Genomic DNA, 56532 nt, shown 5'->3' with positions numbered 1-56532 from the left:
CTTGAAGAGCGTGGCTGAACGCTATGCCGGGCAGGGCGACCCCATGGTGGATTATCTGGCCGGCAAGATCCGTGGCGGCGGCCGAGGCGCCTGGGGTGCGGTCCCCATGCCGGCTCAGACCCAGGTCACGCCCGAGGACGCACGGCAGCTCTCCGAATGGATCTTGTCGCTGGCGCCGGCCAAGCAGTAGCCTTATTCTTTATGCCCCGCTGATGAAGCCGGGCGCGCGGGCCGCTGGCGGCGGCCTTTCATCAAGAAGGAATCGTCATGGCAGAACAACCATCCCCGGGCAATGAAGTCGCCGTACTTGGCGGCGGTTGCTTCTGGTGCGTCGAAGCAGTGTTTACAGAGCTGCGCGGAGTCAAAAGCGTATTGCCGGGCTACAGCGGCGGCCATGTGGACAATCCCAGCTACGAGCAGGTCTGCGGCAAGGATACGGGCCACATCGAGGTCGCGCGGGTCGAATTTGATCCGGCCGAGTTGTCCTATGCGGATCTGCTGCGCGTGTTTTTCGCGACTCATGATCCCACCACGCCGGGCCGCCAAGGCAACGACGTCGGTCCGCAGTACGAATCGGCGATCTTCTGGCAGAACGACGCCCAGCTCGAGCAGGCGGAATCGGTCATCGCCGAGGTCGAGTCGCAACGCGTCTACGATGCGCCGATCGTCACCAGGCTGCTTGCGCCCGCCAAATTCTGGCAGGCCGAGGACTATCACAGCAACTATTTCGCCCTGCATCCCGAACAAGGCTATTGCCAGTTCGTGATCGCTCCCAAGGTAGCCAAGTTCCGCAAGCAGTTCCAGGACCGCCTGCAGCGCTAGCCTTGCGCTGACCGCCGCGTTGGGGGCGGGCGGGTGATAAAAAAAGCCTCACCGGAAGGTGAGGCTTCAAGGCCAGCGCCGATGCTAGAGCGCCGTGCGCTGGCGGGGGAAGAGGCTTACTCGACCGTCTTCACGACGCCGCGGCGCATCTGGTCCAGTTCGATCGATTCGAAGAGGGCCTTGAAGTTGCCTTCGCCGAAACCATCGTTGCCCTTGCGCTGGATGATTTCAAAGAAGATCGGGCCGATCTGGTTCTCGGTGAAAATCTGCAGCAGCAGACCGCCACCCGGAGCGCCATCCAGCAGGATGCGATTCTTCTGCAGGCGAGCCACGTCCTCGCCATGATTCGGCAGGCGGCGGTCCAGCAGCTCGTAATATGTTTCCGGCGTGTCCAGAAACACCACGCCCGTCTTTCGCAGCGCTTCGATGGTGGCGTAGATGTCATCGGTCGCCATGGCGATGTGCTGAATGCCTTCGCCGCGGTACAGGTCCAGGTATTCCTGGATCTGGCCTTTCTCTTCGGTGCCTTCCTCATTGATCGGAATACGGATGTTGCCGCACGGCGAAGTCATCGCCTTGGACTTCACGCCGGTCACCTTGCCTTCGATATCGAAGTAGCGGACTTCGCGGAAGTTGAAGAGGCGCTCATAGAATTCCGACCACTCCGCCATGCGGCCCTTGTGCACGTTGTGCGTCAGGTGGTCCACCAGCGTCAGGCCCGCGCCGCGCCAGGCCACGTCGGTCTGGGCATTGGCCGGATCCAGCGGCATGAAATCCACGTCGTAGATGCTGATGTCGCCAATGCCGCCGTGGCCTTCCTTGCCCGCCCAGCGGTCCACCAGGTAAATCAGCGAATCGCCGATGCCCTTGATCGCCGGGATATTCAGTTCCATCGGTCCGCTATGCGAATCAAACCCCCATGCGCCCAGTTCCAGCGCGCGCTTGTATGCCGCGTTCGCATCCTGCACGCGGAATCCGATCGCACAGATCGACGGGCCATGCAGGCGGGCGAAGCGTTGGGCGAAGGAGTCGGGTTCGGCGTTGATCAGGAAGTTGACGCCGCCTTGGCGGTACAGGGTCACGTCTTTGTGGCGATGCTTGGCAATCGCCTTGAATCCCAACAGTTCGAACACCTTGCGCAGCGCGGCGGGGTCCGGCGCGGCATATTCAATGAACTCGAACCCGGCGGTGCCCATCGGGTTGTCCCAGGGTTGGAAAGCGCTGCTCATAAGTCTGCTCCCTTGCGTCTTCTTGAGGATGACTTGTTCTTCAAGTCTAGACGGAGATTGTAGGGAGGAAGGGCGGGCAGACAATTGCAAATATGCCCAGCACGTCCGAGGATTGAGCAATAATATTGCGCTGTATTCGATTTAACGGGCTAAAAATGTCTGACACAGGGCTTGATAGGACAGATCTCAGGATTTTGGCCGAATTGCAACGCGATGGCCGCTTGAGCAACCAGGAATTGGCCGACCGTGTATCGCTGTCGCCCAGTCCCTGCCTGCGGCGCGTCCGCCGGCTTGAAGAGCAGGGCTTCATCAAAAAGTACGTGGCGCTCATCGACGCCGACAAGGTCGGCCTGGGCTTGCTGGCCTACGTGAACATCAGGCTGAACAAGACCAGCGGTTCCAGTCACGCGCCCATGAGCGATTTCGCCCGCGACGTGCAGCTATGGCCGGAAGTGGTCGAGTGCTATGCCATGTCAGGGGACATGGACTATCTGCTCCGCATCCAGGTGGCGGATCTGGCGCACTTCTCGCGCTTCTCCATGGACACTTTGATGCGCCACCCCGCGGTCGTGGACATGCGTTCGTTCTTCGCGCTCCAGCAGATCAAGGAAACGACCGAACTGCGGCTCTAGGCCGGTCGCAAGACAGAGGAACCGGCAGGCCGGATGCCGCCGCCAAGGGAAGAGGCCTAGGATTGGCGAACTCGCCCGGTTTCTCCGCGCCGCGCATTTCCCTAGCGGGTCTCCATACTAGGCCGCGGTTCCGGGGCGGCTTTGAATGCAGTCTATATAGTAGATAGAGAGCGCCTGAAGACTCCGTCACCGATGGAGGGGGCACCTCCTCTCTATATATAGTGGTGCGAGTCAGACGCCACGGAAAAAAGGGGTGCGTCCCCGACATATTTCATCTTTCTGCAAAATGGGTGTCATGCTGGCGACACACGCCGAAATTCTGTGCTATAGTCTCGCTCCTTCGCAGTTCAAGCAGTTTTGAGCCGCGAAGCCAAGCAAGTGCAACAGGTCTGGCTGGGTTCCCCGGTAAGGCCTGCCGCGAAAGCGATCAGAAATGAAAGCCTGGCGGTTATTGCAAAGGCTGGTGCAAATCAGGCAGAAGCCAGTTGCACTACCTGCAAAAATTGTGCTATAGTCTTGGGCTTGGCTGGTGATGATGAATCAGGGTTTACCCCGATAAGTAATCCCGAAGCGAAATTGCTAGCCACCTGTGCGGTAACCAACCCCTGAAATTCAGGGCTGCTTATGAAAGCAAGCGGGTTGCAAGATAGGATGCAAATCAGGCAGAAGCCGGTTGCATAATCTGCAAAAGTTGTGTTATAGTAGAGGGCTTGGCGGTTGCCGAAAAGTTAGGGTTAACCCTGAAGTTTCGATAGCTGCTAAGGCTGAGAGATCAGCAGGCAGTAAGTGAATAAGCAGTGAATAGCAGTAAGTTAGTAGTACCGAATTTGCAGTRCCGCTCTTTAACAATTAAACAACCGATAAGTGTGGGCGCTTGATGCGAGTGCAGTGATGGGGTTTTTAACCCGATCACAAGCACAATGAAATCAAGTGAGAAGTGAAGTACCTTAAACGTCAAGTTTAAGCACATACCTCACTTCCTTTGAGTAGCGACGTATGACCTGGTTCGGACTGGTGTTAAAGCCACAAGGACCAAGAATACGAAACAAATACAGAGATTAAACTGAAGAGTTTGATCCTGGCTCAGATTGAACGCTAGCGGGATGCCTTACACATGCAAGTCGAACGGCAGCACGGACTTCGGTCTGGTGGCGAGTGGCGAACGGGTGAGTAATGTATCGGAACGTGCCTAGTAGCGGGGGATAACTACGCGAAAGCGTGGCTAATACCGCATACGCCCTACGGGGGAAAGCAGGGGATCGCAAGACCTTGCACTATTAGAGCGGCCGATATCGGATTAGCTAGTTGGTGGGGTAAYGGCTCACCAAGGCGACGATCCGTAGCTGGTTTGAGAGGACGACCAGCCACACTGGGACTGAGACACGGCCCAGACTCCTACGGGAGGCAGCAGTGGGGAATTTTGGACAATGGGGGAAACCCTGATCCAGCCATCCCGCGTGTGCGATGAAGGCCTTCGGGTTGTAAAGCACTTTTGGCAGGAAAGAAACGTCATGGGTTAATACCCCGTGAAACTGACGGTACCTGCAGAATAAGCACCGGCTAACTACGTGCCAGCAGCCGCGGTAATACGTAGGGTGCAAGCGTTAATCGGAATTACTGGGCGTAAAGCGTGCGCAGGCGGTTCGGAAAGAAAGATGTGAAATCCCAGAGCTTAACTTTGGAACTGCATTTTTAACTACCGGGCTAGAGTGTGTCAGAGGGAGGTGGAATTCCGCGTGTAGCAGTGAAATGCGTAGATATGCGGAGGAACACCGATGGCGAAGGCAGCCTCCTGGGATAACACTGACGCTCATGCACGAAAGCGTGGGGAGCAAACAGGATTAGATACCCTGGTAGTCCACGCCCTAAACGATGTCAACTAGCTGTTGGGGCCTTCGGGCCTTAGTAGCGCAGCTAACGCGTGAAGTTGACCGCCTGGGGAGTACGGTCGCAAGATTAAAACTCAAAGGAATTGACGGGGACCCGCACAAGCGGTGGATGATGTGGATTAATTCGATGCAACGCGAAAAACCTTACCTACCCTTGACATGTCTGGAATGCCGAAGAGATTTGGTAGTGCTCGCAAGAGAACCGGAACACAGGTGCTGCATGGCTGTCGTCAGCTCGTGTCGTGAGATGTTGGGTTAAGTCCCGCAACGAGCGCAACCCTTGTCATTAGTTGCTACGAAAGGGCACTCTAATGAGACTGCCGGTGACAAACCGGAGGAAGGTGGGGATGACGTCAAGTCCTCATGGCCCTTATGGGTAGGGCTTCACACGTCATACAATGGTCGGGACAGAGGGTCGCCAACCCGCGAGGGGGAGCCAATCCCAGAAACCCGATCGTAGTCCGGATCGCAGTCTGCAACTCGACTGCGTGAAGTCGGAATCGCTAGTAATCGCGGATCAGCATGTCGCGGTGAATACGTTCCCGGGTCTTGTACACACCGCCCGTCACACCATGGGAGTGGGTTTTACCAGAAGTAGTTAGCCTAACCGCAAGGGGGGCGATTACCACGGTAGGATTCATGACTGGGGTGAAGTCGTAACAAGGTAGCCGTATCGGAAGGTGCGGCTGGATCACCTCCTTTCAGAGCTAAAGTGCTCGTGTTAAGCGTCCACTCTTATCGGTTGTTTCTTGGGTCGAGGGAATCTTCCCTGGGTCTGCAGCTACCTGAATACTGATCCGAGAAGGTTTTGGGTCTGTAGCTCAGTTGGTTAGAGCACCGTCTTGATAAGGCGGGGGTCGTTGGTTCGAATCCAACCAGACCCACCAAGTATTTCGCAAGTGTTGATCACTGTGTGGAATATGGGGGTGTAGCTCAGCTGGGAGAGCGCCTGCTTTGCAAGCAGGATGTCATCGGTTCGATCCCGTTCACCTCCACCATTGATTCTCAAACAGTCGCCTGGTGGCGATGTAGAGGCTAACTCATAGCATCGTGATTCTGATTTGAATCACGGTCTTATGAGTTGGGTTTTACTCAACAGCTATATTCGTTCTTTAACAATCTGGAAGAAGCACAACGAAATGTACCTATCAAGTAATCAGCTTGGCTGATGAAGATGGGTACGGGTTGTGATTGCATTATTTTGTTCCAAGTTCTCAAGACTGGGGTGMATAACCTCAGACTGCTTTGAAACTTATGAACGGYACTCAGGTCCTATAGCCTACAGCGTTATAGGATCAAGCGACTAAGTGCATATGGTGGATGCCTTGGCGATCACAGGCGATGAAGGACGTAGTAGCCTGCGAAAAGCTRCGGGGAGCTGGCAAACAAGCTTTGATCCGYAGATRTCCGAATGGGGAAACCCACYGCAGCAATGCRGTATCCCTAGCTGAATACATAGGCTAGTGGAAGCGAACCGGGTGAACTGAAACATCTCAGTAGCTCGAGGAAAAGAAATCAACCGAGATTCCGAAAGTAGTGGCGAGCGAAATCGGAAGAGCCTTTACGTTTTAGCATGCAAGATARTCGAAGGGGATGGAAAGCCCCGCCGTAGCAGGTGATAGCCCTGTAGAYGAAATTTTGTGTGTGGAACTAAGCGTAAGACAAGTAGGGCGGGACACGTGAAATCCTGTTTGAAGATGGGGGGACCATCCTCCAAGGCTAAATACTCGTGATCGACCGATAGTGAACCAGTACCGTGAGGGAAAGGCGAAAAGAACCCCGGAAGGGGAGTGAAATAGATCCTGAAACCGTATGCATACAAACAGTAGGAGCCTCCTTGTGGGGTGACTGCGTACCTTTTGTATAATGGGTCAGCGACTTACATTCAGTGGCAAGGTTAACCGAATAGGGAAGCCGTAGCGAAAGCGAGTCCGAATAGGGCGAATTAGTCGCTGGGTGTAGACCCGAAACCAGATGATCTATCCATGGCCAGGTTGAAGGCACGGTAACACGTGCTGGAGGACCGAACCCACTAATGTTGAAAAATTAGGGGATGAGCTGTGGATAGGGGTGAAAGGCTAAACAAATCTGGAAATAGCTGGTTCTCTCCGAAAACTATTTAGGTAGTGCCTCAAGTATTACTGCAGGGGGTAGAGCACTGTTATAGCTAGGGGGTCATGGCGACTTACCAAACTATGGCAAACTCCGAATACCTGCAAGTACAGCTTGGGAGACAGAGCACCGGGTGCTAACGTCCGGACTCAAGAGGGAAACAACCCAGACCGCCAGCTAAGGTCCCGAATTATCGCTAAGTGGGAAACGAAGTGGGAAGGCATAGACAGTCAGGAGGTTGGCTTAGAAGCAGCCATCCTTTAAAGAAAGCGTAATAGCTCACTGATCGAGTCGTCCTGCGCGGAAGATGTAACGGGGCTAAGCGATAAACCGAAGCTGCGGGTGTGCACTTTTAGTGCACGCGGTAGGAGAGCGTTCTGTAAGCCTGCGAAGGTGGCTTGTAAAGGCTGCTGGAGGTATCAGAAGTGCGAATGCTGACATGAGTAGCGATAAAGGGGGTGAAAAGCCCCCTCGCCGTAAGTCCAAGGTTTCCTGCGCAACGTTCATCGGCGCAGGGTGAGTCGGCCCCTAAGGCGAGGCAGAGATGCGTAGCTGATGGGAAACTGGTTAATATTCCAGTACCGTCGTACAGTGCGATGGGGGGACGGATCGCGGAAGATCATCAGGGTGTTGGATGTCCCTGTTGCTGYATCGAAGATGGCGCTTAGGCAAATCCGGGCGCGTAAATCAAGGGTRTGRCACGAGCGAGCATTGCTTGCGAAGTGATTGGAAGTGGTTCCAAGAAAAGCCTCTAAGCTTCAGCTGTRCGAGACCGTACCGCAAACCGACACAGGTGGACGGGATGAATATTCCAAGGCGCTTGAGAGAACTCAGGAGAAGGAACTCGGCAAATTGATACCGTAACTTCGGGAGAAGGTATACCCCGGTAGTGTGAAGCGCCTGCGCGCTTAGCATGATGGGGTCGCAGAGAATCGGTGGCTGCGACTGTTTATTAAAAACACAGCACTCTGCAAAGACGAAAGTCGACGTATAGGGTGTGACGCCTGCCCGGTGCCGGAAGGTTAAGTGATGGGGTGCAAGCTCTTGATCGAAGCCCCGGTAAACGGCGGCCGTAACTATAACGGTCCTAAGGTAGCGAAATTCCTTGTCGGGTAAGTTCCGACCTGCACGAATGGCGTAACGATGGCCACACTGTCTCCTCCTGAGACTCAGCGAAGTTGAAGTGTTTGTGATGATGCAATCTACCCGCGGCTAGACGGAAAGACCCCATGAACCTTTACTGTAGCTTTGCATTGATCTGTGAACCGGCCTGTGTAGGATAGGTGGGAGGCTTTGAAGCGTGGTCGCTAGATCACGTGGAGCCATCCTTGAAATACCACCCTGGTTTGTTTGCGGTTCTAACCTTGGTCCGTTATCCGGATCGGGGACAGTGCATGGTGGGCAGTTTGACTGGGGCGGTCTCCTCCCAAAGTGTAACGGAGGAGTTCGAAGGTACGCTAGGTACGGTCGGAAATCGTGCTGATAGTGCAATGGCATAAGCGTGCTTGACTGTGAGACTGACAAGTCGAACAGGTGCGAAAGCAGGACATAGTGATCCGGTGGTTCTGAATGGAAGGGCCATCGCTCAACGGATAAAAGGTACTCTGGGGATAACAGGCTGATACCGCCCAAGAGTTCATATCGACGGCGGTGTTTGGCACCTCGATGTCGGCTCATCTCATCCTGGGGCTGTAGCCGGTCCCAAGGGTATGGCTGTTCGCCATTTAAAGAGGTACGTGAGCTGGGTTTAAAACGTCGTGAGACAGTTTGGTCCCTATCTGCCGTGGGCGTTGGATACTTGACGGAGCCTGCTCCTAGTACGAGAGGACCGGAGTGGACGTACCTCTGGTGTACCGGTTGTCATGCCAATGGCATTGCCGGGTAGCTAAGTACGGAAGAGATAACCGCTGAAGGCATCTAAGCGGGAAACTCGTCTGAAGATAAGGTATCCCGGGGACTTGATCCCCCTGAAGGGTCGTTCGAGACCAGGACGTTGATAGGTCGGGTGTGGAAGCGCAGTAATGCGTTAAGCTAACCGATACTAATTGCCCGTGAGGCTTGATCCTATAACACTGATGGTTATTGACCTGGTGATGTAGCGTTCCAAGTGTCGTTCAATACAAAATCTGGCCGCACCGTCGGCGGCCAGCCAACACCAATTACATCCCYCTGTGCGTGATCATCGAGCCAGCCTCTGATCACCCACACGTTGTGTTTCTTCCAAGATTGGAGCCGTTGCCTAAACCGCAACCGCTCAACCAGTTACGCCTGACGACCATAGCAAGGTGGTACCACTCCTTCCCATCCCGAACAGGACAGTGAAACGCCTTCGCGCCGATGATAGTGGACGGACGTCTGTGAAAGTAGGTCATCGTCAGGCTTTTATTCCGCATATAACACTGATGGTTATGACCTGGTGATGTAGCGTTCCAAGTGTCGTTCAATACAAAATCTGGCCGCACCGTCGGCGGCCAGCCAACACCAATTACATCCCCCTGTGCGTGATCATCGAGCCCAGCCTCTGATCACCCACACGTTGTGTTTCTTCCAAGATTGGAGCTGTTGCCTAAACCGCAACCGCTCAACCAGTTACGCCTGACGACCATAGCAAGGTGGTACCACTCCTTCCCATCCCGAACAGGACAGTGAAACGCCTTCGCGCCGATGATAGTGGACGGACGTCTGTGAAAGTAGGTCATCGTCAGGCTTTTATTCCGCAAAACCCCACAGGTATCCCCTGTGGGGTTTTGTCTTTGTAAACCCCTCGCAGCTGACGCCGCGAGGGGTTTTTTCATGGGGCCGAGCGTTTACCGCAAGACCTGGCGCGGGAGGACGGGCCGCGCCGGAACATCAGGGCAACTGACGGCGCAGCGCGGCAAAAAAGAGTTCGGACTGCAGGCGTTCGCTCTGGACTTGGGCGGCGACCTTGGCCGCCAGATCCGGATTGACGGGTTTTAAGGGGCGTCCCGTTGATTGCGCCAGCACCTGCGCCATGCAGGCGCGCTCGAGAAAGAAGAGATCGTCGTAGGCATAGTCCAGGCGGTCGCCGCAGACCACGACACCGTGATTGCCCAGAAACACGATATCCGCGCCCTGCATGGCGTGAGCGATGCGTTCGCCTTCGCTGACGTCCAGCGCCAGGCCGTTGTAGTGCTCGTCGATGGCCAGGCGTCCGTGAAAGCGCATCGCGTTCTGAGACAAGGCGGTGTCGAGCCCCCGGTCCGACGTGAGCGTCAACGCCGTGGCATAGGGCATGTGTGTGTGCAGCACACAGGCCTTGCCGGCGATGCGATGGATGGCGGCGTGGATGAACATGGCCGTGGGTTCGACGTCATGACGGCCAGCGAGCTTGTTGCCGTGGGCGTCGATCAGCACGATGTCGTCCGCCTGCACTTCGTGCCACATCAGGCCGCGCGGGTTAAGCAGGAAATGGTCGGGATCGCCGGGAAGCGCCACGCTGAAGTGGTTGCAGACGCCTTCGCCCAGGCCGTGGGCGGCGGCGGCCCGCAGCGCCAGCGCCAGGTCGGCCCGCAATGCGGCGACGGGTTCGGCGTGAAATAGCGCGTTGGCGAAGCGGGGTTCTTGATTCATGGAGGCGTTCCTGGAGACGGATCAGGGTTGAGAATCGAAGGGAGTCAGAGCCAGCCGGCCGTACGGAACAGGCCGGGGACACGATCCAGTGTCGATACGGTAGCGTCCGGCCGGTAGTCAGGCAAGGGCTGGCGGCCAGTACCGCGGTCGATCCATACGCAACGAAACCCGATGTCGCGGGCGGCCGCGTGGTCCAGATGAGGGCTGGCGCAAATGTGGACGACCTCGTCGGGGGTGACGCCGAGGCGCTCGTGAGCATGCGCGAAAATTTTGCGAGACGGTTTGTAGGCACCGGCCTGTTCGGCCGTGATGACGAGGTCGATATGTCCGCCTAGTTGCGCGACATTGCCGGCGATGATGCTGTCGTCCGTGTTGGAGATGATGCATAGCCGGTAGCCGGCCTGTTTCAGCGCGGCCAGCGTCGCGACGACTTCCGGAAACGGGGGCATCGCGGAAATGCTGTCCGTGAGGATGTCGGCGTCTTCGGGCCGCTGCGCAAGACCGAAATCATCCATGGCGAGGCGCAGGGCTTCCCGGGAAACGTCGGCGAAAAGGCGGTGCGGCGGCGTGCGCTCCAGGCGGTGCTCGTGTTCATCGTAGGCGCGAAGGAATTGTTGGGCGGTCGGCATTTGGCGCGTAGTCGGGGAGGCGGCCAGAATGCGGGCCACGGCGGCTTGCAGGCCTTCGTCCCATTGGATGAGCGTCCCGTAGCAGTCGAAGGTAAGCCATTGGGGACGGGGCAGATGGTCTAGCGGCATGTCGGATTCCTTGGACGTGGAGTGAACCTCAGCGTAGGCGCCGCCGGCACAGTTGTAAAATTAATAAATACACTCTAGATAGTTGACCTTTCAATATCGAGATCTCATGCTGGATCTGGAACTACTTAAAACCCTGGTCTGCGTCGTGGATGAAGGCAGTTTCACGCGCGCCGCGCACCGCGTGCACCGGACTCAGTCGACGGTGAGCCAGCAGGTGCGCAAGCTTGAGCAGAGCGTGGGCAAGACCTTGCTGTGGCGGGACAGGACCGGCGGCAACGTGTCGGCGACCGAGGACGGCGAACTGATGCTGGCCTATGCACGGCGGCTCTTGGCAATTGCCGGCGAGGCCGAGCATGTGCTGTCGGCGCCCAGGGCGGCGCAAGTGCTGCGGCTAGGAGTGCCCGAGGATTTCGATGTGGCGCGGTTGACCGCGTTGCTGGCCGGTTTTGCGGCAAACCACGCGGACGTGCGCCTGGAAACCCTTAGCGGCATGAGCGCCGACCTGCGCGCCGGGCTGGCGTCGGGGGACCTGGATCTGGCGCTCGTCAAGCGCGAGCCCGGCGACGGGCCTTGCCTGGGCGCATGGCCGGAACGCCTGGTCTGGGTGGGCGGGCGCCAGTGGAGGCCGGACGCGGCCGTGGTGCCGCTGGTGTTGTTTCCTCAGGGATGCATCTATCGCAAGCGGATGATCTACGCGCTGGAGAGCGCGGGGCGGCCTTGGCATGTGGCGTATCACAGCCATAGCCTGGCGGGCGTGCAGGCCGCGGTCGCTGCCGGGTTGGGCGTGAGCCTGCTGCCGGCATTTGCGCGCCTGGAGACGCATGCGGAATTGGGCGCAACGGACGGCTTTGCGGCGGTGCCGCTCACGGAGCTGGCGATCATCGGCGGCCAGCACGCCTTGAGCCCCATCGAACAGGACCTTCTGGCGGCGTTGAAGCAGGCCATCGGCGGCGACGACAAGGCGCTGCCGGCAGGCGCCGGCGATCAGCCCAGATCGCCATCCACGTAAAACCACTGGCCGCCTTCCAGGACAAATCGGCTGGTCTCGTGCATCCGGCTGGCGCGGCCCGCCTGCCGGCTTCTGGCGACGAATTCCACAGTGGCGTGACTGGCATCCTGCGTAGCCGCCGCCTTGATTTCCAGGCCCAGCCATTTCAGGTCGGGCGGATTCGGGGCAAGCGATTCGGGACGCGTGCTGGGATGCCAGGTCGCAAGCAGGTACGGCAGCTTGTCCAGCACGAAGGCGCTATAGCGGGAGCGCATGAGGGCTTCGGCAGTGGGCGCCTGCATCGCGAGGGGGCCGTCATGCCAGCGTCCGCAGCAGTCGGGATACGGGCGGGCGCCGCCGCAAGGGCAGGGCGTCTTCGAGGTGCTGGATTTCTTGGACACGTGGGATGGCGGGGCACTCAGGCCAACAGGTCGTTGTATTCGGGGTGGCGGCGCATGTAGGCATCGGCGTAGGAGCACAAGGGCCGGACCTTCCAGCCGTTGGCGCGTGCCGCCAGCAGCGCCTGGCGGGTCAGTTCGGCCGCGATGCCGCGTCCGCCGACCGCGCTGGGGACGCCGGTGTGGGTGATGGCCATGGCGCCGCCCTGCAGCTGGTAGTCCAGCACGCACAGCACGCCGTCTACGGTGGCGGTGAAGCGGGAGCGGGCGGTGTCTTGCGTGACGGAAATCATTCGGCAGCCTTTTTGGGGTGAGGGCGGGGCCGCAGCCCCGTTTCATGGCTTCCAGGATACCAGCGCCGCCGCCCCGTCCGGCCTGGAGGAGCCGTCCCCTTCAGCGATGCAAGGTTTTCAGCAGCGCGGTGAGTTGCGAATCGCGCGCCTCGACCAGATCGGCGATGCTGCGATGGCCGGCTTCGGCGTTGACGCCTTCGATCAGGCGCCGCTGCAATTCGGGCGTGACGTCGGGTGCGCCCAGGTCGTCCCACCAGGTCTGCACGGGCCCCAGCAGATGGTGCATGAAATGCGCCAGGCCGCCTTCGCCGCCGCCAAGGTTGAACGTCATGTGCGGGCCGAACAGGGCCCAGCGCAGGCCGGGGCCTTGCGAGACCGCGGCATCGATGTCGGCCACCGTCGCGACGTTTTCGGCGGCCAGGTGTATGGCTTCACGCCAGAGCGCGGCTTGAAGGCGATTGGCGATGTGGCCGGGCACTTCCTTGTTGAGGCGGATGGGGTGCTTGCCCATGCTGCGATAGAACGCGATGCTGCGGTCGATAGTGGCGGCAGACGTCTGAGAGCCCCCCACCACCTCCACCAGCGGGATCAGGTGGGGCGGGTTGAACGGGTGGCCGATGACGAAGCGCTCGGCGTGCCGGCAGCGGGATTGCAGGCGGCTCATGATCAAGCCGGACGAACTGGAGGCGACGATCGCGTGCGGAGGCAGGATGGCATCCATGCGCTCGAAAAGATCTATCTTGAAGTCCTCGCGCTCGGGCGCGTTTTCCTGCACGAAATCCACGCCGGCCAGGGCCGCTTCCAGATCGGGTTCGAAGCGCAGCGCGTCGGGCGAGGCGCCCGGCTGCACGTGTCCCAGTTCGGTCAGGACAGGCCATGCGGCCTGTACGCGGGCGCGGGTCTGGCCTTCCGCATGGGCGCCGGGATCGCTGACCACGACTTCCAGGCCGTGGGCCAGGAACAGCGCGGCCCAACTGGCGCCGATGGTGCCCGCGCCGACCACGGCGACGCGGCGGATGTCGAGGGAGCTGGGCGTGGCGGTGCTGGACATGCGGGTCTCCTGTTCTTGGGTGCGGTGTCATTGTGAAGCAAACGCCGGGGCGTTGCCACGCCGGCGCGGTCACGGCAAGATGGCGGATCTTCCCCCGACGCTTGGAGCCGTGGATGAATGCAACACCCGTCCCAGGGGCCGTGCCGTACTTCTGCCAGTGGGAGTCCGCGCATCTGGCGGGCGCGATCATCCGCAAGGAGCTGGCGCTGGCCGACGATCCCGCCTGGCGCGCGTCGGGCGCACGGAACATTGACGAATATGTGCGCTGGGCCAGCCACGTCTGCGGCATGGCATGCCTGAAGATGGTGTTGGCGGCCCGCGGCGGCCAGACGCATCCCACGCTGGAACTGGCCCGCCGCAGCCTGCCCTTTGGCGCCTACGTCGAGCAGCCGGATGGCGGCATCAAGGGCCTGATCTACGCGCCGTTCGTGCGCTATGTCGCCGACGTGTTCGGGCTGGAGGCCCAGGTGCGCGTCGACCTGCCGGCCGCTGGATTGCCGGCGTTATTGGCGCAGGCCGAGTATTTCATGGCCTCGGTGCATCCCTGGATACGCTGGCCGGAGCGGCAGCCGCCCGGGAAGGGCGGGCACCTGGTGCTGGTGACGCGCGCGACGCCGGACTCGGTGACGTTTCATAATCCATCGGGCGAGCCGGGGACGCAGGCGGATGTCGAGCTGCCGCTGGCGGTGTTCGACGCCTTCTTCGCGGGGCGCGGCGTGGCGATCCTGAAGGCGGGCTAGGCGCCGCCAGCCTCAGGCATTGCGTGCGCGGCGCAGATGCCGCCATGTCAGCACGGCCGCGGCCAGATAGCCGATCGCGATGACGGTATACGCGGCGGGCAGGCTGGCGTTCCAATCCGGCAGCAGGTGCAGGATGGTGCCCATGACCGCGACGCCGACCAGCGCGCCCGATTGGCGGTTGGCGTTCAGGGCGGCGGCCGCGCTGTTGGCGTGGCGCTTGCCGGACACCTGCATGACGACGCTGGTCATTGCCGGCACCGCGATCCCCACGCCAAGATTGGCCAGCGCAACGACAATTGCCAACGGCCAGTAGGCGATATCCGGCGAGAAGGCGAAGATGCCGGCCGCACTCATCGCCGCGGCGAGCGATATGCCTCCCAACAGCGAGGCCGACACATTCCAGCGGGCCGACACGCGGCCGGAGATCAGGTTGCCGATGGAGAACACCGCCAGCATCGGCACCAGCTGGATGCCGGTCTGCAGCGCATCGGCGCCGCGCGCGTGCTGCAGGAACAGGCTGAGCAGAAAGAGCTGGCCGTAGGCCGCGAGGTTGATCAGAAAACCCACGCCGTTGGCGGCGGCAAACTGAGTCGTCGCGAAGAGCGCGCGCGGGATGATGGGGTCGGCATGGCGCCGTTCACGCCGCACCAGCAGCGCCACCGCCGCCACGCACAGGACCGTCGTGCCGGCGATGCGGGCGGACGTCCAGCCGTAGGCATTGCCCTGGATCAGCACGAAGCATAGCGAGGACAGCGCAACGACGCCCAGCACGTGACTGACCGGGTTGAGCGCGCGGGGACGGCGCGGCGCCGCCTGGATGCGGCGGCGCGCCAGCCACAGGCCGGCCAGCCCCAGCGGGATATTGATGAGAAAGATGCCGCGCCAGCCGAACTGGTGGATCAGGACGCCCCCCAGCAGGGGGCCGGACGCGCCCGCGACCGCCACGATCGCCGACCATGCGGCCAGCATGCGGTTGCGCACCTGTTCGTCGTCATAGGCGTGGGTGAGCAGGCTGAGCGAGCTGGGCATGAACAGCGCGGCGCCCACGCCCTGCAGCATGCGGGCGGCGATCAGGGTATTCGCGTCCGGAGCCAGGCCGCACAGCAGGGACGCCACCGTGAACACGCCCAGGCCGGCCAGATAGAGGGTTTTGGCGCCATAGCGGTCGGCCAGCGCGCCGGCCACCAGCAACAGGGCGGCGAAGGTGAGCGTGTAGCCGTCCACGATCCAGACCAGGTCGGTCAGCGGCACGGTGAACTGGACGGCGATGCTGGGCAGCGCCACGTTGACGACCGTGACATCCAGCATGGCCATCACGAATCCGATGGCCAGGGTGACCAGCGGCAGCCAGCCGGCGATGACGGGCGGGGCATCCAGTGATGGCGTGGGGGCTTGGTGGCAGGCGGAACGCATGGCGGGAATTTCTGAGCAGCTGGTGAGGGGGGAAGCTTAAGAGGTTTCCAGAATGCAAAAAAGCTGAATAACTGCTTTATAGTCATGCAAAATTGCATCGGGTGGGGGCGACATGGATTGGGACAATGCCAGAGTTTTCCTGGCCATTCATCGGGTAGGCACGCTGCGCGGGGCCGCCGCCCTGCTGCAAATCGACCAGGCCACCGCGGGCAGGCGCCTGGCGGCCCTGGAGTCGTCGCTGGACGCGCGGCTGTTCCTGCGCACGCCCGGCGGCTATGTGCCCACCGCGGCGGGCGAGCTCGCGTTTGCCGCGGCCGAGCGCATGGAGCAGGCCGCCGACCAGCTCCAGCGCCAAATGCAGGGGCTGGACCACCGGCTGTCGGGCGTGGTCCGCGTCGCGACCTCTGAAACGGTGGCCCGCTACTTCATTATGGAGGCCATACGCCGGGTCCATGCGCAGCACCCGGACATCCGGGTAGTGCTTTCCACGGCGATCCAGATCAGCAATCTGACGCGCCGCGAAGCGGACCTGGCGATCCGGAACATCAAGCCCGACAATCCCGACCTGATCCAACGCCATCTGGCGCGCAAGGAAGTGGGACTGTACGCGTCGCGCGCGTATCTGGCCGCGCATGGAGAACCGCGTCCGGGCACCGCGTTCGCGGGGCACACGCTGGTGGCGTATCAGCAATCGGTCCTTCCCGGGTGGTCGGATGCCTTCTGCGGCGAGCCCACCGGCAACGGCCGCATCGGGGTCGAGGTCAATAGCGGCCTGATGATCATCGAGGCGGTGGCGGCCGGACTGGGCATTGGCGAACTGCCCACGCATATGGCGCCGGATCATCCCGACCTGGTGCGCATCTGGCCGGGCCGCAGCGAAGCCTACGATCTGTGGCTGGTGATGCATGGCGATCTGAACCGCACCGCGCGGGTGCGGGCGGTGGCCGACGCGATCGTCGAGGTCTTCGAAGAGGACAAGTAGCGGCGCCACGGAAGCCAACGGCGGCTTGTGGGCCCGAGCCACAGGCGCTAAGGTTGGCCTGCCCGCAGGAAAACCACGACTACAGGAGTTGCGCGTGTCCGATCTTTGGCGTTTGTCCGCAGTTGAGCTTGCCGCACTTGTCCGCAAGCGTGAGGTGTCCGCAGTCGAGGCCGCGCAGAGCGCGCTGGCCCGGTTGGACGCCGTCAATCCCGCCATCAACGCGGTGGTGGACCACCGCCCCGATACCGTGCTGGCCCAGGCCGCCGAGGTGGATGCCGCCCTGGCGCGCGGCGAAGCCCCTGGCCTGCTGGCGGGCGTGCCCGTCACCGTCAAGGTCAACGTGGACCAGGCGGGTTTCGCCACCACCAACGGCGTGGGCCTGCAGAAGGATCTGATCGCCGCGGTGAACAGCCCCGTGGTGGACAACCTGCGGCGGGCGGGCGCGGTCATCCTTGGCCGCACCAATACCCCGGCGTTTTCGCTGCGCTGGTTCACCGGCAACGCATTGCACGGCGACACCCTCAATCCGCGCAACCCGGCGCTGACGCCGGGCGGCTCGTCGGGCGGCGCGGCATCGGCGGTGGCCGCGGGCATCGGGCATCTGGCGCACGGCACGGACATCGCAGGCTCGATCCGCTATCCCGCCTACGCTTGCGGCGTGCATGGCCTGCGCCCCTCGCTGGGCCGGGTGCCCGCCTATAACGCCGCCTTGCCCGAACGTTCCATCGGGGGGCAGCTTACGGCCGTGTCGGGCCCCCTGGGCCGCAGTATCGCCGACCTGCGGCTCGGACTGGCCGTGCTGTCCGCCCCGGACCCCCGCGACCCGTGGTGGACGCCGGCGCCGCTGGTCGGCCCGGACGCGCCGCGCCGGGCCGCGCTGTGCGTGAACCCGGAGGGCATGGACACCGAGCCCGCCGTCGTGAAGGCGCTGCAGGAAGCGGCGCGGCGGCTGAGCGAAGCCGGCTGGACAGTGGACACGCTGGACGCGATTCCGCCGATGCAGGAGGCCGCGGATCTTCAGATACGCATGTGGATGGCGGATGGCTACGACGCCATGGTGTCGGCCGCCGAGAAAGAGGGCGACCGCGGCGCGCTGGTCGCGCTGGCTGGCCAACGCGACAGGGCCGCCAGCGCCGACCTGGCCAGTTTTTCGGCGGTGCTGACCCGGCGCGCGACGCTGACGCGCCTGTGGGAATTGTTTTTCGCGGATTATCCGGTGCTGCTGCTGCCGGTGTCGGCTGAGCTGCCTTTCCCCGACAAGCTGGACCTGCAGGGCGATGCCGCGTATGCGCGAGTCTGGCGGGCGCAGACGACCCAGATCGGCGTGCCGTTCATGGGCCTTCCCGGGCTTTCCGTCGCCATGGGCAGCGCCATGAGCAGCGCGGGGCCCAGCCCGGTCGGCGTGCAGGTGGTGGCGGGGCGCTACCGCGAAGACCTGTGCCTGGCGGCGGGCGAAATCATCGAGGCGGCGGGCGAACCCATCCGCATCGCCGAACCCGCGCCGCGCTAGCAGGCCACGAGGCGTCGCCGCGCGCCCGCCCGCCTACTTGGCGAAGCGGACCCGGAGCACGCCGAGGTCGCCGTAGACTAATTCGAGGTCCCTATTGGCGGGCACGTCCAGGAAGCCGGCATAAGAGCCGGTGATGACGTGCTGGCCGGCCGCGAGGCCCAGGCCTTGTTCGCGCAAGAAGTTGGCCAGCCAATACAGCCCGGCCTTGGGGCGCTCGTTCGGGTGGATGCCGGCGTGCTGCTCGATTTCGGCGCCGTCCACGGACAGCGTGAGGTTCATGCTGCTGGGCGCGGCGTCAGGCGACGCGATGCGCGGACCCAGCACCAGTCCCAGATTGAACATGTGGTCGGCCAGAAGCTCGGGCAGGCTGGCATGCTCCGGGGACGCGTACCGGCAGCCCAGCACTTCGAGCGCAAGGCGCGCGCCGCCGATGGCGGCATCGATTTCGGCTTCGGTGTAGGGGGCATCGCGGGCGGGCAGATCCCGGGCGATTTCGAATGCGATTTCCGGTTCGATGCGCACGATGTCCGCGCTCGCGGGGATCGGACCGGCGCCGGCATCGGCGGCTGTCGATGCATAGATGGGAGCGACGACGGTCTTTTCGGGCGAAGGCAGTGCGCTCTTCCAGGCGGCGATGCGGTCTTGCCTGGTCTCGCGCAGCAACTGCGCGGTGCGTTGCTGCACGGCGAAGGCCTGGCCCAGCGACTGCGGGCGGCAGGCGGCGGGCAGGCGCGGTCCGGCGATGCCGGAATCGCGGGCGGCGATCAGGTAGCGGGCGGCATCAAGGCTGCCAGGATAGTCTTCGAATCGGATCTGCATGCGTTCAGGTCCCCAGATACAGCATGATCCAGAGAACGATCATGGCGATCAGGCCCAGCCAGCAGGAACCCCAGAAGCCGACGATCGGCCATTTCAGGGACAGGGGTGTCTTCTTGGGATCGACGTGGCCGAGCAGGTCATTGGCGTTGCCGACGAGCCAGAAGCGCGTGCCCGGAAACATCAGGCGGAAGAAGTAGTCGAGCATGATCGCCGCCTGGATCGACAGCGGATACTGACTGAACGGGCGGTGCTGCAGAAAGGGGTGCTTCAGGGTGGCGTTGATCTGCTTGCTCTTGAAGAAGAACAGGACGATGCCGCTGATCGAGCAGGTGATGAAGCACAGCACGAAGAGGCTGAAGGCCATGGCCATGACTGGTGAATGCATGGGAGATCTCAAAAATGCGCGGCGGCGCCGCGTCGGGATGAAAAGAAGGCGGAACGAAAACTCTGGCCGTATTGTAGAAGGCTTGGCGCGGCCGCGTGTTCAGGGCCGCGTCAGGGCTCGCGCCCGGCGCTCAGGGCTCGCGTCCCGGCGCGATGGCGGGGGCGCGGACGGCGGCGGTTCAGCTGCGCACCTGGCCCTCGCCGGTCAGTATCCATTTCAGCGTGGTCAAGCCTTCCAGCCCCACGGGGCCGCGCGCATGCAGCCGATTCGTGGAGATTCCGATCTCGGCGCCCAGGCCGTATTCGAAGCCGTCGGCAAAGCAGGTCGGAAGATTGACGTAGACCGAACTGGAGTCGACCTCGCGCTGGAAGCGCTGCGCCGCGGACAGGTCTTCCGTGACGATGGCCTCGGTGTGGCCCGATCCCCAGCGCGCGATATGTTCGAGCGCGTCGTCCAGCGTGTCGACGATGCGCACGGCCAGGATCGGCCCCAGAAATTCCGTGGCCCAGTCTTCCTCGGAGGCCGGCGTGGCGTGCGGCAGCAGCGCCAGCGTGCGCGGGCAGCCGCGCAGTTCCACGCCGTGCTCGGCGAAGGCCGCGGCCAGGCTGGGCAAGATGGAGACCGCCGCCACCGCGTCGACCAACAGCGTTTCCATCGCGCCGCAGATGCCATAGCGATAGGTCTTGGCGTTGAAGGCGATGGCGTGCGCCTTGTCCGGGTCGGCGGCCGCGTCGATGTAGATGTGGCAGTTGCCGTCCAGGTGCTTGATGAGCGGCACGCGGGCCTCCTGGGAGAGGCGCGCGATCAGGCCCTTGCCGCCGCGGGGCACGATGACGTCGATGTGCTCGGTCATGGTGATGAGCTTGCCGACGGCGGCCCGGTCGGCGGTGGCCACGACCTGCACCGCGTCCTGCGGCAGGCCGGCGGCCGCAAGGCCCAACTGCACGATGCGGCCCAGCGCGATATTGGAGTGCAGCGCCTCGCTGCCGCCGCGCAGAATGGCGGCGTTGCCGGATTTCAGGCACAACGCGGCGGCATCGATGGTGACGTTGGGACGCGATTCGTAGATGATGCCGATCACGCCCAGCGGAACCCGCATCTGCGCGACGCGCATGCCATTGGGCCGCACGGTGGTGGCGGTGATGCTGCCGATGGGGTCGGGCAGGGCGGCGATCTGACGCAGGCCTTCGGCCATATGCGCCAGCGTCTTGTCCGATAGGGTCAGGCGGTCCAGCAGCGCCGGTTCCAGGCCATTGGCGCGGGCGGCGGCGACGTCCTGTTCGTTGGCGGCCTTCAGCTCGTCATGGCTGGCGGCCAGCGCGTCGGCCATGGCCAGCAGCGCCTGGTTCTTGGCGGCGCTGTTGGCGCGCATCATGGCGCGCGAGGCGCGGCGGGCATTCTCGCCCAGGGCGATCATGGCTTGTTCGATGGAGGACGAGGACATGGCGGCGTCGGTCATGGAGGTGGGGCGGCGCGGGCGCCGCCTGAAGAATCAGTGTATATCCGGCGGATGGCCGGGCGAAATCCGGTCGGCCGACCGGATGGGAGCAAGGCGAAGGCGGCGGCTATGCCGCCTTCACGGTCGTCCGCCGGCGGCGGCGACGCGCAACGCCAGCCGGGTCATTTCTTCCCAGGGGTCTGAAAGGCGCCCGGGCACGGACAGGCCCTTGATCAAGCGGTCGACTTCGTGGGCGTGCTGCACGGCGGCGGGCCAGACGCCGGGCTGGACCCGGCTCAGGGCCTGCAGCGCCAGACGTTCGTGGGCGCCGAAGATGCGCAGGCGGCGCATCAGGCCGTTGACATCCTGGCCCAGCGCGCGCGCCTCGGCGACGCGGGCGAGCAGGCGGATTTCTTCGCCGACCGCCCACAGCACCAGCGGCAGGGCCTCGCCCTCGGCGCGCAAGCCATCGATCATGCGGATGGTGCGGCCGATGTCGCCGGCCAGCATCGCATCACGCAGGCCGAACACGTCGTAGCGTGCCACGTTGAGCACGGCGCGCTCCACGTCCTGCGCCGCAAGCTGGCCTTCGGGGTACAGCAAGCCCAGCTTCTGGATTTCCTGGTGGGCGGCGAGCAGATTGCCTTCGACTTTGTCGGCCATCCATTGCAGCGTGGCGCTGTCGGCGCGCTGGTTCTGGCGGGCCAGCCGCATGCCGACCCAGGCGGGCAGGCGGCCCCGTTCGATGTTGGCGATGTCGACCATCATGCCGGCGCGGCTCAACGCCTGGACCCAGCGGCTTTCGCGGGTGGCCTTGTCCAGCCGGGGCAGGGCGATCAATACCAGGGTGTCCGGATCCGCCTGCTTTTCGGCCTGTTCGGCGAGTTTCGCCAGGGTGTCGGCGCCGGATTTGCCCGGCTTGCCGGTGGGGATCTTGATTTCAAGGATGCGGCGGTCGCCGAACAGCGACACGCTCTGGGTGGCGGCGGTGACGGAGCTCCAGTCGCTGCGCGCGTCCATGACCATGGACAGGCGCTCGGTGTAGCCGGCGTTGCGCGCGGACGCGCGCAGCGCGTCCACGGCCTCTGTTACCAGCAGAGGCTCGTCGCCGGACACCGTGTACAGCGGCGCCAGCCGGTTGCCCGGCCGCTGCAGGTGTTCGGCCAGGCGATCCGCGTCCAGAGGCTGTGCCATGAAACTAGCGCACGTTGGTCGGGTCGGTGACGGACGGCGTCTGCCACGGGGTGGGCACACGCTGTTGCTGCGGCTGGTTCGGATCGAACAGCGGAACCTGGCTATTTTCGCCGCGTTCTTCCGCGTTTTCGAACGCCTTGCGCACGTCGGGTGCCGTGATACGGCGCAGCAGGCGCGATACCAGATCGCGCTGCATGGCCTTGAACAGGGTCTCGATCTGGCCCTGCTTGGCCTGCACGACCTGGTCGTCGTAAGGCATTTCGCGGTAGATGGACAGCGTCGTGTCCGGGATCAGCGCGCGGCCTTCGGCGTCGATCAGGCGGAACGTGTAGTTGATGCCGAGTTCGTAGGATTCGACACGCCCTTGGGCGTTCAGCGAGACCTCGCGCAAGGTGCGCGAATCGGACACCTGCTGAAGAATGGCCTGAGCTTCCTTGGGCTTTTCCACCAGTTTCGTGTCGGGTGACGCCGCGCGCAGGGCGCGGCGCACATCGGCGCCGAATTGGGTGTTGTCCGGGATGCCCACGTACATTCTTTCGAACGGCATCGGGGTCACGCCGCGCAGCGCGAAGCCGCAGGCGGTGAGCAGCATGAACAGCGCCAGGCAGGCGCCGCGCAGCAGCCAGGATTGGCGGGGAAGATGCGTTTGTTGCCCGGCGAAGTGCATGCTTGACCTCATCAGCCTACGACGTTGACCAGTTTGCCCGGCACCACGATGACGCGCTTGGGCGGACGGCCTTCCAGGAAACGGGTGACCTCTTCCTGGCTGGCGGCGAGCGCCTCGATGTCTTCCTTGGCGGCCTTGGCGGCCACGCGGATGGAGCCGCGCAACTTGCCGTTGACCTGAAGCATCAGCTCGATTTCGTCGGCGACCAGCGCGGCCTCGTCCACGTGCGGCCACGGCGCGTCGAGCAGATCGCCCAGTTCCTTGGCGTAACCGAGGTCCTGCCACAGGTGCCAGGTGATGTGCGGGACGACCGGGTACAGCACGCGCAGCAGCACGCCCAGCGTCTCGGCGTATGCCGCGTCGGCGGGGGCGCCTTCGGGCAGCTTGGCGTCGTCGATGGCGTTCAGCATCTTCATGCAGGCGGACACGACGGTGTTGTACTGGATGCGCTGGTAGTCGTAGTCGGCCTGCTTCAGCAGCGAGTAGACCTCGCGGCGCAGGTCCTTGACGGCGGCCGGGGCTTGCGTCCAGTCGGCGCCGTGGGCCAGGCCGCGCGCCACTGCGTCGCGTTGCGCGTAGCTGATCGACCAGAGGCGGCGCAGGAAGCGGTTGGAGCCTTCGACGCCGGAATCGGACCACTCGAGCGTCTGCTCGGGCGGGCTGGCGAACATGACGAACAGGCGGGCCGTGTCGGCGCCGAGCGTATCGATCAGCGATTGCGGATCCACGCCGTTGTTCTTGGACTTGGACATCGTGCCCACGCCGCCATAGACGATGGCGGAGCCGTCCGACTTCAGCTTGGCGCCGACGATGGCGCCGCGGTCGTCGTAGACGTTGTCGACGTCTTCGGGCCAGAAGTACTCGATGCCGCCCTGGGCGGTCTTGCGCGAATAGATGTGGTTCAGCACCATGCCCTGGCACAGCAGCTTGGTGAAGGGCTCGTCGAAGTTCAGCAGGCCCATGTCGCGCATGACCTTGGTCCAGAAACGCGCATACAGCAGGTGCAGCACGGCGTGCTCGATGCCGCCGATGTACTGGTCCATCGGCATCCAGTAGTCATTGCGCGCATCGACCATGGCGGTGTCGTTGCCAGGCGAGGTGTAGCGCATGAAGTACCAGGACGAGTCCACGAAGGTGTCCATCGTGTCCGTTTCGCGGCGCGCGGGCTTGCCGCACTTCGGGCAGGCGCAGGACAGGAAGGCTTCGTTCTTGGCTAGCGGGTTGCCGCTGCCGTCGGGGATCAGGTCATCGGGCAGGACCACGGGCAGGTCTTTTTCCGGCACCGGGACGGGGCCGCAATCCGCGCAGTGGATGATGGGGATGGGGGTGCCCCAGTAGCGCTGGCGCGAGATGCCCCAGTCGCGCAGGCGCCAGGTGGTCTGCTTTTCGCCCAGGCCTTGCGCGCCGAGATCCACGGCGATGGCGTCCACGGCTTCCTTGTAGGCCAGGCCGTCGTACTTGCCGGAGTTGATGGTGCGGCCCGACTGCTTGTCGCCGTACCATTCCTGCCAGGCGCCGGTGGAGTATTCCTTGCCCGCCACGTCCACGACCTGAACGATGGGAAGGCTGTATTTCTTGGCGAAGGCGAAATCGCGCTCGTCGTGCGCCGGCACGCCCATGACGGCGCCGTCGCCGTAGGTCATGAGCACGTAGTTGCCGACCCAGACCTCGACCTCGGCGCCCGTGACCGGGTGCGTGACGAACAGGCCGGTGGGCATGCCTTCTTTTTCGCGCGTGGCCATTTCGGCCTCGGTCGTGCCGCCCAGCTTGCACTGTTCAATGAACGCGGCCAGTTGCGGATTGGCGCGCGCGGCATGCGTGGCCAGGGGGTGTTCCGGCGCCACGGCGCAGAAGGTCACGCCCATGATCGTGTCGGCGCGGGTCGTGAAGACGTACAGCTTGCCGTCCTGGATCAACTGGCCATCCGGGCCGGCGATCTTGTGCGGGAAGGCAAAGCGCAGGCCTTCGGACTTGCCGATCCAGTTTTCCTGCATCAGGCGCACGCGTTCCGGCCAGCCGGGCAGATCGTTCTGCACGGCGCCGAGCAGCTCGTCGGCGTAGTCGGTGATGCGCAGGTAGTAGCCGGGGATCTCGCGCTTTTCGACGAGCGCGCCCGAGCGCCAGCCGCGTCCGTCGATGACCTGTTCGTTGGCCAGCACGGTCTGGTCCACCGGATCCCAGTTGACGACCTGGGTCTTGCGGTAGGCCACGCCCTTTTCGAGCATCTTCAGGAACAGCCACTGGTTCCACTTGTAGTACTGCGGATCGCAGGCGCACATTTCGCGCGACCAGTCGATCGCGAGCCCCATCGCCTTCATCTGCTTCTTCATGTAGGCGATGTTGTCGTACGTCCACTTGGCGGGCGGCACCTTGGACTTGATGGCGGCGTTTTCCGCCGGCATGCCGAAGGCGTCCCAGCCCATGGGCATCAGTACGTTGTAGCCGCGCATGCGCAGCTGGCGGGCCATCATGTCATTGATGGTGTAGTTGCGCACGTGGCCCATGTGCAGCTTGCCGCTGGGATAGGGCAGCATGGAGCAGGCGTAGAACTTGGGCTTTTCGGAGCCGTCGGGGTTCGTGGCGTGTTCGTGGACCAGATAGACGTCCCGGGCCTGCCAGTCTTGGTGGGCGGCCGCTTCGACGGTAGTGGGGAGGTAGCGTTCCTGCATGGGCTCGTGCGCGGTGGCGAAAAGGGGTGAGCCGCCCCATCGCGCCGGGGCGCGGAGACGGTCAAAACCCCTGATTATAGGAGGTGCTAGGCGCGGGCAGGGGGAGAGGCCGTTTCGGGGATGCGCGCGCTTGACGCCAGGGCGCCATAAGCCAGCGTGACGGCTCCCAGGACGGCGCCCGCGGTGACCACGCCGGGCCAGCCAAAATGGGCGTACAGCCAGGACGATACCAGCGAACCGGACGCTCCGCCGATGAAGTAGCAGGTCACGTAGCCCGCGGTCAGGCGGCTGCGGGCTTCGGGCCGCAGGCGGTAGATGGCGCTGGTGTTGGTGACATGCACGCCCTGGATCGCCAGATCCTGTACCAGGATGCCGGCCAGCAGGGCGATGACCGAGGCCTGGCCGAAGGCCATGAGGCCCCAGGACCCCAGGAGCAGCAGCAAGCCGACGCGGGTAGCCAGGTTGCCCAGGCCGCGGTCGGCAAGCCGTCCGAAGCGATTGGCGGCATAGGCGCCCGCGGCGCCCGCCAGGCCGAACAGGCCGATGGTCGTGTTGCTGTATTGGTAGGGCGGGCTGGCCAGCAGGAAGGTGAGCGGCGTCCACAGCATGCTGAAGGCGGCGAACAGCAGGCCGCCCAGCAGGGAACGGGCGCGGAACAGGGGTTCTTCGATGAACATGCGCAGGATCGAGCCCAGCAGGCGGGGGTAGCTCATCGACGTGGGGCTCTGGTAGCGGGGCAGCACGCGCCACAGCGCCGCGGACATGGCCAGCATCAGAATGGCGGCCACCCAATACACCGTGCGCCAGCTTCCCACGTCCGCCAGCGCTCCGGCAACCGTCCGGGCCAGCAGGATGCCCAGCAGCAGTCCGCTCATGACCGTGCCGACGGCCTTGCCCCGCTCATGCGGCGCGGCCAGCGTGGCGGCGAACGGCACCAGGATCTGGGCCACGACGGACAGCATGCCGGTCAGGGCGGTGCCGACGATCAGGGCGGCGATGTTGGTGGCGAAGGCGGAAATCAGCAATCCGCCGGCCGCCAGCAGGTTCATCACGACGATCAGGCGGCGGCGCTCGAACATGTCGCCCAAGGGCACCAGCAGCATCAGCCCCACCGCGTAGCTCAACTGCGCGGTGGTGACGATGGCGCCCGCCGCGGCGTTCGACAGGGCGAACTGTTCGCCGATGGTGTGCAGCAAGGGCTGTGCATAGTAATTGCTGGCGACGGCCAGGCCGGTGGCCACGGACATCAGCAGGATGATCGGCGCGCTCAGCGCCGGTGGGGGAGTGGCTTGTGATGCGGAGTTCATGAGTCCGAGGCGAAAGAGGGCGGAGCCGGAATGGGAAGTGGGGGCGTCAGGCGCCGACGCTGCCCGGGGTTTCCTGGTCCTGCTTGATCAGGAGCTTCTTCAGCAAACCCGCCAATTGCCGGCGCTCGGCGGCGGCCAGCGGTTCCAGCAGTTCGTTCAGGTCCTTCATATAGTCCTTCAACACCAGCTTGATGGTGCGCAGGCCCGTCGGGGTGAGCGACACGATGATGCCGCGCCGGTCGTCGGGGTTGGGGTTGCGCACGATCAGGCCCGCCTGTTCAAGCCGGTCCAGGCGGTTGGTCATCGCGCCGGATGTCAGCAACAGGGCTTCGACCAGCTTCTGCGGATTCATCGCGTGGGGGGCGCCGGTCCGGTACAGCGTGGCCAGCACGTCGAATTCGCCCTGGTGCAGATTGTGGCGGCGAAAACTCCGGTTCACGTTGCGGGCGGCGAACGCGTTCAAGCGGAACACGCGGGTGACCACCGACATGGCGGCGAAGTCCTGGCCGGGACATTCCTTGTTCCACTGCGAAATCGCTTGATCGACGAGGTCATTCATAAGGGCGGAATTATATTTCTACGTGAAGTTTCTTTACGTGAAGATAAATTCTAGCAGCGAGCGCGGCCGCGCGCAAAGCGCCGCGCAAAAAAGAAGGGCCCGCCTCTATTCGAGGCGGGCCCTTCCCGGCTTGACCGGATACTGCGCGGCAAGAATTACTGCGCGGCGTCCTTCAGCTTCTTGAGCGGGCGAACCTTCACCTTGACCGAAGCCGGCTTGGCGGGGAACCAACGCTCTTCGCCCGTGAAGGGATCCTTGCCGAAGCGCTTGGCCTTGGCGGGAACCTTTTGCACGGCGACCTTGAACAGGCCGGGCAGCGTGAATTCGCCAGCGCCCTTCTTGTCCACGGAACCCAGCACCGAGGTTTCCAGGCTGGTCAGGACGGCCTTGACCGACTTGGCTTCGACGCCGGATTGCTCAACGATGTAGGCGATGAGCTGGGTCTTGTTCAGAGCAGCCTTGATGGCCTTGGGTGCAGCAGCGACCTTCTTGGCGGCGACGACCTTCTTTGCCGCGGGTTTCACAGCGGGTTTGGCGGCGGTTGCCTTCTTTGCGGGCGCCTTGACGGCGGGCTTGGTGACTTTCTTGGCAGGAGCTTTTGCTTTCGTGGCCATGGTCAAAATCCGTATGTTGAGGACATGGAGCAGCGCGCGCCGGGTATCGGCGTTTGACGCTACGCGCCCGATGATAGCGGAAGAGCGGCGCTTAATGCGCCTTTCTAGCGGGTATTTAGCCACTGTTTGTTGTTTTCGACGCAGAAAAGTGCTTTGTAGAAGGGCTATTGCAAGATGTCGTGACAATCGCGGGGGGTTATGCGGGAAATTCGCGCCTGGTGAACCTATGGCGCCCAGCGTGTTCCAATTGCGGGCGGCGCGCGCAGGCGGCATCGCGCCGCAGTGCCTGGATTCAAGCGTTCGCGCTTGGGTCCGCCATCAGAAAAAACCATGCATGGAAGTAAGCAGCTATATGTTGATGAAGAAGTTGGCGGCGAGCCTGCTCGTGGCGACCGCGTGTATTTCCGGCGCCATGGCGCAAACGATGCCCGCGCCTGCGCTGTCGGCCAAGGCCTGGCTCTTGCTGGACGAGACCAGCGGGCAGGTCATTGCGTCGCACGCGGCCACGACCCGGATCGAGCCGGCATCCCTGACCAAGATCATGACGGCCTACGTCGTATTCGAGGCCCTGAACAAGAAGGAGCTATCCCCCAGCCAGTTGGTCACGGTCTCGACGCGGGCCTGGAAGGTGCCGGCGGGCAGTTCGAAAATGTTCCTGGAGCCCGGATCGAAGGTGACGGTGGACGATCTGTTGCGCGGCCTGATGATCCAGTCCGGCAATGACGCGGCCATCGCGCTGGCCGAGGCCGTGTCCGGCAGCGTCGAGGCCTTCGTGGCGCGGATGAACGACACGGCCGCCCGGCTGGGCCTGCATGCCACGCGTTTCGCCAGCCCGCATGGCCTGCCGGATCCGGACACGTATTCCACGGCGAGCGACCTGTCCATTCTGGCCGCGCGCTTCATTCGGGACTATCCGCAGCTCTACAAGACCTACGATTCCGCCAAGCAATTCACTTTCAACAAGATTACCCAGCCCAACCGCAATCGCCTGCTGTGGCTGGACCCCAGCGTGGACGGCTTGAAGACCGGCCATACGGAATCGGCCGGGTATTGCATCGTCGCCACGGCGCACCGGCCCAATGGCGCCGACCAGCGCCGGCTGATCACGGTGGTGGTGGGCACGGCGTCGGACAAGCTGCGCACGCAGGAAAGCCGAGAGTTGCTGGAGTGGGGCTTCCAGGGGTTCAATACCATCAAGCTGTATGCGCGCGGACAGGCCGTTGCCACGCCCGAGGTCTGGAAGGGCCAGCGCGACAGCCTGAAGGCGGGTTTCGCGCGGGACGCCTATGTGACGGTGCCCGCGGGGGCCAAGGTCGAATCCGTCTGGGCGCCGCAAGCGCCTCTGGTGGCGCCGATCGCGACCCAGTCCACGGTGGGCGCGCTGCGCGTGCTGGTGGACGGCAAGCCGGCCATGCAGTTCCCCGTCGTGGCGCTGGAACCGGTGGCCGAGGCGGGATTCGCGGGGCGCGCATGGGATTCCATCCGCCTGTGGTGGCGGGGTTCCGAGGGATAACACAAGCACTGACGGAGGCATGCGATGGCAGTAAGCTTTCCTGGAGGTCCGGCGCCGGCGCCGGGGGCGGACGATCCGCTGGCGCTGCTGTCGGCCTGCCACGGGCGGATCTCGCGCCAATGCGCCACCTTGGCGCGCCTGGCCGCGCACCTGCCTGGGCGCGGCAGCGACGCGACGGCGCAAACCGCCGCCGCCAGCGTCCGCCGGTATTTCGACACGGCGGCCGCCCATCATCATGAAGACGAAGAAGAAGACCTGTTCCCGGCCTTGATCGAGGCCATGGCCGGGTCCGACGCCGTCTGCCTGCACGCGCTGGTGGACGGGCTGATGGCGGACCATCGGCGCCTGGCCGGGCTGTGGGGGCCGCTGCGCCAGACGCTGTCCGAGATCGCCGAGGGGCGTCCGGCGGACCTGCCGCCGCAGCAGGTGCAGGCGTTCACCGAGGCCTATGCCGCGCACATCCAGCGCGAGGAAGACGAGCTGCTGCCCATGGCGGCGCGCTTGATTTCCGACGCTGCGCTGGCCGCCATCGGCCAGGCCATGAAGGCGCGTCGCGGCGGCGAGGCCGGCTGAACCGGAGGCGATCCGCGCCGCCGGGCGCGCGTTGCGCGCGTCCGTGCGAGCGATTACGCTAGATGCCCTTGCCCTGTTCCGGCGTAAGCCCGGCGGGGAAGAAAATCCGGCCGCGCTTTCGCGATGCTCGGACAGGCTCGAGAGCCGTTGGCCAAGGAATAGAAAAGGATGATGCAGGGGGGGATGAACGTTGCGCGCCGGCTGTTCGGCTCGTGGGTGGACGAGGTCAGCAGGCTGACCCTGCGCGCCGATCTGGTCGCGGGCCTGCTGGGCGCCTTGCTGGTGCTGCCGCAGGGCGTGGCATTTGCCACGCTGGCGGGGCTGCCGCCCGAGTACGGCCTGTATTCCGCCATCGTTCCCTGTATTGTCGCCGCCTTGTTCGGCTCCAGCCGCCATGTGATGTCCGGCCCGACCAACGCCAATTCGCTGGCGCTGTTCGCGGTGCTGGCCCCATTGGCGGCGGCCGGCAGTCCCGCCTATATCCAGCTTGCGCTGGCCGTGACGGTGATGGTTGGCGTGATGCAATGGCTGGTCGGCACCTTGCGGCTCGGGTCGCTCGCGCATTTCATATCGCCATCGGCATTGTTTGGCTTCACCAGCGGAGCGGCCTTGCTGATCGCCGTGCATGCGCTGAAGGACGCCCTGGGCCTGCCGTCGCCGGCGTCGCACGGCGCGGGCGCCTTGCTGGCAAGCCTGGCCACGCACATCGGGCAAGTGCATCCCGGCGCCTTGCTGGTGGCGCTTGTGACCCTGGGCGCCGCCTTGCTGGTGCGTAGGCTGGACAAGCGCAAGCCTTATATGTTGGCGGGACTCGCGGCCGGCGCGCTGGCCGCCGCGGCGTTCAATGCGCTGATGGAAACGCGCGGCGGGACGCCGGTGCCGGTGCTGGGCGCGCTGGCCCAGCCATGGCCGCCGTTTCATGTGCCTAGCATCGACTGGCGCGCGCTGCCTGACCTGTTGAGCCTGGCGTTCGCGCTGACCATCGTGGCCCTGGCGCAGTCCATTTCCATCGCCAAGGCCGTGGCCTCGCGCTCGGGCCAGCGCATCGACGCGAACCGCGAATTCGTGGGGCAGGGGCTCTCCAATATCGTCGGCGGTTTTTTTTCCTGCTACCTGTCCTGCGGGTCGCTGAACCGGTCGATTCCAAACTACGAAGCCGGCGCGAAGACGCCGCTGGCGTCCGTGTTCTCGGCGGTATTGCTGGTGGTGCTGGTGGCCGTTTCGGCCCCCTTGCTGGCAATGATCCCGCACGCGGCAATTTCTGGTCTGCTGCTGCTGGTGGCCTGGACACTGCTGGACATTCCACGCTGGCGGCATTTGATCCGCACGCAGCCGGGCGAATGCGCCATCGCCGGCGCGACCCTGGCGGCCACGATCACCATCCGCATGGAGGTGGCGATCCTGCTGGGCACGGTGTTGTCGCTGATGGTCTACCTGCACCGCACGTCGCGTCCCGCGATGCGGACGATGGGGTTCGATTCGCGCGGACTGGACCGTCGCTTCATCGTGCTGGAACATCAGCAGGACGCCTTGCCGGAATGTCCCCAGCTGAAGCTGCTGCGCATGGAAGGCTCGGTCTATTTCGGCGCGGCCGCGCACGTGGCGCAGCGCCTGCATGACCTGCGGGCGGCGCCGGGCGCGCCGCGCCATCTGCTGGTGATGGCGAAAAGCATGAACTTCATCGACCTGGCCGGCGCCCAGGTCTGGGACGACGAACTGACGGCCAGGCGCGCCATGGGCGGGGACCTGTACTTCCACCGGCCGCGGCCCGAGGTGCTGGACATGTGGCGCCGCACGGGGTTCCTGGATCGGCTGGGCGCGGACCATATCTTCCCGGACAAGGCGACGGCGCTGCACGCCATCTACGCCAAGCTGGACCGTGGGATCTGTGCGGGATGCCAGGCCAAGATCTTCTGGGAATGCCAGCCCGAGAGTCCGCAGCGCGACGGCTGATCCCACGCCCCGCCGCGCCTTGCGCTCAGGCGGACCGAGGCGCTTCGGTGCCCAGATAGGCGGCCTTGACGCGTTCGTCCGCCGCGATCGCCGCGGGCGTTCCTTCGGCCAGCAGGCTGCCCCGCACCAGCACGGCGATGCGGTCGGCGTGCTTGAAGACCACATCCAGGCTGTGCTCGGTGAACAGGACGGCGATGCGCTGCGTGTCCGCCAGTTGGCGGGTCAGGCGCATCAACGCATGGCGCTCGTTGGTGGCCATGCCGGCGGTCGGCTCGTCCATGAGCAAGAGTCGCGGCTGATGCGCCAGCGCCATCGCCAGCTCGACCCGCTTGACGTCGCCATAGGCGAGCGTGCCGCAGGCCTCGCCCGCCTTGTTGGCCATCTGCACCTGGGATAGCAGGGTCATGGCTTCGTCGGCGGCATGCCGGGCGGCGCGGCGCCAGGGGTTCAAGAGCAGCCGGTCGCGGGACAGCAAGGCCGTCTGCACGTTCTCGAGCACCGTCATGGAACGGAAGGTGGCGGCGGTCTGGAAGCTGCGGCCCACGCCCAGCCGGCAGATCTTGCCGGCCGACAGGCCGACCAGTTCGCGCCCGTCCAGACGGACGGATCCGGAGTCCGGGCGCAGTTGTCCGCCCAGCACGTTGAAGCAGGTGGACTTGCCGGCGCCGTTCGGCCCGATCAGGGCCAGCATGCGGCCGGCGTCGAGCGTGAAGGACACGTCGGCGAGCGCGTCGATGCCGCCGAACGATTTCCGCAGGTTGCTGACCTGCAGCAGCGGGGCGGCCTGGCTCATGCGGGTCTCCTGCGCAGGCGCGCGGCCGCGCCCGCCAGGCCTTCCGGGAAGGCCATGACCAGGGCCAGGATGGCCAGGCCGAGCACGGCATGCCAGTACTCGGTGCTGCGCGCGGCGGCGTCCTGCAGCCAGGTGTACGACGCCGCGCCGACGAGCGGTCCGGCCAGCGTCTGGATGCCGCCCAGCAGCACCATGACCAGGCCGTCGACCGAGCGGCTCACCGCCAGCACGTCGGGCGCGATGCTGCCCTTGGAAAACGCGTAGAGCGACCCGGCCAGGCCCGCGGCGAAGGACGCGGCGACAAAGCCTGCCCACTGCACGCGCCGCGTGTCCATGCCCAGCGCTTCGGCGCGCAAGGCGGAATCGCGCACGCCGCGCAACGCGTAGCCCAGCGGCGAGAATGCCAGGCGGCGCAGCCACCAGACCCCCGCCGCGCACAGTGCGAGCGTGACGTAGTAGAACCCGGGGCCTTGCGCCAGCCAGGCCGATGGCCACAGTCCGGTCAGGCCGTTGCTGCCGCCCGTGACATCGTCCCATTGATAGGTGAGTGCCCAGAGGATCTGCGCGACGGCCAGCGTGAGCATCGCCAGATACACGCCGGACAGGCGCACGCAGAACCAGCCGAACACCAGCGCGCCGAACGCGGCGGCAAAGGGGCCCAGCAGCAAGGCCGCTTCCATGGGCACGGCGGCCAGCTTCAGCAGCAGCGCGGCGCCATAGGCGCCCAGGCCGAACCACGCCGCATGGCCGAACGAGGTCATGCCGGCGATGCCGGTCAGGAAGTGGAGGCTGGCCGCAAACAGCGCGGCGATCAGGATCTCGGTCATCAGGATGCTGAGATAGGGCCAGTACAGGGTGGCGACCGGCACCAGGGCCAGCAGCGCCAGCAGCACGCCATAGGCCAGCCGCAGGCGGGGGCCGGCCGGAGCGATGGGGCGCTCGGGCATGCCCGCGTGCGAGCTCGGGGCGGGCGGCTTGCCCAGCAGGCCCCAGGGCCGCACCACCAGCACCACGGCCATCACCGCGAATTCGGCCAGCAGCGTCAGCTTGGACAGATTGAAGACCCAGGGGCCGATCTGCACCTGTCCCAGGAAGACGAACACGGCCTTGATGGAGCAGATGAGCAAGGCCGCCAGGAAGGCGCCCGGAATCGATCCCAGGCCGCCCACGACCACGACCACGAACGCGCTGGCGATGATTTCCAGGTCCAGCCCCAGCGTGGCCGGCACGCGCGGCGCAGCCAGCGCGCCGCCCAGGCCGGCCAGGAAGGCGCCCAGGGTAAAGGCGGAGGTGAACAGCCAGGCCTGGTTCACGCCCAGCGCGGCCAGCATCGTGCGGTTTTCCGCCGCCGCCCGCAGCAGCCTGCCCCAGCGCGTGCGCATCAGCAGGAGCCAGAGCAGGCCCAGGACGACCGGGCCCGCCGCGATCAGCAGGAGGTCATACTGGGGATAGCGGCGGCCCAGGATCTGGACGGCCCCCGAAAGGCCGGGGGCGCGGGCGGCAAAGAGATCTTCGGGGCCCCAGAGGGCCAGCGTGGCGTCGCCGATGATGAGCACCAGGGCAAACGTGGCGAGCAACTGGAACAGTTCGGGGGCGCGGTACAGGCGCTTGAGCACGAGCAGTTCGGCCGCGGCGCCGATCACGCCGGTGGTCAGCGCCGCCAGTAGCAGGCCGGCCCAGTAGCCGGCGCCATCGCCGAAGTAGCGGGTGAATGTCCAGGCCAGGTAAATGCCCAGCATGTAGAACGAGCCATGCGCGAAGTTGACGACGCGCGTCACGCCGAAAATCAGCGACAGGCCCGCGGCGACCAGAAACAGCGCGCTGGCGTCCGCGAGGCCGTTGAGCAGCTGCAGCAGCAGCCCGGAAACGCTCATCAGTGCGCCGGACGCATCTTGCGGACCTGTTCGTCGGGCGGCTGCAGCCGGGCGCCGTCTATATAGACGAAGTCCTTCATGATGCCTTTGCCGTCTTCCAGCGCGGTCACGCCCACGTACACGCCCATTGTCGATTGATGATCGATCTTGCGGTACTGGACGGGGCCGTAGGGGGTGTCGACCTTCAGCCCCGCAAAGGCGTCGACGAGCTTTTCCGTGTCCACGGAGCCGGCCGCCTTCAGGCCCTGGGCGATAGACATCAGCGACGCGTATCCGACCACCGATCCCACCTTGGGCGTTTCGTTGTAGCGCTTCTTGTAGGCCTCGACGAAAGTGTTGTTGGCCGGCGTGTCGATGGCGTACCAGGGGTAGCCCGTGACGATCCAGCCGGTGGGCGTATCGGCGCCCAGCGGCTCCAGGTATTCGGGTTCGCCCGACAATACAGACACCACTGCGCGGTTTTCAAACAGGCCGCGCGTGTTGCCTTCGCGCACAAAGCGGGTCAGGTCGGCGGCGAACAGCACGTTGAAGATGGCGTCCGGCTTGGCATCGGCCAAGGCCTGCACGACGGCGCCGGCATCCACCTTCCCCAGCGGAACGGCCTGCTCGGCCACGAACTCGACGTCGGACTGGAAGGACGTCATCATCGCCTTGAACGTGGCCACGGCGGACTGCCCGTATTCATAGTTGGGATAGACGATGGCCCAGCGCTTCTTGCGCAAGGCGAGCGCCTTGGGGGCGAGCGCCGCCACATGCATCCAGGTGGACGGGCGCAGGCGGTAGGTGTAGCGGTTGCCTTCCTGCCAGGTGATCTTGTCGGTAAGCGGTTCGGCAGCCAGGAAGAAGACCTCTTGCTGCTTGGCGAAGTCGGTCAGCGCCAGGCCGGTATTGGACAGAAAGCCGCCGAACAATAGCTCGACCTTTTCGCGCGCCAGCAGCTCCTGGGCGGCGCGCACTGCGTCGCCGGGGTTGCCGTTGTCGTCGCGTGAAACCACTTCAAGCTTCCTGCCGAGTACGCCGCCCGCGGCGTTGACCTCTTCCAGCGCGAGTTGCCAGCCCTTCTTGTAGGGGCCCAGAAAGGCGGGTATGGCCTTGTAGCTGTTGATCTCGCCGATGCGGATCGGCGGTTCCTTGTCTTTCGCGACGGCAGGAGCGGCAGGAGCCAGCGCCAGGGCCAGAAGTGCGGGCGCGAGTGCGCGGCGCATCAGGGTAAGGCAGGGACGGATCATGGCAGTATCGCAGGCTAAAGAGGAATCGGGCGTAGGCGCGCCCAGGGGGCGCCGCGGCTGGCGGCCTAATTGAAACATGCGCTTCCGCGATGCGGCAAATGGAATAGTTGCCCCGCCGCCCCACCCGGAAACGTTCTGATCCCCGCCCGCCGCCAATAAAAAAAGCCCTGCAATTTGCAGGGCCCTTTCGACGCGCGGGATACCGGCTGAATTACTTCAGCTTGGTTTCCTTGTAGTCCACGTGCTTGCGAGCGACCGGATCAAACTTCTTGATCAGCATCTTCTCGGGCATGTTGCGCTTGTTCTTGGTGGTCGTGTAGAAATGACCCGTGCCGGCAGTCGACTCGAGCTTGATCTTTTCGCGGATACCTTTGGCCATGTCGTGCTCCTAGTATGTAGATTGGCGGGGAGGCCGATTAGGCCATTTCGCCGCGGGCACGCATTTCGGCCAGCACGGCTTCGATGCCGTTCTTGTCGATCGTGCGGATGGCCTTGGCCGAGACGCGCAGGCGAACCCAGCGGTTTTCGCTTTCAACCCAGAACCGGCGCGATTGCAGGTTGGGCAGGAAGCGACGCTTGGTCTTGTTGTTCGCGTGCGAAACATTGTTGCCCACCATCGGGCCTTTGCCGGTCACTTGGCATACGCGTGCCATGGATGCACCTCTTAAGTGTCGTTCTTGCCGCGCATCGCTGTGTGGGGGTAGACAGGGTTTTAGCCGCCGGACTGTATGGGCTGCGCTGTGCGCTGCCTGGTCCGGCCACCCAGTCTTAGTGGATGAGGGGGGAGTGTTTCCGCCCCGTGCTTATACCCGCTGCCTGCCACCCGCTTCTTGACGCTACGCGGTTGGGGGTCAGAGTGCTGAACTACAAAGCATAGTAGACCAGCACGGGAAACTTCATGTGAAGACTTAGATTCTAATACGAAATTCGTAAGTAAATCAAGCGGGCAGGCTAGGCAGTGTGCGATTGCGCCACGCGGCCCGATATCCAGGACAGGCAGGCGCAGGCCGCCAGCGTGGTCGTCAGCGGCAGGGCGCTGTCGGTTTGCCAGGCGCTGACGGCGAACCCCGCCAGCGCGCCGCAGGACAGTTGAAGTGTCCCCAATAGCGCGGACGCCGCGCCCAGCCGCTTGCCCTGGTCCGACAGCGCGAGCGCCGCCGAGTTGGGGTTCACGAAGCCCTGGCTACCCATGTACCCGATCAGGCACAGCATCAGGAGCGGCAGCGTCATCCAGCCCGCAAGCGTCAGCGCCACGGCGGCCAGGCTGGCGCAGGCCAGCGACGTGAGGGCGTTGCGCTGGAGCTGGCGCGGCGTATAGGTGCGCAGCAGGCGGGCGCTGATCTGCGAACAGATGATGAGCGACAGCGCATTGGTGCCGAACAGCAGGCCGTAATACTGCGGCGGCACGCCGTAGAGTTCGATGAAGACACGCGGCGAACCGATGATGTAGGCGAACATGCCGGCCTGGCCGAAGCCCCCCGCCAGGCTGTGCGCCATGAAGCCCCGGTGCGCGAACAGGGCGCGGTAGTTGTGCAGGATGGTGCTCCAGCGCAACGGCACCACGCGTTCCGGCGCCAGCGATTCCTTCATGATCAGGGTGACCGCGACCATCAGCATCGCGCCGCCCGCCAGCATCACCCAGAACAGGCTGCGCCACGAGGTGATGGCCAGGAGCTGGCCGCCGGCCAAGGGCGCGAGGATGGGAGCAAGGCCCATGATGAGCATCAACAGCGACATCGCGCGCGCGGCTTCATGGGTTTCGTAGTGGTCGCGGATGACCGCGCGCGGGATGACGATGCCGGCCGCGCCGCCCATGGCTTGCACGACGCGCCAGCCGGTCAGCGCCTCGACCGAGCCCGACAGCGCGCAACCCAGCGAAGCCACCATGAACAGCGCCAGGCCGACCAGTAACGGCGGCTTGCGTCCAAAGCGGTCGGCCATGGGGCCGTAGAACACCTGCGCCATCGCCAGCCCGATCAGATAGGCCGCCAGCGTGCGCTCGACATCGCCGCGGGACACACCCAGGTTCGCCGCGATCGTGGGGAACGCGGGCAGGTACATGTCGATGGCGAACGGGCCGATGGCCGTCAGTGCGCCCATGAGAATGAGCCAACCGGGCAGGCCACTGCGGAAGGTTTGTGTTGGTGGGGGCATGTAGGTCGCGGTAAAACGCAGAGGCAGGGCGCGGGCGTGTGCAATTGCATGATTTGCGCCAAGCCAGCGACTTTATCATGGGCTGCCTTACTGGCAGATTGCAGGTGTTTTCCGATAGAGTTTTTGGTGTTCTCACGTATTTGGAGGAGCCGCCATGAATCCTTTGCTGTCTATTGTGGAACGCAAGCTTCAGGCGCTGCCGGTCCCCGTCCAGCTCGTGCTGCCCGATGGCGCCGTGCTCGGCCCCCCGGATCCCAGAGTCCGGTTCGTGACGCATGACAAGGCCGCGCTGGTCCATCTGGCCGAGGGCGCCGTGGGCGTGCTGGGACAGGACTATGTAGAGGGCCGCATCGATATCGAGGGCAGCATGCGCGACGTCATGGCGGTGGCGTCGGCGCTTTTGCCGGGGTCTCCAGTGGACGCCGCGCGCGGCGGCTGGCTGACCGATCTGGTGCGCAAGGTGATGTCGGTGTGGCGGCATTCGGCCGAGCGCGACGCCAGGCAGATCGAATTCCATTACGACCTGTCCGACGACTTCTACGGGCTGTGGCTGGACCCGCGCCGCGTCTATTCGTGCGCCTATTTCCGGACGCCCGGCATGACGCTGGCGCAGGCCCAGGAGGCCAAGCTGGACCACATCTGCCGCAAGCTGCGCTTGCGCGCCGGCGAACGCTTTCTGGATGTGGGGGCGGGGTGGGGCGGGCTGCTGCTGTGGGCCGCCGAGTGCTACGGCGTGGATGCCACCGGCATTACGCTGTCGCGCAACCAGCATGCGTACGTGACGAAGCTGATCCAGGAAAAGGGCCTGGGCGGCCGCGTGCGCATCGAACTGCTGGACTACCGCAAGCTGGACGAGTCCGCGCCCTTCGACAAGATCGCGTCCGTGGGCATGTTCGAGCATGTGGGCCGTGCCCAACTGAATGGCTATTTCGCCAAGCTGCGCCGGCTGCTCAAGCCGGGCGGGCTGATCATGAACCACGGCATCACCGCGGCCGGTGTGTACAACCCGGAGCTGGGCAACGGCATGGGCGAGTTCATCGAGAAGTACATCTTCCCGGGCGGCGAGCTCACGCATATCAGCGTGGTGATGGAAGCCCTGACCAACGGCGGGCTCGAGGACCTGGATCTGGAGAACCTGCGGCCGCATTACGCGCGCACCCTGTGGGCATGGAGCGATGGGCTCGAAGCCCGGCTGCCCGAGGCGGCACGGATACTGGGTGGAGAGCAGGGCGAGCGCTCGCTGCGCGCCTATCGGCTGTACCTGGCGGGTTGCGCGATGGCCTTCCAGCACGGCTGGATCGCGCTGCACCAGATTCTGGCCCAGCAGCCCGCGACCGGGCGCGGGGATGAACTGGACAATCCCGCCGACCCCTCCTACCCGTGGCGGCGGGACTATATGTACGAGGGCCGGGCGCCGGATTGATCGGGGCGTGGTTGCCACTGACCGGGCCGGGTGATTTGCAGATCCCCGGCCCGCCGTTGGCGAAGAGGCGGAAGCGCGGGCGACCGCGCACGCTGCGTGCGCGACTTCGCCGCGCTCGCGCCATGGATCCCGACGCTATTTGGATAGCAGAAATTGTTCGTTCCGCTTGTGGGTCCGCGATTGCTAGGATCGCCGGTCATCTTCCGTGCGAACCATCCGGCCCAAGGAGCCCGCCTTCCCATGTCTCTCCGACCTTTTCGCCCGCAACGCGCCGCCGCGGTTGCGGTGCTGCTTGCCATTGCGCTCGCGGCCGCTGCCGCCCCGGCCCATGCAGAGGGCTCGTTGCGCGTGGCGCAGCAGTTCGGCATTGCCTACCTGATCCTCGACGTGGTGAAAGACCAGAAGCTGGTCGAGAAGCACGGCAAGGAGGCCGGGCTGGACATCAAGGTGGAATGGGCGCAGATATCGGGCGCCTCGGCCATGAACGAGGCGCTGCTTGCCGGTGCGCTGGACATGGTGTCGGCGGGTGTGCCGCCCGCGCTGGTGCTGTGGGACCGCACGCGCGGCAAGCAGAACGTGAAGCTGGTGGCGGCGTTGGGCTCCTTGCCCAACTACCTGCTGAGCAATAACCCGGCCGTGAAGACGCTGGACGACTTTTCGGCCAAGGACCGCATCGCCGTACCCGCGGCCGGCGTGGGATTCCAATCGCGCACCCTGCAGATCGAGGCCGCCAAGCGCTACGGCAAGGACAACTTCAAGCGCTTCGACGATATCTCGATCAGCCTGCCGCACCCCGATGCCACCACGGCCTTGATCTCGGGCGGCCTGGAAGTGAACGCGCATTTCTCCAGCGCCCCGTTCTACTACCAGGCATTGGCACGCAACCCGGCGGTGCACAAGGTGATCAGCTCGTACGAGATCCTGGGCGGTCCGGCGACGTTCAATGTGCTCTACACCACCCAGAAATTCCACGACGCCAATCCCAAGACCTACAAGGCGTTCTACGCCGCGCTCGCCGAAGCGGCCGCGTGGATTCCGGCGCACAAAGAGGAAGCCGCCGCCATCTTCATCCGCCAGCAGAGCTCCAAGCTGCCGCCGGACTTCGTCAGAAAGATCATCGACGATCCCGAAAACCAGTTCACGGTGAGTCCGCAGCAGACGCAGGTGTATGCGGACAAGCTGCACGAAATCGGCGTGCTGCAGGCCAGGGCCGCTTCATGGAAGGAGTATTTCTTCGAAGCGGCCCACGCCAATCCGGGAAGCTGAAGGCACGGGATAAGGGCCCGGCCCCGGCGCGATCCGTTCAGAGGGGTCGCGCCGGCTCCCGAAGCCAGCGGGGGCGCGTCACGCGGTCTCGCCTGGGAACAGTCCCTGAGCCTGGACGCGTTCCAGCGTCGACGGGGACAGCCAGCGGCCCAATGCCGCAAGCGCGTGAACACCGCGCAGGGGCGGCGCGGGCGGGGCCGTGGGCGGCGCGGCGCTGCGGCTCAGGCGCGGCGCGGGCGCCGGTTGCGTGACGCCGGCGACCTCGATGAAGGTGCCGCGCGCGCGCAAGTGGGCATGGCCGGGGGCTTCCTCGAAGCTCAGCACCGGCGCGAAGCAGGCGTCCGTGCCGTCCAGGCGCGCGCTCCATTCGTCGCGCGGCCGGCTGGAGAAGGCTTGCGCCAGCCGCGCACGCAGATCGGGCCAGCGCTTGCGGTCGGCCTGCCAGCCCGCCAGGTCTTCCGGCAGTTCCAGCAAGGCCAGCAGCTTCCTGAAGAACCTGGATTCCAGCGGGCCCACCGAGACATAGCGCCCATCGCGGCAGGCGTAGACGTCGTAGAACGGCGCGCCCGAATCGATCAGATTGGCGCCGCGTTCCGGTTGCCACACGCCTGCCGCCGCCAGTCCGAAGAACGCCGTGGACAGCGACGCCACGCCGTCGACCATGGCCGCATCCACCACCTGCCCCCGGCCGCTGCGGGCGCGTTCGATCAAGGCGGCCAGAATGCCTAGGGCGAGATACAGCCCGCCGCCCGCGAAGTCGCCTAGCAGCGCCAAGGGGGGGGCCGGGGGCTGGCCCTGGCGGCCAATCGCGCCCAACGCGCCGGTGATCGCCAGATAGTTGATGTCGTGTCCGGCCGACTGGGCCAGAGGGCCGTCCTGGCCCCAACCCGTCACCCGGCCATAGACCAGGCGCGGATTGCGCGCCAGGCAGGGGCCGGGCCCCAGGCCCAGGCGTTCCATCACGCCGGGCCGGAAACCCTCGATCAGCGCGTCGGCGTTTTCGACCAGGTCCAGCACCAGGCTGACGGCCTCGGGCTGCTTCAGGTCCAGTTCTATGGACGTGCGGTTGCGCAGCAGCAGGTTGTATCGAAGCTCGCGCTGGATGCCCTGTTCGACCGGGTCGCGGCGCTGGATGCGCAGGACGGTCGCGCCCAGGTCGGCCAATAGCATCGCGGCCATCGGGGCCGGGCCGATGCCTTCGAGCTCGATGACTGTCAGCCCCGCCAGCGCACCGGTGTTGGCGCCATGCACGGCGGTCACGCGGCCGCCGGGACGCGCTGTGCGGCGGCGGCGCGCAGGAAGCGGCGCACGGCCGCCCACGAATCGATGTTCGCGCGGGCATTGGCGGCGGCGTCACCGCCGCCGGTCAGGACGATGCCCGACACGGCGTGCGCGCGCGAGAGCTCGGTGGTCGGCACCACCGGCACGTGCAGCGCGTGGCCGGCATGCGGATAGTCCAGGTGTTCCACGGCGTGAGGATGATCCGCCGCCTTCAGCGCCTGCGCGACCTCGCGCGCATATTGCGATGAAGGCCAGTAGCCGTCGTCGCCCGCCGACAGCAACAGCACCGGACCGGCGATGCGCTCGACCGGAATGCGCGCGCGCGCGACCGCCGCGGCGTCCCGGTGCGCCTGCACGAAGGCTTGGGCCTGGCGGCGCGGCTCGGGCAGGGTATCGACGAGGCTCCAGTCCTGCGCGGCGTTGTGTTCCCACACGTGCGGGACGGGCTTGCCGCCGTGCGTCCACGCCGGCTTGAAACGCCCTTCGCCGGGCTTGCCGGCATTGAGCACGCCGTGCACCACGGAACTGGGCACGTAGGCGATCACCGCCGATACGGCTTGCGGATACAGGCTGCCCAGCAGCAGCGCCAGCTCGCCGCCGCGCGAATGGCCGCTGACGGCGACGAAGCCGCCGGCGGGCTGCACCGCGCCGCGCAGCCACTGCAAGGCCTGGTCGAAGTATTCAAGCGGAATGCCGGACAGATGATCCGGCAGGCCCGGCGCGCCGAAATACCCCAGCGCCAGCGCGGCATAGCCGTGCGAAGCGTACAGGGCGGCGCGCGCTTCGTTGATGCCGCCGCCGGAGCCATTCAGCACCACGATGGCCGGATGCGGGCCTGGCGCGGCGGGCGTGTACAGCACGCCCGCCAGGCCGCGGTCGCGCACTTCCTGGCGCACGACGCCGTCCGCCGCGTAGTGCTGTTCGAAGCGGGCGATTGCGTGTTTGCCTTCGGCGTCGCTGGCGCACGCCAGGGTATGGATGGCGCCGGCCGGACCCTCGGGCGGTGGGACTTGCGACGCGTCGCCGTCGTCGGCCTGCGTAGGGGACTGGGACCAGATCGGCCCCAGGGCGTCGATGCCCGTGTAGGCCCCGGATTCCGGCGCTTGCCGTGAGACATCCACCGCGCCCTGGGCGTCGGCGACATAGACATTGCGGCTGCGCCAGACCTGTCCGTCCGCCTGCCGCGAGGTCAGTGTCAGGGCGACCCGGGAATGCGGACTGAACCCCGCGAGCGTGATGGCGCGGGGGACGTCGATCAAGGCGACGGCGGGGGAGACGGCGAGGGAAGCTGACATGCTGGGCGTATCCGATACAGGCGGTGAAAGCCCACGAACATAGGTGGGACCGGACGCGCCGCCAACGAAGGTTTTCGCATGGCGTTAGGCGTTTTCCACCTAAGGACCGGACGCAATTTGCAGATGGGAAATCGGTCGTTCCCATGCATGTGCCCGACGCATAAGCTGCAGGGCATGCTGTTTTTCCGCCGCAAGCAATGCGCGGACAGCATCGTCGAAAAAGCCATACATGACCGATCTGTCCGATATCCATCACACCCATCGCCTGCCGTCCGCACGCCAGCCCGCCTCCGCCGCCATTTCCCTGAGGCGCGTGTCCAAGCGCTACGCACGCCGCAACGATGCGCCCCTGCATGTGCTGGATGGAATCGACCTGGACATTCCGCACGGGCAGGTCGTGGCGGTCCTGGGCGCGTCGGGCTGCGGAAAGAGCACGCTGCTCAATCTGATCGCCGGACTGGCGCATCCGGACGAGGGCGCCATCCTGGTGGAAGGCGCCAGCACGGCGGCCTACGCGGACTGGCGCGCCGTCGGCTATCTGTTTCAGGACGACCGCCTGCTGCCCTGGAGAACCGCAAGAGACAACGTCTGCTTCGGCCTGGAGGCCGGCTCGCTGCCGCGCGCCGAGCGCCGCGCGAGCGCCAGGGAAGCGCTTGCGGCCGTGGGCCTCGCCGAATTCGAATCCGCCTATCCCCATGAGCTTTCCGGCGGCATGCGCAGCCGCGTGGCGCTGGCCCGCAGCCTGGTCAACCAGCCGCGCATCCTGCTGCTGGACGAACCGTTCTCCAAATTGGACCCCGGCACCCGCGCACAGATGCATGCGGAACTGCTGGCGATCCAGGCCAGCCGCGGCATGACCGTCGTGTTCGTGACGCATGACGTCGAAGAGGCGATCGTGCTGGCCGACCAGGTGGTGATCCTGCAGCCGCGGCCGGGCCGCATCCGCGAGATCGCGCCGGTGACGCTGGCGCGGCCGCGATCGCCGTCCATGCCCGAGGTCGCCGAGCTGATCCGTCAGCTTCGCGTGCTGGTGTAGCGTCATGAGCCAGTCGTTAGCTTCCGCCGGGCGCGCATCGCCCTGGCGCGTGATGGGCGGCAATGCCGGCCGCCGCCTGCTGTTGCTGGCATTGCTGCTGGCGGCATGGGCCTTCGCCGCGCGCGGCGTGCCGGCCTATATCCTGCCGGGTCCCGTGCGCGTGGCCGATGCGCTGGGAAGGCTGCTGGCCAGCGACACGTTCTGGCGCGACCTGGGCGTGACGTTCTGGCGCGTCATCGCCGGGTTCTCGCTGGCGGCCGTCGCCGGCACCGCGCTGGGGCTGCTGTTCGGCAGCCGCCGCAAGCTGGGCGAGTTCTTCGAACCCGTGCTTGCCGTCACCAACACGATCTCGTCGGCCATCTGGGCCATCTTCGCCATTATCTGGTTCGGCATTTCCAACGCCACGACCATCTTCGTGGTGTTCATGACCGCCCTGCCGCTGATCCTGACCAACGTCTGGCAGGGCGCCAGGTCGGTGCGGGCCGATCTGGTCGAACTGGCGCAGAGCTTCCGCATGTCTCCGCTGCGCATCCTGCGCAAGATCTATCTGCCCACCATCCTGCCCGATTTCTTCTCGGGCGCGCGGCTGGCCTTTGGCTTCGGCTGGCGCGTGTCGCTGGTCGCAGAAACCATCGGCGCCTCCAACGGCGTGGGCTACCGGCTGCGCCAGGCGGCCGATCTGGTGCAGACCGACCAGGTGTTCGCCTGGACGATCACGCTGGTCGGCCTGATGGTGCTGATCGAATTCTGCGTGCTCAAGCCGCTGGAAACGCATCTGTTCCGCTGGCGCCGCGCCGCGGCGGACTGACGCCCGCAACCCCCTTTTTTCACTCACGGATCCATACGTATGTCCCAAACCATGAAGGCGCTCGTGCTCAACGCGCACGGCGGCCTGGACCAATTGTCGGTCGTCCATGACAAGCCTGTGCCGCAGGCGATTCCCGGCCATGTCGTGGTGCGCGTGCGCGCCTCGTCCTTTAACTATCACGATGTCTTCACGGTGCAGGGCATGCCGGGCATCAAGGTGCCGCTGCCCGTGGTGATCGGCCTGGACCTGGCGGGCGATATCGCCGAGGTCGGCGCGGACGTAGAGGGCTGGAAGGCGGGCGATCGCGTGCTGGTCAATCCCTTGAACCGCGAGAAGGGGTTGATGGGCGAAATGCTGGACGGCGGCATGGCGCAGTACTGCCTGGTGTCGGCCGCGCAACTGATTCCCCTGCCGGCCAACGTTACGTATGAACAGGCCGCGGCTTTGCCCGTGGCCTACGGCACCGCGCACCGCATGCTGGTCACGCACCGCACGGTGCGGGCCGGCGACAAGGTCCTGATCCTGGGCGCAAGCGGCGGCGTGGGCACGGCCAGCGTCATCCTGGCCAAGCGCCTGGGCGCCGAAGTGATTGCCTGCGCCAGCGGCGCGGACAAGCTGGCCCGGCTGCGCGAGATCGGCGCCGACCACGTCGTCGACTACCGCGAGACCGACTTCTCCAAATGGGCCATCCAGAAGTATGGAAAGCCGCAACGGCGCGGCACGGAGGGCGGCGTTGACGTGGTGGTGAACTTCACCGGTGGAGACACCTGGGTGCCGTCGCTGCGCTGCATCCGGCGAGGCGGCACGCTGCTGACCTGCGGCGCGACGGCCGGCTACGACCCCAAGGAAGACCTCCGCTACATCTGGAGCTTCGAGCTGACCGTCAAGGGATCCAACAGCTTCTACGACGAGGACCTGCGCGCCTTGCTGGACCTGATCGACCGGGGCGAGATCGCGCCGCTGATCGATCGCGTCGTGCCGCTGGAAGAGGCGGCCGAAGGCCTTGCCGCCATCCGCGACCGCAAGGTCATCGGAAAGATCGTCGTTGCTCCCTGAACCCCATCCGGAAACCCGAACATGCCTGAACAGAATTTGCCCGCCGCCGCCGACATCCAGGCGCGGCTGTTGCGCAGCCCCTACCACCAGTGGCTGGGCCTGAAGGTCCTTTCGGTCGGAGAAGGCGAGATCGTGCTTCAAGCCGCCTGGCGCGAAGAATGGGCCGTCAATCCCGACAATCCATACACGCATGGCGGCATTCTTGCCGCGCTGATCGACCTGACCGCCGATTGGGCGCTGGTGTCCTACACGGGGCGCGGCGTGCCGACGGTGGACCTGCGCGTGGACTATCACCGTCCGGCGATCCAGGGCGATCTGACCATCCGCGGCAAGGTGGTCAAGGCCGGCAAGCAATTGTCCGTGGCCGAGGCGCGCATCGAGGATGCGCAGGGCGTGCTGCTGGCCAGCGGGCGCGGCGTCTATCTGACCTCGCCGCCCAAGGCCTAGGGGCGGGCCAGGCGCGGCGGTCCGCCGCGCGCGTGCCTTGCCTGAACACCTTACTGGAATTTTTTCATGAGCACCGATTCCGCCACCCATCCCTACAACCTGGGCGATCTTGCTCCGCCGGACGTCGACCGGGACGCGCTGGCCGTCATCGCGCTGGACGAGGACCTGAACGAGACGCGCCTGACGTTCGGCGAGCTTGCCAGCCTGGCCGACGCCGTTGCGCGCGGACTGCTGCGCCGCGGCTTGCAGCGCGGGGACCGGGTCGCCGTGCTGGCGGCCAACAGCGCGCAGTTCCTGGCCGTGCTGCTGGGGGCGCAGCGCGCCGGCCTGGTGGTGGTGCCGGTGAACCACAAGTTTCCGCGCGCCCTGTCCGACTTCGTCATCCAGGATAGCGGCGCCCGGCTGGTGTTCTGCGACGCCGCCCGGCGCGAACAGGCGCCGCGGGATCTGCCCGTGGTGCAATTCGGCGGGCAAGGGGAAACAGGCTTCGACGCCTTGCTGGACCCGGGGCCGTTTCAGGCCATCAGGCCGGCGCCCGACGAAGCCGCGTTTTTCCTGTACACGTCCGGATCCACCGGCAAGCCCAAGGGCGTGGTGCTGTCGCATCGCAGCCATCTCTGGGTGGTGCGCACCCGTCTGGCCGGACTGAGCCTGGCGGGCGAGCGTTACCTGATCGCCGCGCCCATGTATCACATGAACGCGCTGGCGCTGTGCCAGCTTGCGCTGGCCGGGCAGGCGGCCATCGTGCTGCTGCCGCAGTTCAAGGCGCGGCCCTACATTGAGGCGATCGCGCGCTATCGGCCCACCTGGCTCACGTCCGTGCCGCCCATGATGGCGATGGTGCTGCGCGAACAGGATCTGCTGGCCAGCGCGGACCTGAGCAGCGTGCAGGTCGTGCGGATGGGATCGGCGCCTGTCAGCGAGGCCCTGCAGGCCGCCATCCGCCGCGCATTGCCGCAGGCGCGCGTGATCAATTCCTACGGCACCACCGAGGCCGGCCCCGTGACGTTCGGTCCGCATCCGGACGGGCTGGCGCAGCCCGACATGTCCATCGGACATGCCCATCCCCAGGTGCAGGTGCGGCTGGTGGATGCGCAGGGCAGGGAAGGCGACCAGGGCGTGCTGCAGGTGAAAAGCCCCGGCATCATGCTGGGCTATCACAACCGGCCCGACATCCGCGCCGCCATCACGGCCGACGGCTATTACGTCACCGGCGATGTGCTCCGCCGCGACGCGCAGGGCTTCTATTACTTCGTCGGCCGCGACGACGACATGTTCGTATCGGGCGGCGAAAACATCTTTCCCGGCGAAGTCGAGAAGGTGCTGGAGACGCTTGCCGGCGTGCAGCAGGCCTGCGTGGTGCCGGTGCCGGACGACATCAAGGGCCACAAGCCGGTGGCGTTCGTCGTGCCGGCCGCCGCCGGCAACCTGACGGAAGACGCCGTCAAGCAGCATGCGCTGGCGCACGCGCCGGCCTATCAGCATCCGCGCCGGGTCTGGTTCCTGGACGCGCTGCCGCTCGCCTCCACCAACAAGGTCGACCGCAATCTGCTCAAGCAGCAGGCGCTGGAAGCGCTGCGCCAGGCCGCGGCGACCTGACGGCCGTTTCCCGCATACCGAACTCAACCTGACCGATCACCAACGGATTTCCTAATCTATGAAAACCTCCCGCATCCCGGCCCGCCTTGGCGCGGCCGCATTGGCCTTGTCCGCCGCGTCGGCCGCGCAGGCCGCCGACACCGTCACCCTGGCCCTGGGCATTCCCCTGACCGTCGCCAGCGGCGGCGTCTATGGACTGGGCAAGGACCTGGGCTACTTCGGCGAAGAGAACATCGAGGTCAAGGCCATCGTGTTCCAGGGCGCGGGCGCCCTGCTGCCGCAGGTGGCTTCCAAGAAGGTCACCATCGGGCTGCCATTGCCGGAACCCGTGCTGTCCAGCTACGAGACCGGCAAGACGCCGCTGCCCGTGCGCTACTTCTACAACGCGATTCCCTCGAACGAGCTGGAACTGGCGGTGCTGGCCGACGGCCCCATCAAGACGATCAAGGACCTGAAAGGCAAGAAGATCGGCGTGGGCGCGCTGACCTGGGGAACCATTCCTTCGACGCGGGCGCTGTTGCGCCAGGAATCCCTGGAGCCGGGCAAGGATGTCGACATCGTGGCGGTCGGCGTGCTGGGTTCGGGCTTCCTGGCGCTGAAGGAGGGCCGGGTGGACGCCTTGAACTACAACAGCTCCTGGACGGCGATGCTGGAGCTGACCGGCACGAAGGTCCGCCGCCTGCCGTATCCGCCGGTCTTCCAGAAGATCAACAGCAACGGCTTCATCGCGCACGAGGACACGCTGCGCGACCAGCCCGACCTGCTGGCCCGTTTCGGGCGCGCCTACACCAAGGCGGTGCTGGCTTGCGACGCCAATCCGCGCCTGTGCGCCGAAACGTTCTGGAAGTACCAGCCCGAAGCCAAGCCAAAGGACGGCGACTACCAGAAGCACCTGGACGAGGCGGTCGTGCTGGTCAAGAAGCGCATGGACAGTACGTTGCGCCGCCCCGACGGCGCCGACCGCGTGCCGGGTGAATTCGATCTGCCCGTGATCCGCGCGTTCGTCGGCGCCATGCACGCGGCCGGCGAGTTCAACACCGACAACATTCCGGTCGAAAAGATCTTCAGCAACCAGCTCGTCCCGCAGTTCAGCCGTTTCGACGCCGCCGCCGTGCGGGCGCAGGCCAAGGCGGCCCAATGACGGCTGCGCCCTTGCTGCGGACGCGGGCCCTGTCGGTGTCCTATCAGACGCGGCGCGGCAGCATCGACGCGCTGAGCGGCGTGGACCTGAGCGTGGGCGAGGGCGAGTTCGTCACCCTCCTGGGCCCGTCGGGCTGCGGAAAATCCACCTTGCTCAAGCTTGCCGCCGGCCTGCTGGCGCCCACGCGCGGGCATATCGAGGTGGCCGGCGCGCCCGTCGACGGGCCCAACCGCGATATCGGCGTGGCCTTCCAGAAGCCCACCCTGCTGCCGTGGCGGACGGTGCTGGACAACGTGCTCCTGCCCAGCCAGACCGCGGGCGAGCGCGGCGACGGGGCCGTGCGCCGTGCCCGGGACCTGCTGGACCTGGTGGGCCTGCGCGACTTCGCCGACAACTATCCCAGGGAATTGTCCGGCGGCATGCAGCAGCGGGTGGGCCTGGCGCGGATGCTGCAGCGCGATCCCAAGCTGCTGCTCATGGATGAGCCGTTCGCCGCGCTGGACGCGATGACGCGCGAGGCCCTGACGCTGGAACTGCAACGGATCTGGATGCGCGACCGCAAGTCGGTGCTGTTCATCACCCACAGCATCCCCGAGGCCGTGATGCTGTCCGATCGCGTCCTGGTCATGTCGGCCCGGCCGGGTCGGGTGGTGGAGGATTTTCGCGTGGAAATTCCGCGTCCGCGCTCGATGGCCACGCTGGCCGAGCCGGCATTCACCGCCGCCGCCGAGCACCTTCGGCGCCACTTCATCGGCTGAACCATGCAAAGACTCACCGCTGTTCTCTATCCGCTCGCCACGCTGGCCGTGGTGCTGCTGGCCTGGCACTTTTCCGTGACTTTCTTCCGGGTCCCCGACTACATACTGACCACGCCGGGCGCCGTGTTCCGCACGCTGGTGTCCATTTTCCAGGACGGCACCGTCTGGCGCCACATCGGCTACACCGTGTCCGCGACGCTGATCGGCTACGCGATCGGCAGCGCGCTGGCGCTACTGCTGGGCGCGCTGCTGGCGGAGTCGCGCACGTTCGAGAAGTTTGTCTACCCCTTGCTGGTCGCCATCCAGGCCACGCCCAAGGTGGCGCTGGCGCCGCTGATCCTCGTCTGGTTCGGCTTCGGCCTGGCGTCCAAGGTGGTGCTGGTGGTGCTTATCTGCTTTTTCCCGCTGTTCATCAACACCATCGTGGGCATCCGCCGCGTGGATCCCGACCTGATCGATGCGTGCCGCGCGTTCTCGGCGTCGCGCTGGTACATCTTCCGCCACGTCAAGCTGCCGGCCGCCTCGGGCGACATATTCGCCGGCCTGCAGATCGGGGTGTCGCTCGCGCTGATCGGAACGGTGGTGGGTGAACTGGTGTCCTCGGAAGCGGGGCTGGGCTATCTGATCGGATCGGCCGCCGTCAACCTGAATGTCAGCACCATGTTCGCCGGCGTGATCCTGCTGGCCGCCTTCGGCATCGCGGGCGCGCAGACCGTGCGCTGGCTGCATCGCAAGATCGTGTTCTGGGAGGCCGCCGGTGGCGCAGATACCCAAGCCCGGCCCTGAATCGCTGGAGACCGCGCGGGCGCGGATGCGGATCGACCTGGCGGCGTGCCATCGGCTGGCGGCCCAGTTCGGCATGACGGACCTCATCTACACGCACATCTCGGCAAGGCTGCCGGGCGCCGAAGACCGGTTCCTGATCAATCCCTTCGGACTGCTGTTCGAAGAGATCCGGGCCGACAACCTGGTGACCGTGGGGCCGGACGGTGAGCTGCTGGACGACCCGGCCGGGCTGGGCATCAACCGGGCGGGTTTCGTCATCCACTCGGCGGTGCATCAGGCGCGGCCCGATGCCGTGTGCGTCATGCACACCCACACGCTGGCCGGCGTGGCGGTGTCCGCCTTGCGCGATGGCCTGTTGCCCTACACCCAGCACGCGGCGCGCTTTCACAACCGCATCGGCTACCACGCCTACGAGGGGGTGGCGGTCGATCTGGACGAGCGCGCCCGGCTGGTGCGCGACCTGGGCCCGCACAAAGCGCTGATGCTGCGCAACCACGGCCTGCTGACCTGCGGCTCGACCGTGGGCGAGGCATTCGAGCTGATGTTCTTCCTGGAATTCGCCTGCCGGGCCCAACTGCAGATCCAGGCGACCGGCCAGGCGGTCGCGGTGCCCGCGCGCGACGCGATCCAGCGCGCGGCGGATACCTTCGACCGCGCCGCCGGGCGCAGCAGCCCGCGCCTGTGGCAAGCGCTGCTGCGCGGATTGGATCAGTCCGACCCCACCTATCGACACCTGCCGCCAGTCCTGTGACGGGGCAGGACTTACTTCTGGAGCAATCATGAACGTCTTGCATCTGATCAAACGCGCGGCCGTCTTCGCCGTGCTTGCCGGGGGCGTGGCCGCGCTGCCGGCGCATGCGGAAAAAATCCGCGTCGGCTACTGGCCCAGCGGCCTTACGCTGGGATATGGCGCCGTGCTGGAGGCCGGCAGCTTCTTCAAGGACCAGGGCCTGGACGTGGAGTACGTGCATTTTTCGGACGTCAACGGCCCAACCCGCGCCATCGCCGCCAATGCCATCGACCTGGCCTTCGGGTCTCCGGCGGCGGGCGCGTTCGCGCTGGCCACCGATGGCGTGCCCGTCAAGATCGTGCTGGCCACCCAGCCCTCGAACGTATCCTTCGTGGTGCTGGAGGATTCTCCGATCCGATCGCTTGCCGACCTGAAGGGCAAGAAGATCGGCATGTCGCCGGCGGGCAGTTCCACGGCCACCATCGCCAACGCGGTGCTGGCGGGCAACCATGGCATCAAGGAAAACGAATTCACGCTGGTGCCGGGCAACGAACCCCGCCTGGTGCAGTTCCTGGCGCAAAAGGAAGTGGACGCCGCCGCGCTGCGCAACGTCACCACCGCGCAGTTGAAGGACCTGAGGGTGCGGACGCTGTCCACCTTCGGCGAACAGTGGAAGACGCTGACCAAGAGCGACAGCGTTCCCTATAACGCCGTGGGCGTGGTCCGCGCCGAGTACCTGCAAAAGAACCCGGACGCCGTGGTGCGTGCCATCGTGGCGCTGCGCAAGGCGCTGGAGTACGGCCAGGCCCATCCCGCGGAGGTGGTTGGCGCGGTGCAGAAGGCGGCCAATCTGCCGCAGGCGGACGCGCAAGTGTTCGCGGATCTGTGGCAAGAGAACTATCGCGTGTCGCTGAACGCGGCGGACCTGGACACGCTCACGCGCGAGTTCCAGATATTCAAGAGCAACGGCACGCTCAAGGGCGATTTGCCGGCCGGCGCGCTGGACGCGGGGCCTTACGAGCAATCGCTGACCCGGAAATAGGGGGTTAGACAACGCGGGACGGGGAGGGGGCGCGTGGCGCCCCCTCAGTGCGATTGAAAACCCCCTTGCGCATGTCCGAAACGGGCTTTTGGCCCGTTTTGGAACGCCTTGTATGTATTAATATGAACAAAACATTAACTGAATGTATCTTTATTTTTGAACCAAATTTCCCCTGGGAAAATTGGCAATTCGCCCCTTGTTGATACGGGTTATCCCTTAGGCGCTGAGCCCCGGATGTATCTGTTTCATTCATGCGTGGGGTTGGGTTGCACAGCAATTTCGTTTAAGATGCTGGCTTCTTCGTTCAGTTTGTTCACTTTCTGTGGGTTTTCAAAAACATTGTTTTTGGAACTCCTGTCTTGCAAGACCCCGCACCCTTCGCGGCCCGTCTTGTTGCTAGTGTTCGGTTTGTATTGGCGGTTCTGCCCGTCTTCCGCACAACCCCCTTAGCTCCATGGCACTACCAGGCCAAACCCGGCCTGGCGTGTGTGCCTGAACCTATGGAGGCAAATAGCCAATGCGTTTTACCCCTGTCAAGACCCTGGCCGCCGTGGCCGTGTTGTTCGCGTTCGCCGGAACGGCCCAAGCCGCCGACGCCCCTCAGTGCGAAATCAAGCGGCCGGTCACCTTCGGCGCCATGAATTGGGAATCCAACCTGGTTCTCGTGGACGTCGAGCGTTTCATCATGGAAAAGGGCTACGGTTGCAAGACCGAAACCCTGCCCACCGAGACCCTGCCCGCCCTGGCCGCGCTTGAGCGCGGCGACCTGGACATCAATACCGAGATCTGGCTGAACAGCGTGGCCGATCCCTGGGACCGCGCCGAGAAGACCGGCAAGGTCAAGCGCATCGGCGACCTGTACATGGGCGCCGAGGGCTGGTACATCCCCCGCTACACGGCCGAGCGCCTGCCCGAGCTGAAGTCCGCGGCCGATCTGCCCAAGTTCAAGGACGAATTCAAGGATCCGGAAGAGCCCGGCAAGGGCCGGTTCTACGGCTGCCCGGCGGGCTGGGGCTGCGAAGTGACCAGCAACAACCTGTTCCACGCCCTGAAGCTGGACGACACCTACACGTTGTACTCGCCGGGTACGGGCGCCGCGCAGAAGGCGGCCCTGATGTCGGCCTACAAGCGCAAGCAGAACGTGGTCTTCTATTACTGGTCGCCCACGCCGCTGGTCGGCGCGATGGACCTGGTCAAGCTGGACATGCCGCCTTACGATGCTGAAAAGCACAAGTGCCTGACGTCGAGCAAGTGCGCCAAGCCCGAGGCCAGCGCCTATCCCGACAATCCCGTCTTCACCGCCGTGAACACCAAGTTCTCGCAGGAAGCCCCCAAGCTCACCGAATTCCTGTCCAAGGTCTCGGTGCCGCTGCCGGTGATCAATGAAACGCTGGCCCACATGGAAGAGTCCGGTGACGATTCCAACGCCGTGGCCAAGTGGTTCCTGAAAAACAAGCCCGACGTCTGGACCAAGTGGGTCTCCGCCGACGTCGCCGGGCGCGTCCAAAGCGCGCTGTAACGTACTGCGGTCCTGGCCGCGCGCCGCAGTGGCGCGTGCCGGTCCTTCGTGGGGCCGGGCCGCTATGCCAGGATGGCCGCCGGCCGGACGCTCGCGTCCGGCCAGTCAAGCGCGCTTGTGCCGCCACTCCCGGTGGCAACTTCCCCGGCGTTCGACACTGCCGTGAGATTGGCCTCCGTCCGCGACGGCCTGTCGAAGTGCCGGACACCTGTTTCAGTCTCGTTGTTTTCCGTTGTGCCGGGTTGCCCGGTGGCGACACGGGCGGCGAGCGCGCCAGAATGGAGTCGAATACATGTTTCCTGAAATTATTCCCGCCCGTCAGGTACGGGGGGCGATCGACGGCTTTGTCGATCACCTGGTCACCAACTACGCGGACACGCTGGAGACGCTGTCTCAGCCTGTGCTGCATGCCTTGGTGTGGCTGGAGCAACTGCTGCGCAACTCGCCCTGGTGGGCGGTGGTCGCCGTCACGATCGCGATCGCCTATGGCGTGAGCCGCCGCGTCGGCCTGAGCCTGGCGATGGGCGCGCTTCTGTGCGTGATCGGCGTGCTGGGCCTGTGGGACGCCGGCATGCAGACGCTGGCGCTGATGATCATGGCGGCCGGCCTGTCCGTGGTGATCGGCATTCCGCTAGGGGTGCTGATGGCGCGGGTCAACTGGCTGCGTTCGGTCATGCTGCCGGTGCTGGATGTAATGCAGACCATGCCCAGCTTCGTCTACCTGATCCCCGTGGTCATGCTGTTTGGCCTGGGCAAGATTCCCGCCATCATCGCGACCGTCATCTACGCCGTCCCGCCGCTGATCCGCCTGACCGACCTGGGCATCCGCCTGGTCGACCGCGAAGTGCTGGAAGCCTCGCGCGCCTTCGGGGCCAACCCGCGCCAGCAGCTCTTCGGTGTGCAATTGCCCCTGGCGCTGCCCAACATCATGGCTGGCATCAACCAGACCACGATGATGGCGCTGTCGATGGTGGTGATCGCGTCCATGATCGGCGCGCGCGGGCTGGGCTATGAGGTGCTGCTGGGGATCAATCGTCTGGAAGTGGGCCGCGGCCTGCTGGCAGGACTGGGTATCGTGGTGCTGGCCGTGCTGTTCGACCGGATCACGCAATCGTATGGACAGCGCATGCGCATGGGAGGCCAGCGATGAGCAAGATCGAGGTCAAGAACATCTACAAGGTCTTCGGATCGCACCCGAAGAAATGGCTGGAAGCCGCCCAGGGCGGCATGAGCAAGGAACAGCTTCTGGCCGAAAGCGGCCACACGCTGGGCCTGCGCGACATCAGCCTGTCCATCGAAGAGGGCAGCATCTACGTCATCATGGGCTTGTCGGGTTCCGGCAAATCCACGCTGATCCGCCACTTCAACCGCCTGATCGAACCCAGCTCGGGCCACATCCTGGTGGATGGAGTGGACGTGGTCAGCCTGAACAAGCGCGACCTGGAAGTCTTCCGCCAAAAGAAGATGAGCATGGTGTTCCAGCGCTTCGGGCTGTTCCCGCACCGCACGGTGCTGGACAACGCCGCCTACGGCCTGACCGTTCAGGGCGTGGGCAAGGCCGAGCGCGAGAAGCGCGCGCGCGAATGGCTGGAACAGGTGGGCCTGTCCGGCTTCGAAAACCAGTATCCCCACCAGTTGTCCGGCGGCATGCAGCAACGCGTCGGCCTGGCGCGGGCCCTGGCCACCGATGCCGAAATCCTGCTGATGGACGAAGCCTTCTCGGCGCTGGACCCGCTGATCCGCCGCGAAATGCAGGACCAGCTTCTGCAGCTTCAGGCCAAGCTGAACAAGACCATCGTGTTCATCACGCATGATCTGGACGAAGCCCTGCGCCTGGGCAACCGCATCGCCATCCTGAAGGACGGCGAACTGGTGCAGGAAGGCACGCCGGAAGACATCCTGCTGAATCCGGCCAACGATTACGTGCAGTCGTTCCTGCAGGACGTGAACCGCACCAAGGTGCTCAACGCCACGCACGCCGTGAACCCGGCGCGCCTGACGCTGACCATGCGCTCGCGCCCCGCGCACGCCATGGACCGCATGAACGCGCTGAACTACGAGTATGCGCCGGTGCTGGACGGCAAGCGCCTGGCCGGCGTGCTGACGGCCAAGGCCGCCGAGCAGGCCATACAGGAAGGCGCGCGCGACGTGTCGCGCTTTGTCGAGGACCTGGCCTCGGTGCCCGCCACGGCGGGC

At 65.1% G+C, this 56532-nt stretch carries 49 protein-coding genes, 2 tRNA genes and 4 rRNA genes (2 of these 55 running past the window's edge); 31 read left to right on the top strand and 24 right to left on the bottom strand.

Going from position 1 to position 56532, the window contains the following annotated elements:
• Both ASE30_RS24415 and msrA read left to right on the top strand, forming a co-directional pair.
• Window positions 1-190: the 3' portion of a c-type cytochrome gene (locus ASE30_RS24415; protein ID WP_057286852.1), read on the top strand. 146 nt of this gene lie to the left of the window's left edge; only the last 190 of its 336 coding nucleotides appear in the window; its start codon lies beyond the left edge, outside the window; the stop codon is at window positions 188-190.
• 77 nt (window positions 191-267) lie between these two features.
• Window positions 268-822, top strand: a complete 555-nt coding sequence (gene msrA / locus ASE30_RS24410; RefSeq protein ID WP_057286851.1) for a peptide-methionine (S)-S-oxide reductase MsrA — start codon at window positions 268-270, stop codon at window positions 820-822.
• A gap of 116 nt (window positions 823-938) precedes the next feature.
• On the opposite strand, the gene hppD is transcribed toward msrA, so the two are convergent.
• Window positions 939-2051, bottom strand: coding sequence for a 4-hydroxyphenylpyruvate dioxygenase (gene hppD / locus ASE30_RS24405; RefSeq protein WP_057286850.1), 1113 nt, complete (start codon window positions 2049-2051; stop codon window positions 939-941).
• Between the two features lie 155 nt (window positions 2052-2206).
• Between hppD and ASE30_RS24400 the strand changes: the two genes are divergently transcribed.
• The 7 genes from ASE30_RS24400 (at window position 2207) to rrf (ASE30_RS24370) (ending at window position 9391) form a co-directional block, all read left to right on the top strand.
• A complete protein-coding gene (locus ASE30_RS24400) occupies window positions 2207-2683 on the top strand; it encodes an Lrp/AsnC family transcriptional regulator (protein WP_057286849.1) in 477 nt (158 codons plus the stop codon).
• Window positions 2684-3743: 1060 nt separating this feature from the next.
• Window positions 3744-5274 (top strand): 16S ribosomal RNA (locus ASE30_RS24395).
• A 108-nt stretch (window positions 5275-5382) separates the two neighbouring features.
• Window positions 5383-5459, top strand: a tRNA-Ile gene (locus tag ASE30_RS24390).
• 35 nt (window positions 5460-5494) lie between these two features.
• Window positions 5495-5570 (top strand) — tRNA-Ala (locus tag ASE30_RS24385).
• Window positions 5571-5865: 295 nt separating this feature from the next.
• Window positions 5866-8750 (top strand): 23S ribosomal RNA (locus ASE30_RS24380).
• Between the two features lie 201 nt (window positions 8751-8951).
• A 5S ribosomal RNA gene (rrf, locus tag ASE30_RS24375) occupies window positions 8952-9064 on the top strand.
• 214 nt (window positions 9065-9278) lie between these two features.
• Window positions 9279-9391 (top strand): 5S ribosomal RNA (gene rrf, locus ASE30_RS24370).
• The 16S, 23S and 5S rRNA genes sit together here with 2 tRNA genes alongside, the layout of an rRNA operon.
• 143 nt (window positions 9392-9534) lie before the next feature.
• Here rrf (ASE30_RS24370) and ASE30_RS24365 read toward each other — a convergent pair.
• Window positions 9535-10275, bottom strand: coding sequence for an aldolase (locus ASE30_RS24365; protein WP_057286848.1), 741 nt, complete (start codon window positions 10273-10275; stop codon window positions 9535-9537).
• 44 nt (window positions 10276-10319) lie between these two features.
• Window positions 10320-11033, bottom strand: a complete 714-nt coding sequence (locus ASE30_RS24360; protein ID WP_057286847.1) for a haloacid dehalogenase type II — start codon at window positions 11031-11033, stop codon at window positions 10320-10322.
• Window positions 11034-11139: 106 nt separating this feature from the next.
• Here ASE30_RS24360 and ASE30_RS24355 point away from each other — a divergent pair, with 106 nt between their 5' ends.
• Window positions 11140-12042, top strand: a complete 903-nt coding sequence (locus ASE30_RS24355) for a LysR substrate-binding domain-containing protein (protein WP_057286846.1) — start codon at window positions 11140-11142, stop codon at window positions 12040-12042.
• Here the strand turns inward: ASE30_RS24355 and ASE30_RS24350 are convergent.
• The 3 genes from ASE30_RS24350 to ASE30_RS24340 form a co-directional block, all read right to left on the bottom strand.
• Window positions 12018-12422: a YchJ family protein gene (locus ASE30_RS24350; RefSeq protein ID WP_057286845.1), complete on the bottom strand. Its 405-nt coding sequence runs from the start codon at window positions 12420-12422 to the stop codon at window positions 12018-12020. The genes ASE30_RS24355 and ASE30_RS24350 overlap by 25 nt on opposite strands.
• 17 nt (window positions 12423-12439) lie before the next feature.
• Window positions 12440-12712 (bottom strand): GNAT family N-acetyltransferase, encoded by a 273-nt coding sequence (locus ASE30_RS24345; protein WP_057286844.1) that lies wholly within the window; start codon window positions 12710-12712, stop codon window positions 12440-12442.
• A gap of 100 nt (window positions 12713-12812) precedes the next feature.
• Complete coding sequence (locus ASE30_RS24340) at window positions 12813-13763, bottom strand: 3-hydroxyacyl-CoA dehydrogenase NAD-binding domain-containing protein (protein WP_057286843.1); 951 nt, start codon at window positions 13761-13763, stop codon at window positions 12813-12815.
• Between the two features lie 113 nt (window positions 13764-13876).
• Between ASE30_RS24340 and ASE30_RS24335 the strand changes: the two genes are divergently transcribed.
• Window positions 13877-14503 carry a hypothetical protein gene (locus ASE30_RS24335; protein WP_057286842.1) on the top strand — a complete coding sequence of 209 codons (627 nt, stop codon included), beginning with the start codon at window positions 13877-13879 and terminating at the stop codon, window positions 14501-14503.
• Window positions 14504-14515: 12 nt separating this feature from the next.
• Here ASE30_RS24335 and ASE30_RS24330 read toward each other — a convergent pair whose 3' ends face one another.
• Complete coding sequence (locus tag ASE30_RS24330) at window positions 14516-15916, bottom strand: MFS transporter (RefSeq protein WP_057286841.1); 1401 nt, start codon at window positions 15914-15916, stop codon at window positions 14516-14518.
• A 112-nt stretch (window positions 15917-16028) separates the two neighbouring features.
• Here ASE30_RS24330 and ASE30_RS24325 point away from each other — a divergent pair, with 112 nt between their 5' ends.
• Window positions 16029-16898, top strand: a complete 870-nt coding sequence (locus ASE30_RS24325; RefSeq protein WP_057286840.1) for a LysR family transcriptional regulator — start codon at window positions 16029-16031, stop codon at window positions 16896-16898.
• A 94-nt stretch (window positions 16899-16992) separates the two neighbouring features.
• Entirely contained in the window at window positions 16993-18408 is a 1416-nt protein-coding gene (locus ASE30_RS24320; protein ID WP_057287056.1) for an amidase family protein, read from the top strand.
• 33 nt (window positions 18409-18441) lie between these two features.
• On the opposite strand, the gene ASE30_RS24315 is transcribed toward ASE30_RS24320, so the two are convergent.
• The 9 genes from ASE30_RS24315 to ASE30_RS24275 form a co-directional block, all read right to left on the bottom strand.
• Window positions 18442-19227 (bottom strand): 2-keto-4-pentenoate hydratase, encoded by a 786-nt coding sequence (locus ASE30_RS24315; protein ID WP_057286839.1) that lies wholly within the window; start codon window positions 19225-19227, stop codon window positions 18442-18444.
• 4 nt (window positions 19228-19231) lie between these two features.
• Window positions 19232-19612 carry a hypothetical protein gene (locus ASE30_RS24310; protein ID WP_200964475.1) on the bottom strand — a complete coding sequence of 127 codons (381 nt, stop codon included), beginning with the start codon at window positions 19610-19612 and terminating at the stop codon, window positions 19232-19234.
• A 178-nt stretch (window positions 19613-19790) separates the two neighbouring features.
• The gene (locus ASE30_RS24305; protein WP_057286837.1) at window positions 19791-21071 is read right to left on the bottom strand and encodes a glutamate-5-semialdehyde dehydrogenase; all 1281 of its coding nucleotides are present in this window, start codon (window positions 21069-21071) and stop codon (window positions 19791-19793) included.
• 117 nt (window positions 21072-21188) lie between these two features.
• Window positions 21189-22244 (bottom strand): DNA polymerase III subunit delta, encoded by a 1056-nt coding sequence (holA, locus tag ASE30_RS24300; protein ID WP_057286836.1) that lies wholly within the window; start codon window positions 22242-22244, stop codon window positions 21189-21191.
• Between the two features lie 4 nt (window positions 22245-22248).
• Window positions 22249-22911 (bottom strand): LPS assembly lipoprotein LptE, encoded by a 663-nt coding sequence (gene lptE / locus ASE30_RS24295; protein ID WP_057286835.1) that lies wholly within the window; start codon window positions 22909-22911, stop codon window positions 22249-22251.
• 11 nt (window positions 22912-22922) lie between these two features.
• Window positions 22923-25580, bottom strand: a complete 2658-nt coding sequence (gene leuS, locus ASE30_RS24290; protein ID WP_057286834.1) for a leucine--tRNA ligase — start codon at window positions 25578-25580, stop codon at window positions 22923-22925.
• 86 nt (window positions 25581-25666) lie between these two features.
• Window positions 25667-26887, bottom strand: coding sequence for an MFS transporter (locus ASE30_RS24285; protein ID WP_057286833.1), 1221 nt, complete (start codon window positions 26885-26887; stop codon window positions 25667-25669).
• A gap of 46 nt (window positions 26888-26933) precedes the next feature.
• A complete protein-coding gene (locus ASE30_RS24280; protein ID WP_057286832.1) occupies window positions 26934-27446 on the bottom strand; it encodes a MarR family winged helix-turn-helix transcriptional regulator in 513 nt (170 codons plus the stop codon).
• 155 nt (window positions 27447-27601) lie between these two features.
• Window positions 27602-28060 (bottom strand): HU family DNA-binding protein, encoded by a 459-nt coding sequence (locus tag ASE30_RS24275; protein WP_057286831.1) that lies wholly within the window; start codon window positions 28058-28060, stop codon window positions 27602-27604.
• A 352-nt stretch (window positions 28061-28412) separates the two neighbouring features.
• On the opposite strand from ASE30_RS24275, the gene ASE30_RS24270 reads away from it, so the two are divergent.
• The 3 genes from ASE30_RS24270 (at window position 28413) to ASE30_RS24260 (ending at window position 32099) form a co-directional block, all read left to right on the top strand.
• Entirely contained in the window at window positions 28413-29573 is a 1161-nt protein-coding gene (locus tag ASE30_RS24270) for a D-alanyl-D-alanine carboxypeptidase family protein (protein WP_082601731.1), read from the top strand.
• Window positions 29574-29597: 24 nt separating this feature from the next.
• The gene (locus tag ASE30_RS24265; RefSeq protein WP_057286830.1) at window positions 29598-30146 is read left to right on the top strand and encodes a hemerythrin domain-containing protein; all 549 of its coding nucleotides are present in this window, start codon (window positions 29598-29600) and stop codon (window positions 30144-30146) included.
• A gap of 183 nt (window positions 30147-30329) precedes the next feature.
• Window positions 30330-32099 carry a SulP family inorganic anion transporter gene (locus tag ASE30_RS24260; RefSeq protein ID WP_057286829.1) on the top strand — a complete coding sequence of 590 codons (1770 nt, stop codon included), beginning with the start codon at window positions 30330-30332 and terminating at the stop codon, window positions 32097-32099.
• 25 nt (window positions 32100-32124) lie between these two features.
• Here ASE30_RS24260 and ASE30_RS24255 read toward each other — a convergent pair whose 3' ends face one another.
• The 6 genes from ASE30_RS24255 to ASE30_RS24230 form a co-directional block, all read right to left on the bottom strand.
• Window positions 32125-32892, bottom strand: a complete 768-nt coding sequence (locus tag ASE30_RS24255; RefSeq protein ID WP_057286828.1) for an ABC transporter ATP-binding protein — start codon at window positions 32890-32892, stop codon at window positions 32125-32127.
• On the bottom strand, window positions 32889-34766 hold the full coding sequence (locus ASE30_RS24250) for an ABC transporter permease (protein WP_057286827.1): 1878 nt from the start codon (window positions 34764-34766) through the stop codon (window positions 32889-32891). The genes ASE30_RS24255 and ASE30_RS24250 overlap by 4 nt, the downstream gene beginning before the upstream one ends.
• A complete protein-coding gene (locus tag ASE30_RS24245; protein WP_057286826.1) occupies window positions 34766-35995 on the bottom strand; it encodes an ABC transporter substrate-binding protein in 1230 nt (409 codons plus the stop codon). Before ASE30_RS24245 ends, ASE30_RS24250 begins: the two co-directional genes overlap by 1 nt.
• 211 nt (window positions 35996-36206) lie before the next feature.
• A complete protein-coding gene (rpmG, locus tag ASE30_RS24240; RefSeq protein WP_003810296.1) occupies window positions 36207-36374 on the bottom strand; it encodes a 50S ribosomal protein L33 in 168 nt (55 codons plus the stop codon).
• A gap of 37 nt (window positions 36375-36411) precedes the next feature.
• Window positions 36412-36648, bottom strand: coding sequence for a 50S ribosomal protein L28 (gene rpmB / locus ASE30_RS24235; protein WP_050447723.1), 237 nt, complete (start codon window positions 36646-36648; stop codon window positions 36412-36414).
• Between the two features lie 298 nt (window positions 36649-36946).
• Window positions 36947-38095, bottom strand: a complete 1149-nt coding sequence (locus ASE30_RS24230) for a Bcr/CflA family multidrug efflux MFS transporter (protein ID WP_057286825.1) — start codon at window positions 38093-38095, stop codon at window positions 36947-36949.
• Between the two features lie 208 nt (window positions 38096-38303).
• Between ASE30_RS24230 and ASE30_RS24225 the strand changes: the two genes are divergently transcribed.
• Window positions 38304-39572, top strand: coding sequence for a class I SAM-dependent methyltransferase (locus ASE30_RS24225; protein ID WP_082601717.1), 1269 nt, complete (start codon window positions 38304-38306; stop codon window positions 39570-39572).
• 240 nt (window positions 39573-39812) lie between these two features.
• Entirely contained in the window at window positions 39813-40838 is a 1026-nt protein-coding gene (locus ASE30_RS24220) for an ABC transporter substrate-binding protein (protein WP_057286824.1), read from the top strand.
• A gap of 78 nt (window positions 40839-40916) precedes the next feature.
• On the opposite strand, the gene ASE30_RS24215 is transcribed toward ASE30_RS24220, so the two are convergent.
• Together ASE30_RS24215 and ASE30_RS24210 are read right to left on the bottom strand one after the other, a co-directional pair.
• On the bottom strand, window positions 40917-42089 hold the full coding sequence (locus ASE30_RS24215) for a CaiB/BaiF CoA-transferase family protein (protein WP_255367056.1): 1173 nt from the start codon (window positions 42087-42089) through the stop codon (window positions 40917-40919).
• A gap of 5 nt (window positions 42090-42094) precedes the next feature.
• Entirely contained in the window at window positions 42095-43414 is a 1320-nt protein-coding gene (locus ASE30_RS24210; protein ID WP_057286823.1) for an acyl-CoA thioester hydrolase/BAAT C-terminal domain-containing protein, read from the bottom strand.
• Between the two features lie 229 nt (window positions 43415-43643).
• Here ASE30_RS24210 and ASE30_RS24205 point away from each other — a divergent pair, with 229 nt between their 5' ends.
• From ASE30_RS24205 to ASE30_RS24145, 13 genes are all read left to right on the top strand, one after another.
• Window positions 43644-44450: an ABC transporter ATP-binding protein gene (locus tag ASE30_RS24205; protein ID WP_082601716.1), complete on the top strand. Its 807-nt coding sequence runs from the start codon at window positions 43644-43646 to the stop codon at window positions 44448-44450.
• A gap of 4 nt (window positions 44451-44454) precedes the next feature.
• Window positions 44455-45258 carry an ABC transporter permease gene (locus ASE30_RS24200; protein ID WP_082601715.1) on the top strand — a complete coding sequence of 268 codons (804 nt, stop codon included), beginning with the start codon at window positions 44455-44457 and terminating at the stop codon, window positions 45256-45258.
• Window positions 45259-45309: 51 nt separating this feature from the next.
• On the top strand, window positions 45310-46314 hold the full coding sequence (locus tag ASE30_RS24195; protein WP_200964482.1) for a zinc-binding dehydrogenase: 1005 nt from the start codon (window positions 45310-45312) through the stop codon (window positions 46312-46314).
• Window positions 46315-46335: 21 nt separating this feature from the next.
• Window positions 46336-46761 carry a PaaI family thioesterase gene (locus ASE30_RS24190; RefSeq protein ID WP_057286820.1) on the top strand — a complete coding sequence of 142 codons (426 nt, stop codon included), beginning with the start codon at window positions 46336-46338 and terminating at the stop codon, window positions 46759-46761.
• A 66-nt stretch (window positions 46762-46827) separates the two neighbouring features.
• Entirely contained in the window at window positions 46828-48360 is a 1533-nt protein-coding gene (locus tag ASE30_RS24185; RefSeq protein ID WP_057286819.1) for a class I adenylate-forming enzyme family protein, read from the top strand.
• Between the two features lie 58 nt (window positions 48361-48418).
• Window positions 48419-49501 (top strand): ABC transporter substrate-binding protein, encoded by a 1083-nt coding sequence (locus ASE30_RS24180; protein WP_057286818.1) that lies wholly within the window; start codon window positions 48419-48421, stop codon window positions 49499-49501.
• The gene (locus tag ASE30_RS24175; RefSeq protein WP_057286817.1) at window positions 49498-50259 is read left to right on the top strand and encodes an ABC transporter ATP-binding protein; all 762 of its coding nucleotides are present in this window, start codon (window positions 49498-49500) and stop codon (window positions 50257-50259) included. The genes ASE30_RS24180 and ASE30_RS24175 overlap by 4 nt, the downstream gene beginning before the upstream one ends.
• 3 nt (window positions 50260-50262) lie before the next feature.
• Window positions 50263-51045, top strand: a complete 783-nt coding sequence (locus ASE30_RS24170) for an ABC transporter permease (RefSeq protein ID WP_057286816.1) — start codon at window positions 50263-50265, stop codon at window positions 51043-51045.
• A complete protein-coding gene (locus tag ASE30_RS24165) occupies window positions 51017-51796 on the top strand; it encodes a class II aldolase/adducin family protein (protein ID WP_235515340.1) in 780 nt (259 codons plus the stop codon). The genes ASE30_RS24170 and ASE30_RS24165 overlap by 29 nt, the downstream gene beginning before the upstream one ends.
• Window positions 51797-51824: 28 nt before the next feature.
• Entirely contained in the window at window positions 51825-52817 is a 993-nt protein-coding gene (locus ASE30_RS24160; protein WP_057286814.1) for an ABC transporter substrate-binding protein, read from the top strand.
• A gap of 517 nt (window positions 52818-53334) precedes the next feature.
• Entirely contained in the window at window positions 53335-54336 is a 1002-nt protein-coding gene (locus tag ASE30_RS24155) for an ABC transporter substrate-binding protein (protein WP_057286813.1), read from the top strand.
• A 292-nt stretch (window positions 54337-54628) separates the two neighbouring features.
• Window positions 54629-55486, top strand: a complete 858-nt coding sequence (locus tag ASE30_RS24150) for a proline/glycine betaine ABC transporter permease (protein WP_057286812.1) — start codon at window positions 54629-54631, stop codon at window positions 55484-55486.
• Window positions 55483-56532, top strand: partial view of a glycine betaine/L-proline ABC transporter ATP-binding protein gene (locus ASE30_RS24145; RefSeq protein WP_057286811.1) — the 5' portion only. It continues 201 nt past the right edge of the window; the window shows 1050 of its 1251 coding nt (coding positions 1-1050); its start codon is at window positions 55483-55485; its stop codon lies beyond the right edge, outside the window. The genes ASE30_RS24150 and ASE30_RS24145 overlap by 4 nt, the downstream gene beginning before the upstream one ends.

The sequence above is a fragment of the Achromobacter sp. Root83 genome, assembly GCF_001428845.1.
Lineage (GTDB): Bacteria > Pseudomonadota > Gammaproteobacteria > Burkholderiales > Burkholderiaceae_B > Achromobacter.
This window is presented reverse-complemented; position numbering and strand designations above follow the sequence as displayed.

Coding starts and splice junctions, on each gene's coding strand:
- ASE30_RS24205 (WP_082601716.1), top strand. CDS start 43,644: ATGACCGATCTGTCCGATATCCATCACACCCATCGCCTGCCGTCCGCA.
- ASE30_RS24200 (WP_082601715.1), top strand. CDS start 44,455: ATGAGCCAGTCGTTAGCTTCCGCCGGGCGCGCATCGCCCTGGCGCGTG.
- ASE30_RS24150 (WP_057286812.1), top strand. CDS start 54,629: ATGTTTCCTGAAATTATTCCCGCCCGTCAGGTACGGGGGGCGATCGAC.
- ASE30_RS24190 (WP_057286820.1), top strand. CDS start 46,336: ATGCCTGAACAGAATTTGCCCGCCGCCGCCGACATCCAGGCGCGGCTG.
- ASE30_RS24260 (WP_057286829.1), top strand. CDS start 30,330: ATGAACGTTGCGCGCCGGCTGTTCGGCTCGTGGGTGGACGAGGTCAGC.
- ASE30_RS24335 (WP_057286842.1), top strand. CDS start 13,877: ATGAATGCAACACCCGTCCCAGGGGCCGTGCCGTACTTCTGCCAGTGG.
- ASE30_RS24160 (WP_057286814.1), top strand. CDS start 51,825: ATGAACGTCTTGCATCTGATCAAACGCGCGGCCGTCTTCGCCGTGCTT.
- ASE30_RS24270 (WP_082601731.1), top strand. CDS start 28,413: ATGTTGATGAAGAAGTTGGCGGCGAGCCTGCTCGTGGCGACCGCGTGT.
- lptE (WP_057286835.1), bottom strand. CDS start 22,911: ATGCACTTCGCCGGGCAACAAACGCATCTTCCCCGCCAATCCTGGCTG.
- msrA (WP_057286851.1), top strand. CDS start 268: ATGGCAGAACAACCATCCCCGGGCAATGAAGTCGCCGTACTTGGCGGC.
- ASE30_RS24175 (WP_057286817.1), top strand. CDS start 49,498: ATGACGGCTGCGCCCTTGCTGCGGACGCGGGCCCTGTCGGTGTCCTAT.
- ASE30_RS24230 (WP_057286825.1), bottom strand. CDS start 38,095: ATGGGCGCACTGACGGCCATCGGCCCGTTCGCCATCGACATGTACCTG.
- ASE30_RS24210 (WP_057286823.1), bottom strand. CDS start 43,414: ATGTCAGCTTCCCTCGCCGTCTCCCCCGCCGTCGCCTTGATCGACGTC.
- ASE30_RS24315 (WP_057286839.1), bottom strand. CDS start 19,227: ATGCAGATCCGATTCGAAGACTATCCTGGCAGCCTTGATGCCGCCCGC.
- hppD (WP_057286850.1), bottom strand. CDS start 2,051: ATGAGCAGCGCTTTCCAACCCTGGGACAACCCGATGGGCACCGCCGGG.
- ASE30_RS24250 (WP_057286827.1), bottom strand. CDS start 34,766: ATGAGCGTTTCCGGGCTGCTGCTGCAGCTGCTCAACGGCCTCGCGGAC.
- ASE30_RS24275 (WP_057286831.1), bottom strand. CDS start 28,060: ATGGCCACGAAAGCAAAAGCTCCTGCCAAGAAAGTCACCAAGCCCGCC.
- ASE30_RS24400 (WP_057286849.1), top strand. CDS start 2,207: ATGTCTGACACAGGGCTTGATAGGACAGATCTCAGGATTTTGGCCGAA.
- ASE30_RS24345 (WP_057286844.1), bottom strand. CDS start 12,712: ATGATTTCCGTCACGCAAGACACCGCCCGCTCCCGCTTCACCGCCACC.
- ASE30_RS24180 (WP_057286818.1), top strand. CDS start 48,419: ATGAAAACCTCCCGCATCCCGGCCCGCCTTGGCGCGGCCGCATTGGCC.
- ASE30_RS24280 (WP_057286832.1), bottom strand. CDS start 27,446: ATGAATGACCTCGTCGATCAAGCGATTTCGCAGTGGAACAAGGAATGT.
- rpmG (WP_003810296.1), bottom strand. CDS start 36,374: ATGGCCAAAGGTATCCGCGAAAAGATCAAGCTCGAGTCGACTGCCGGC.
- ASE30_RS24265 (WP_057286830.1), top strand. CDS start 29,598: ATGGCAGTAAGCTTTCCTGGAGGTCCGGCGCCGGCGCCGGGGGCGGAC.
- ASE30_RS24340 (WP_057286843.1), bottom strand. CDS start 13,763: ATGTCCAGCACCGCCACGCCCAGCTCCCTCGACATCCGCCGCGTCGCC.
- holA (WP_057286836.1), bottom strand. CDS start 22,244: ATGGCACAGCCTCTGGACGCGGATCGCCTGGCCGAACACCTGCAGCGG.
- ASE30_RS24310 (WP_200964475.1), bottom strand. CDS start 19,612: ATGCATTCACCAGTCATGGCCATGGCCTTCAGCCTCTTCGTGCTGTGC.
- ASE30_RS24255 (WP_057286828.1), bottom strand. CDS start 32,892: ATGAGCCAGGCCGCCCCGCTGCTGCAGGTCAGCAACCTGCGGAAATCG.
- ASE30_RS24185 (WP_057286819.1), top strand. CDS start 46,828: ATGAGCACCGATTCCGCCACCCATCCCTACAACCTGGGCGATCTTGCT.
- leuS (WP_057286834.1), bottom strand. CDS start 25,580: ATGCAGGAACGCTACCTCCCCACTACCGTCGAAGCGGCCGCCCACCAA.
- ASE30_RS24245 (WP_057286826.1), bottom strand. CDS start 35,995: ATGATCCGTCCCTGCCTTACCCTGATGCGCCGCGCACTCGCGCCCGCA.
- ASE30_RS24225 (WP_082601717.1), top strand. CDS start 38,304: ATGAATCCTTTGCTGTCTATTGTGGAACGCAAGCTTCAGGCGCTGCCG.
- ASE30_RS24195 (WP_200964482.1), top strand. CDS start 45,310: ATGAAGGCGCTCGTGCTCAACGCGCACGGCGGCCTGGACCAATTGTCG.
- ASE30_RS24355 (WP_057286846.1), top strand. CDS start 11,140: ATGCTGGATCTGGAACTACTTAAAACCCTGGTCTGCGTCGTGGATGAA.
- rpmB (WP_050447723.1), bottom strand. CDS start 36,648: ATGGCACGCGTATGCCAAGTGACCGGCAAAGGCCCGATGGTGGGCAAC.
- ASE30_RS24365 (WP_057286848.1), bottom strand. CDS start 10,275: ATGAATCAAGAACCCCGCTTCGCCAACGCGCTATTTCACGCCGAACCC.
- ASE30_RS24330 (WP_057286841.1), bottom strand. CDS start 15,916: ATGCGTTCCGCCTGCCACCAAGCCCCCACGCCATCACTGGATGCCCCG.
- ASE30_RS24305 (WP_057286837.1), bottom strand. CDS start 21,071: ATGACCGACGCCGCCATGTCCTCGTCCTCCATCGAACAAGCCATGATC.
- ASE30_RS24220 (WP_057286824.1), top strand. CDS start 39,813: ATGTCTCTCCGACCTTTTCGCCCGCAACGCGCCGCCGCGGTTGCGGTG.
- ASE30_RS24325 (WP_057286840.1), top strand. CDS start 16,029: ATGGATTGGGACAATGCCAGAGTTTTCCTGGCCATTCATCGGGTAGGC.
- ASE30_RS24155 (WP_057286813.1), top strand. CDS start 53,335: ATGCGTTTTACCCCTGTCAAGACCCTGGCCGCCGTGGCCGTGTTGTTC.
- ASE30_RS24170 (WP_057286816.1), top strand. CDS start 50,263: ATGCAAAGACTCACCGCTGTTCTCTATCCGCTCGCCACGCTGGCCGTG.
- ASE30_RS24360 (WP_057286847.1), bottom strand. CDS start 11,033: ATGCCGCTAGACCATCTGCCCCGTCCCCAATGGCTTACCTTCGACTGC.
- ASE30_RS24285 (WP_057286833.1), bottom strand. CDS start 26,887: ATGAACTCCGCATCACAAGCCACTCCCCCACCGGCGCTGAGCGCGCCG.